At 45.0% G+C, this 57,671-nt stretch carries 56 protein-coding genes, 4 pseudogenes and 1 riboswitch (1 of these 61 running past the window's edge); of the genes and pseudogenes, 11 read left to right on the top strand and 49 right to left on the bottom strand.

Annotation, left to right across the window (positions count from 1 at the left end; translation table 11 throughout):
* The 4 genes from BTO30_RS10700 to BTO30_RS10685 form a co-directional block, all read right to left on the bottom strand.
* Positions 1-669, bottom strand: the 5' portion of a protein-coding gene (locus BTO30_RS10700; RefSeq protein ID WP_075398717.1) for a CapA family protein. Its footprint begins 468 nt before the window's first position; only the first 669 of its 1,137 coding nucleotides appear in the window; it begins with the start codon at positions 667-669; the stop codon falls past the left edge of the window.
* 160 nt (positions 670-829) lie between these two features.
* The gene (locus BTO30_RS10695; protein ID WP_075398716.1) at positions 830-1,900 is read right to left on the bottom strand and encodes a GGDEF domain-containing protein; all 1,071 of its coding nucleotides are present in this window, start codon (positions 1,898-1,900) and stop codon (positions 830-832) included.
* Positions 1,901-2,065: 165 nt separating this feature from the next.
* Positions 2,066-2,335: a hypothetical protein gene (locus BTO30_RS10690; RefSeq protein WP_075398715.1), complete on the bottom strand. Its 270-nt coding sequence runs from the start codon at positions 2,333-2,335 to the stop codon at positions 2,066-2,068.
* A gap of 154 nt (positions 2,336-2,489) precedes the next feature.
* Positions 2,490-3,638 (bottom strand): DUF3238 domain-containing protein, encoded by a 1,149-nt coding sequence (locus BTO30_RS10685; RefSeq protein WP_075398714.1) that lies wholly within the window; start codon positions 3,636-3,638, stop codon positions 2,490-2,492.
* A gap of 84 nt (positions 3,639-3,722) precedes the next feature.
* Between BTO30_RS10685 and BTO30_RS10680 the strand changes: the two genes are divergently transcribed.
* A complete protein-coding gene (locus tag BTO30_RS10680; RefSeq protein ID WP_075398713.1) occupies positions 3,723-4,124 on the top strand; it encodes a PH domain-containing protein in 402 nt (133 codons plus the stop codon).
* A gap of 299 nt (positions 4,125-4,423) precedes the next feature.
* On the opposite strand, the gene BTO30_RS10675 is transcribed toward BTO30_RS10680, so the two are convergent.
* From BTO30_RS10675 to BTO30_RS10650, 6 genes are all read right to left on the bottom strand, one after another.
* A complete protein-coding gene (locus tag BTO30_RS10675) occupies positions 4,424-4,630 on the bottom strand; it encodes a hypothetical protein (RefSeq protein WP_075398712.1) in 207 nt (68 codons plus the stop codon).
* A gap of 246 nt (positions 4,631-4,876) precedes the next feature.
* Entirely contained in the window at positions 4,877-5,656 is a 780-nt protein-coding gene (locus tag BTO30_RS10670; protein ID WP_075398711.1) for a hypothetical protein, read from the bottom strand.
* 77 nt (positions 5,657-5,733) lie between these two features.
* Complete coding sequence (locus BTO30_RS10665; protein WP_075398710.1) at positions 5,734-6,933, bottom strand: S1C family serine protease; 1,200 nt, start codon at positions 6,931-6,933, stop codon at positions 5,734-5,736.
* A 150-nt stretch (positions 6,934-7,083) separates the two neighbouring features.
* Positions 7,084-8,481 (bottom strand): sensor histidine kinase, encoded by a 1,398-nt coding sequence (locus BTO30_RS10660; protein WP_245796427.1) that lies wholly within the window; start codon positions 8,479-8,481, stop codon positions 7,084-7,086.
* Entirely contained in the window at positions 8,471-9,145 is a 675-nt protein-coding gene (locus BTO30_RS10655; RefSeq protein ID WP_075398709.1) for a response regulator transcription factor, read from the bottom strand. Before BTO30_RS10655 ends, BTO30_RS10660 begins: the two co-directional genes overlap by 11 nt.
* Before the next feature lie 153 nt (positions 9,146-9,298).
* Positions 9,299-10,993, bottom strand: a complete 1,695-nt coding sequence (locus tag BTO30_RS10650; protein ID WP_075398708.1) for an ATP-binding protein — start codon at positions 10,991-10,993, stop codon at positions 9,299-9,301.
* A gap of 139 nt (positions 10,994-11,132) precedes the next feature.
* Between BTO30_RS10650 and BTO30_RS10645 the strand changes: the two genes are divergently transcribed.
* The gene (locus tag BTO30_RS10645) at positions 11,133-11,375 is read left to right on the top strand and encodes a hypothetical protein (RefSeq protein ID WP_075398707.1); all 243 of its coding nucleotides are present in this window, start codon (positions 11,133-11,135) and stop codon (positions 11,373-11,375) included.
* 246 nt (positions 11,376-11,621) lie between these two features.
* On the opposite strand, the gene BTO30_RS17225 is transcribed toward BTO30_RS10645, so the two are convergent.
* The 8 genes and pseudogenes from BTO30_RS17225 to BTO30_RS10610 form a co-directional block, all read right to left on the bottom strand.
* Positions 11,622-11,783, bottom strand: a complete 162-nt coding sequence (locus BTO30_RS17225; protein WP_158023588.1) for a hypothetical protein — start codon at positions 11,781-11,783, stop codon at positions 11,622-11,624.
* Between the two features lie 13 nt (positions 11,784-11,796).
* The gene (locus BTO30_RS10640) at positions 11,797-12,996 is read right to left on the bottom strand and encodes an MFS transporter (protein ID WP_075398706.1); all 1,200 of its coding nucleotides are present in this window, start codon (positions 12,994-12,996) and stop codon (positions 11,797-11,799) included.
* A 141-nt stretch (positions 12,997-13,137) separates the two neighbouring features.
* Positions 13,138-13,791, bottom strand: coding sequence for an MtnX-like HAD-IB family phosphatase (locus BTO30_RS10635; RefSeq protein ID WP_075398705.1), 654 nt, complete (start codon positions 13,789-13,791; stop codon positions 13,138-13,140).
* A gap of 108 nt (positions 13,792-13,899) precedes the next feature.
* On the bottom strand, positions 13,900-15,117 hold the full coding sequence (locus BTO30_RS10630; RefSeq protein ID WP_075398704.1) for a hypothetical protein: 1,218 nt from the start codon (positions 15,115-15,117) through the stop codon (positions 13,900-13,902).
* Positions 15,114-15,842, bottom strand: coding sequence for an oxygen-insensitive NADPH nitroreductase (gene nfsA, locus BTO30_RS10625; protein WP_075398703.1), 729 nt, complete (start codon positions 15,840-15,842; stop codon positions 15,114-15,116). The genes BTO30_RS10630 and nfsA overlap by 4 nt, the downstream gene beginning before the upstream one ends.
* A gap of 6 nt (positions 15,843-15,848) precedes the next feature.
* Complete coding sequence (locus BTO30_RS10620; protein ID WP_075398702.1) at positions 15,849-16,307, bottom strand: small multi-drug export protein; 459 nt, start codon at positions 16,305-16,307, stop codon at positions 15,849-15,851.
* A 348-nt stretch (positions 16,308-16,655) separates the two neighbouring features.
* A complete protein-coding gene (locus tag BTO30_RS10615) occupies positions 16,656-17,177 on the bottom strand; it encodes a WYL domain-containing protein (RefSeq protein WP_075398701.1) in 522 nt (173 codons plus the stop codon).
* 47 nt (positions 17,178-17,224) lie between these two features.
* Positions 17,225-17,535 (bottom strand): annotated as a pseudogene (locus tag BTO30_RS10610) (YbjQ family protein).
* A 143-nt stretch (positions 17,536-17,678) separates the two neighbouring features.
* Here BTO30_RS10610 and BTO30_RS10605 point away from each other — a divergent pair.
* Together BTO30_RS10605 and BTO30_RS10600 are read left to right on the top strand one after the other, a co-directional pair.
* Positions 17,679-18,980: an acetamidase/formamidase family protein gene (locus tag BTO30_RS10605; protein ID WP_075398700.1), complete on the top strand. Its 1,302-nt coding sequence runs from the start codon at positions 17,679-17,681 to the stop codon at positions 18,978-18,980.
* A 476-nt stretch (positions 18,981-19,456) separates the two neighbouring features.
* The gene (locus BTO30_RS10600; RefSeq protein WP_075398699.1) at positions 19,457-20,170 is read left to right on the top strand and encodes a 3-ketoacyl-ACP reductase; all 714 of its coding nucleotides are present in this window, start codon (positions 19,457-19,459) and stop codon (positions 20,168-20,170) included.
* 117 nt (positions 20,171-20,287) lie between these two features.
* Here the strand turns inward: BTO30_RS10600 and BTO30_RS10595 are convergent, their stop codons facing one another.
* Positions 20,288-21,541 carry an ATP-binding protein gene (locus BTO30_RS10595; protein ID WP_075398698.1) on the bottom strand — a complete coding sequence of 418 codons (1,254 nt, stop codon included), beginning with the start codon at positions 21,539-21,541 and terminating at the stop codon, positions 20,288-20,290.
* A 164-nt stretch (positions 21,542-21,705) separates the two neighbouring features.
* Positions 21,706-22,566, bottom strand: a pseudogene (lhgO, locus tag BTO30_RS10590) (L-2-hydroxyglutarate oxidase); the annotation flags it as partial.
* 311 nt (positions 22,567-22,877) lie between these two features.
* Between lhgO and tlp the strand changes: the two are divergent.
* Complete coding sequence (gene tlp / locus BTO30_RS10585; RefSeq protein WP_075398697.1) at positions 22,878-23,156, top strand: small acid-soluble spore protein Tlp; 279 nt, start codon at positions 22,878-22,880, stop codon at positions 23,154-23,156.
* 73 nt (positions 23,157-23,229) lie between these two features.
* On the opposite strand, the gene BTO30_RS10580 is transcribed toward tlp, so the two are convergent.
* The 3 genes from BTO30_RS10580 to BTO30_RS10570 form a co-directional block, all read right to left on the bottom strand.
* Positions 23,230-24,057 carry a methyltransferase domain-containing protein gene (locus tag BTO30_RS10580; protein WP_075398696.1) on the bottom strand — a complete coding sequence of 276 codons (828 nt, stop codon included), beginning with the start codon at positions 24,055-24,057 and terminating at the stop codon, positions 23,230-23,232.
* A gap of 174 nt (positions 24,058-24,231) precedes the next feature.
* Positions 24,232-24,436: riboswitch (cobalamin riboswitch) on the bottom strand.
* 54 nt (positions 24,437-24,490) lie between these two features.
* Entirely contained in the window at positions 24,491-25,459 is a 969-nt protein-coding gene (locus tag BTO30_RS10575) for an alpha/beta hydrolase family protein (RefSeq protein WP_075398695.1), read from the bottom strand.
* Positions 25,460-25,471: 12 nt separating this feature from the next.
* A complete protein-coding gene (locus BTO30_RS10570) occupies positions 25,472-25,990 on the bottom strand; it encodes a helix-turn-helix domain-containing protein (RefSeq protein WP_075398694.1) in 519 nt (172 codons plus the stop codon).
* Between the two features lie 199 nt (positions 25,991-26,189).
* Here BTO30_RS10570 and gntK point away from each other — a divergent pair, with 199 nt between their 5' ends.
* Entirely contained in the window at positions 26,190-27,728 is a 1,539-nt protein-coding gene (gene gntK, locus BTO30_RS10565; protein WP_075398693.1) for a gluconokinase, read from the top strand.
* 248 nt (positions 27,729-27,976) lie between these two features.
* On the opposite strand, the gene bioW is transcribed toward gntK, so the two are convergent.
* The 7 genes and pseudogenes from bioW to BTO30_RS10520 form a co-directional block, all read right to left on the bottom strand.
* Entirely contained in the window at positions 27,977-28,732 is a 756-nt protein-coding gene (gene bioW / locus BTO30_RS10560) for a 6-carboxyhexanoate--CoA ligase (RefSeq protein WP_083632374.1), read from the bottom strand.
* Positions 28,713-29,207, bottom strand: a complete 495-nt coding sequence (locus tag BTO30_RS10555) for a hypothetical protein (RefSeq protein WP_075398692.1) — start codon at positions 29,205-29,207, stop codon at positions 28,713-28,715. The genes bioW and BTO30_RS10555 overlap by 20 nt, the downstream gene beginning before the upstream one ends.
* Before the next feature lie 27 nt (positions 29,208-29,234).
* On the bottom strand, positions 29,235-29,927 hold the full coding sequence (gene bioD / locus BTO30_RS10550; protein WP_075398691.1) for a dethiobiotin synthase: 693 nt from the start codon (positions 29,925-29,927) through the stop codon (positions 29,235-29,237).
* Between the two features lie 6 nt (positions 29,928-29,933).
* On the bottom strand, positions 29,934-31,100 hold the full coding sequence (bioF, locus tag BTO30_RS10545; RefSeq protein WP_245796425.1) for an 8-amino-7-oxononanoate synthase: 1,167 nt from the start codon (positions 31,098-31,100) through the stop codon (positions 29,934-29,936).
* Positions 31,097-32,449 carry an adenosylmethionine--8-amino-7-oxononanoate transaminase gene (gene bioA / locus BTO30_RS10540; protein ID WP_075398689.1) on the bottom strand — a complete coding sequence of 451 codons (1,353 nt, stop codon included), beginning with the start codon at positions 32,447-32,449 and terminating at the stop codon, positions 31,097-31,099. Before bioA ends, bioF begins: the two co-directional genes overlap by 4 nt.
* Before the next feature lie 385 nt (positions 32,450-32,834).
* Positions 32,835-33,776, bottom strand: a pseudogene (locus tag BTO30_RS17655) (ABC transporter substrate-binding protein).
* Between the two features lie 290 nt (positions 33,777-34,066).
* Complete coding sequence (locus BTO30_RS10520) at positions 34,067-35,059, bottom strand: NADPH:quinone oxidoreductase family protein (RefSeq protein WP_075398685.1); 993 nt, start codon at positions 35,057-35,059, stop codon at positions 34,067-34,069.
* A 123-nt stretch (positions 35,060-35,182) separates the two neighbouring features.
* Between BTO30_RS10520 and BTO30_RS10515 the strand changes: the two genes are divergently transcribed.
* On the top strand, positions 35,183-35,776 hold the full coding sequence (locus tag BTO30_RS10515) for a TetR/AcrR family transcriptional regulator (protein WP_075398684.1): 594 nt from the start codon (positions 35,183-35,185) through the stop codon (positions 35,774-35,776).
* 168 nt (positions 35,777-35,944) lie between these two features.
* Here the strand turns inward: BTO30_RS10515 and BTO30_RS10510 are convergent, their stop codons facing one another.
* The 8 genes from BTO30_RS10510 to BTO30_RS10475 all read right to left on the bottom strand — a co-directional run bounded on the left by BTO30_RS10510 (position 35,945) and on the right by BTO30_RS10475 (position 42,991).
* Positions 35,945-36,214, bottom strand: coding sequence for a hypothetical protein (locus BTO30_RS10510; protein WP_211272836.1), 270 nt, complete (start codon positions 36,212-36,214; stop codon positions 35,945-35,947).
* A gap of 150 nt (positions 36,215-36,364) precedes the next feature.
* On the bottom strand, positions 36,365-38,080 hold the full coding sequence (gene cydC, locus BTO30_RS10505; RefSeq protein ID WP_075398683.1) for a thiol reductant ABC exporter subunit CydC: 1,716 nt from the start codon (positions 38,078-38,080) through the stop codon (positions 36,365-36,367).
* Complete coding sequence (cydD, locus tag BTO30_RS10500) at positions 38,077-39,795, bottom strand: thiol reductant ABC exporter subunit CydD (protein WP_075398682.1); 1,719 nt, start codon at positions 39,793-39,795, stop codon at positions 38,077-38,079. The genes cydC and cydD overlap by 4 nt, the downstream gene beginning before the upstream one ends.
* 312 nt (positions 39,796-40,107) lie before the next feature.
* Entirely contained in the window at positions 40,108-40,968 is an 861-nt protein-coding gene (locus BTO30_RS10495; protein ID WP_075398681.1) for a DUF421 domain-containing protein, read from the bottom strand.
* A 32-nt stretch (positions 40,969-41,000) separates the two neighbouring features.
* Positions 41,001-41,207 carry a DUF1657 domain-containing protein gene (locus BTO30_RS10490; RefSeq protein WP_075398680.1) on the bottom strand — a complete coding sequence of 69 codons (207 nt, stop codon included), beginning with the start codon at positions 41,205-41,207 and terminating at the stop codon, positions 41,001-41,003.
* Positions 41,204-42,223 carry a stage V sporulation protein AD gene (gene spoVAD / locus BTO30_RS10485; protein WP_075398679.1) on the bottom strand — a complete coding sequence of 340 codons (1,020 nt, stop codon included), beginning with the start codon at positions 42,221-42,223 and terminating at the stop codon, positions 41,204-41,206. The genes BTO30_RS10490 and spoVAD overlap by 4 nt, the downstream gene beginning before the upstream one ends.
* Positions 42,223-42,702, bottom strand: a complete 480-nt coding sequence (gene spoVAC / locus BTO30_RS10480; protein WP_075398678.1) for a stage V sporulation protein AC — start codon at positions 42,700-42,702, stop codon at positions 42,223-42,225. Before spoVAC ends, spoVAD begins: the two co-directional genes overlap by 1 nt.
* 82 nt (positions 42,703-42,784) lie before the next feature.
* Entirely contained in the window at positions 42,785-42,991 is a 207-nt protein-coding gene (locus tag BTO30_RS10475; protein ID WP_075398677.1) for a DUF1657 domain-containing protein, read from the bottom strand.
* 184 nt (positions 42,992-43,175) lie between these two features.
* Between BTO30_RS10475 and BTO30_RS10470 the strand changes: the two genes are divergently transcribed.
* On the top strand, positions 43,176-43,376 hold the full coding sequence (locus BTO30_RS10470; RefSeq protein WP_075398676.1) for a hypothetical protein: 201 nt from the start codon (positions 43,176-43,178) through the stop codon (positions 43,374-43,376).
* Positions 43,377-43,485: 109 nt separating this feature from the next.
* On the opposite strand, the gene BTO30_RS10465 is transcribed toward BTO30_RS10470, so the two are convergent.
* The 8 genes and pseudogenes from BTO30_RS10465 to BTO30_RS10425 form a co-directional block, all read right to left on the bottom strand.
* Positions 43,486-43,998 (bottom strand): histidine kinase dimerization/phospho-acceptor domain-containing protein, encoded by a 513-nt coding sequence (locus BTO30_RS10465; protein ID WP_075398675.1) that lies wholly within the window; start codon positions 43,996-43,998, stop codon positions 43,486-43,488.
* 135 nt (positions 43,999-44,133) lie between these two features.
* The gene (locus BTO30_RS10460; protein ID WP_075398674.1) at positions 44,134-45,855 is read right to left on the bottom strand and encodes an EAL domain-containing protein; all 1,722 of its coding nucleotides are present in this window, start codon (positions 45,853-45,855) and stop codon (positions 44,134-44,136) included.
* A gap of 41 nt (positions 45,856-45,896) precedes the next feature.
* On the bottom strand, positions 45,897-46,634 hold the full coding sequence (locus BTO30_RS10455; protein ID WP_075398673.1) for a LytR/AlgR family response regulator transcription factor: 738 nt from the start codon (positions 46,632-46,634) through the stop codon (positions 45,897-45,899).
* Between the two features lie 455 nt (positions 46,635-47,089).
* Positions 47,090-47,935, bottom strand: a complete 846-nt coding sequence (locus BTO30_RS10450) for a VOC family protein (RefSeq protein WP_075398672.1) — start codon at positions 47,933-47,935, stop codon at positions 47,090-47,092.
* A gap of 760 nt (positions 47,936-48,695) precedes the next feature.
* Positions 48,696-49,663: pseudogene (locus BTO30_RS10440) on the bottom strand (sugar phosphate isomerase/epimerase family protein).
* 15 nt (positions 49,664-49,678) lie between these two features.
* A complete protein-coding gene (locus BTO30_RS10435; RefSeq protein ID WP_075398670.1) occupies positions 49,679-50,719 on the bottom strand; it encodes a Gfo/Idh/MocA family protein in 1,041 nt (346 codons plus the stop codon).
* A 15-nt stretch (positions 50,720-50,734) separates the two neighbouring features.
* Positions 50,735-51,760 carry a Gfo/Idh/MocA family protein gene (locus BTO30_RS10430; protein WP_075398669.1) on the bottom strand — a complete coding sequence of 342 codons (1,026 nt, stop codon included), beginning with the start codon at positions 51,758-51,760 and terminating at the stop codon, positions 50,735-50,737.
* A 3-nt stretch (positions 51,761-51,763) separates the two neighbouring features.
* Positions 51,764-52,483 (bottom strand): ThuA domain-containing protein, encoded by a 720-nt coding sequence (locus BTO30_RS10425; protein ID WP_075398668.1) that lies wholly within the window; start codon positions 52,481-52,483, stop codon positions 51,764-51,766.
* Positions 52,484-52,913: 430 nt separating this feature from the next.
* On the opposite strand from BTO30_RS10425, the gene BTO30_RS10415 reads away from it, so the two are divergent.
* Positions 52,914-53,324 carry a VOC family protein gene (locus BTO30_RS10415; protein WP_083632372.1) on the top strand — a complete coding sequence of 137 codons (411 nt, stop codon included), beginning with the start codon at positions 52,914-52,916 and terminating at the stop codon, positions 53,322-53,324.
* 174 nt (positions 53,325-53,498) lie between these two features.
* On the opposite strand, the gene BTO30_RS10410 is transcribed toward BTO30_RS10415, so the two are convergent.
* On the bottom strand, positions 53,499-54,671 hold the full coding sequence (locus tag BTO30_RS10410) for an FtsW/RodA/SpoVE family cell cycle protein (RefSeq protein ID WP_075398665.1): 1,173 nt from the start codon (positions 54,669-54,671) through the stop codon (positions 53,499-53,501).
* A 156-nt stretch (positions 54,672-54,827) separates the two neighbouring features.
* On the opposite strand from BTO30_RS10410, the gene BTO30_RS10405 reads away from it, so the two are divergent.
* On the top strand, positions 54,828-55,148 hold the full coding sequence (locus BTO30_RS10405) for a thioredoxin family protein (RefSeq protein WP_075398664.1): 321 nt from the start codon (positions 54,828-54,830) through the stop codon (positions 55,146-55,148).
* 69 nt (positions 55,149-55,217) lie between these two features.
* Here the strand turns inward: BTO30_RS10405 and BTO30_RS10400 are convergent, their stop codons facing one another.
* Positions 55,218-56,132: a CobW family GTP-binding protein gene (locus BTO30_RS10400; protein ID WP_075398663.1), complete on the bottom strand. Its 915-nt coding sequence runs from the start codon at positions 56,130-56,132 to the stop codon at positions 55,218-55,220.
* A gap of 306 nt (positions 56,133-56,438) precedes the next feature.
* Complete coding sequence (locus BTO30_RS10395) at positions 56,439-56,756, bottom strand: winged helix-turn-helix transcriptional regulator (RefSeq protein WP_075398662.1); 318 nt, start codon at positions 56,754-56,756, stop codon at positions 56,439-56,441.
* 164 nt (positions 56,757-56,920) lie between these two features.
* Between BTO30_RS10395 and BTO30_RS10390 the strand changes: the two genes are divergently transcribed.
* Positions 56,921-57,535 carry a nitroreductase family protein gene (locus tag BTO30_RS10390; RefSeq protein ID WP_075398661.1) on the top strand — a complete coding sequence of 205 codons (615 nt, stop codon included), beginning with the start codon at positions 56,921-56,923 and terminating at the stop codon, positions 57,533-57,535.
* Positions 57,536-57,671: the final 136 nt, after the last annotated feature.

The raw sequence follows: 57,671 nt of genomic DNA, 5'->3' as shown, positions 1-57,671 counted from the left end.
ATTTCGCAGCTGCTGAATATCGGATTCTACCTGCTCTCGGATTTCTGCTGTATCATTCCAGCCTTCATAGCCGAGCACACCGACTTTTACGCCTTTTATTTCTGTCACATATTGATGATCGTAGCCAAAATACCCGATCTTTTCTTTTTCAAGACTCGCAATAGTATCATCATATCCCTGCTGCAAGTAATCATAAATGTGATTATTCGCCAGGTTAACGGCTTCAATGCCGCCATTCGTCAAAATTTGCGCATATTCCGGATCGCCTTTGAAACGAAACTTTTTCGCTGCTTTTTCCGTTGCTTCCGTCAATGTCGTTTCTAAATTGACCGTTGACAGGTCATCTTCTTCAAACACCCCGTCCAATTCCGTAGTAAAATGCGACAGTCCATTTTTTTCCGCTTCATGAGGAAATGAGCCTTCATATGTAAACGCTTCATCCGTTCCAAGCGTAAAGTCACCGGCTGCACTGACCGTAATGGTTTTTTTGTCCGGTTCTTTTTCCGTTTCGGTTTTTGTGGTATCGCTCACGTCATTTTCATCTGGAGTTGTCAATAAATTGACCAGCAGCGTGACAAAAATGAGCAAAAAAAGCGCTGCCAACGTTAACCGAACCCATCTTTTTAGCCGTCTCCTTTTTCGTCTTCCCCCACTTCTTTGTCCTGTCATGGAAAAAATAAGCCCCCTGCTTCTTTTTCGCTATTATACTACAATTCTACTGAAAATACAGACAATTTTATACATATGTTCCCCTGCCAGCCGCATATCCGCACACTTTCTTCTTCCAGAAAAAAACAAAATCCGGCTGAGTCCATTACTCAACCGGATTTCATCTTTTCGCACATAGGACTTTATTTTTCCCGCTGCTCTTCCCTTTTATTAACATCCGATCCGCGCGATTTATAAGCTTTTCCATTTGGGCTTCACCGTTATATTGTGCGCAGCCAATCGTCATCGTGACGGCAAGCGCTTCCCCTTCATACACCACTTGCTGTTTTTCAACGATCATTCGGAGCTGTTCAGCCCGCGCCACCCCTTCTTTTTCATCCGCGCCATTCAGTAAAATGAGAAACTCTTCCCCTCCCCATCTGGAAACGACATCTTCTTTTAATATCGCTTTACTGAGCAATTCACTGCACGTTTTGAGCACGATATCACCGCACTCGTGGCCATATGTATCATTAAATTTCTTGAAATTATCGACATCCATCAGCAAAATCGAAAAGGGTGTATGATCCTTCTTTTCCTTTTCCATTGCTTCATGGAGATGCCCATACATTGTACGCCTGTTCAAAAGACCTGTCAGCGGATCAGTGCCCGCCATTTTCGACAATTTTTTGTTTGAATCCGTCAATGTATATAGTCCTTTATCCACCGTGGCTCTGAACAAAGAAGCCATTATAAAGACAATAATAAACACCATCGACACATTTACATGATAAAACACACGGATCATTTGATCGCTGTATTCGTAATATGGAGCGAATTGAAAAAGAGTCAAGTGATACAGAGCAAGATATAAAGCCAGATTTCCAAGAACGGCCAGCATCTTGCACACATTTAAAATCGACGGCAAAAAGATCACAGCGTAGACGGCGGTAAATACAAAATAATGAAATCCTGCATCCCATTCGGTCAAAAAAGTGGATAGAGAAGGATTCACCATGATTTCCATCATCAATAAAATTGAATGAAGCCGGCACCGTCCGGCTTCAATAAGGAAAAACATGCCGGCGGTCAGCAGCAGACATGTCACAAAGTTGGCAGCTGCTAATATCCATGCATCCGTCAAGATAAAGATAATGCTCCAGACCGAATGCGCAATGATGGCAACGATTGTAGCGATCTTCCACAAATGCTGTGCTTGTTCTTCAACAGAAAATTCCTGTACACTTTTCACCGCCAATTCCCCCTCCAGCAGCAACCTGTAAAACACGATCCGTTTATAAATTGATCTTAGCACAATCAGATCGTATCCAGTAATATATACCTATTTTAAAAGAGGTGAATTGACGGAAATTGTGAAAAAAGTATGTTAATTTTAGTCATACTTCTATATACCTGATTACTTTCCCTGATATTTGCCGGCTGTTGAAGCGGACAATGCCGTCAGCACAAACAAAATACCGAATAAAACCGATGCGTAACTTAACCCGATTCGGATAAAATCATTCTCCACCGGCCATAAAAAACTGCTGCTGTATAATAAAACCGACAAGGCCATACACACAATTGCCGGTTTAAAATCATTCAACTCTTTCCCCTTTTTACGCATTCCCGTTATTAATAAAAACCATCCGAGGCCCATCAGCACGCTGAATGCAACGATCACCATAAATAGATGCTCCCTCCTTTTTTCGATATACAACCCGCTGTTCGGAAAACAAACATGCCTTTCTCTCCTGTTATATTTTTTCAAAAAGGCTTGTCCGTTATGTATGCGTCATTTGACTGAAGAAAAGACTGCTCACGCCTGAGACAGTCTTCAATCACCTCATGTTCGACATGCGCCAGAAACGGTTTGCTGCCGGGGGTGCGAGCCGCTCCAATCCGCGGCTTTTTGAAAGGTGCAGCGGCTGCCAGGAGTCTTCGCCTTGCTTTAGATATACTTCATGATGCGGGGCTTCATCGTGTTCGCCGCTCACATCAAACACGCCGTTTTTGTAAAATGTCATATACACTTCGTATACAATATCGGGCGCCGGCACGAGCGGGTTGCCAACAGAATGCGTCAGTAAAAACGATACTTTCTCCGCATCTTCCTGCACACCCTTTATTTCAATGCCTTCATCCGGTGCCCTGTCCTGTTTAATCAGCTGTTTGTTCCACGAATAGCCTCTCGATGCGCCGACATCCCGCGAAAGTGTTACGGAACCGCCTTTTATTTGCACATCAGCCCTCGTCCGATACCGGCTTGATCTAGGATGAAACCCGCGGTTATCCCCCTCGAAAAAGCGCATGTCCGACAAGAATACCGGATTTGGAATCCACTTGTCTTTCAAAAAGGTCGTATAACGGACGAAGAATTTTTCTTTCCCATCAGCTGGCTTATAGTTCAAATGCTGGGCGGGACGGCCGATGTCTTTATCAATAAAAAATGTTTCAACGAGCGCATCATCTTCGTTTTCAGTGATTTTGAAGAAGCCGATGATCCTCGAAATCAAAGAGGGCTCATCGTTTCCGTCTTCTTCAGCCGGCTCCATTACACGCGTCGCTTTAATCCGGTACGCGTATGATTCATCGTTTTTGAGGTCTTGATCGCGGAATCCCGCTTCCTTCACTGTCCCGGCATAATCGCCATTCCGGTAAATCTCGTATTCACCGGCCCCTTTTATCTCTTCCCACGCCATAGCCACTTCGCCGTCTTTCACAACCGTTGTGACAATCAGTTCCTGCAGTGGAATATCTTCATTTTTATCTTCCCGTTTCACCGCCGTAGCGGTCTGGATTTTAAGCGTCTCTTCGCCTTCTATCACATAAGAGTAGAGCGTACCCGGGATAAGCCCGGTGTCTGTAAATTCTCGGCCGGAACCGTTATATATTTCTCTCCCGTCTTTCCAAATCCGCTTCTCTGGTGACGGGTCGGTCCAGGTGAATGAAATGCTGTCCGGTGTCTGACTGACAGATGTGATGTTCATCACCATTCCCCCTTTCTTCCCGTCCTTTACCCTGTTTTGTGCGGATCAAAAACATGATAAGATGGAAATAAAAGGGTGATCCATATGTACTTTCCGACAAAAAAAGATCTCTGGATTTATCCTATATCCGCCATCGCTGCCTTTGTCTGCCTGATGCTTCCGTTTATCGAGAAGGACTATTTTATGCTGCTTTTCACCGCTCCGCCCGGTGTGTTTATGGTATGGAGCTGGTTCAAAACCGGCTATGAAATAGGCGGCGATGAGTTAACGATCTATTCCGGTCCGATCAAAAAACGGATACCTATTCACGAAATCCGCAAAACAAAAAGGATTCTTTCGTCGCCCGCATTATCCATGGACCGCCTGGAAATATCGTATAGCGTCCACTATCACATTGCGGTTATTTCCCCAATCCATCAGACTGAATTTGTCCGGCTTCCCGTCCAGAAAAATAGCGGCATCCAATTGGACGAACGGTTAAAATAAAGATCTTATAATAAAGGAACAGTCCTTCGTCCATCACAGCTGGCTTTCAGGACTGTTCTTTTCATTTTTTTCCGGCGCGCCCGATCAGAAGGACGAGTGCCAACAACGGAATCCCAAGCAGCAATCCGATTCCAATTGTATAGAAGGCTTCCAAAATCATCGTTTTTCATCCAGCTTCCGTTCAATCCGCTTAAGTTGTCTCGACCGATTTCTCCTGGCGCGGCTGCCAAAAAAGAGAAGCAATAATGAAACAGCGGGCATAAGCAGCTGAAAGATTAAATCCCCGGTATGAACACCCATCATCCGTAAAATCCAATGGCCTTCAGCAGCGCAGTGCCGGTGAATGTCACTGCAACCCCCGTACCAAGTGCCATTACGGTCACTTTTTTGTCTTTTACTTCATGATACGCGAGAAAGGCTGTCATCACGGACATAAGTAGCCCAAAGAAAATAGCAGCGGCGGGACTCGTCGGCGTAATAAAATCATATCCATGCAAGAAATCCATTGTGATTCCTCCATTCACCATATATATCCCTATTATACTATATTATGTAAATTTATCCAAACTGATCTGATAGAAAAAAATAAAACGGATGGTCCCATAAGTGTGAATGGCCGGATTCTGCTTCGTGAAGGCCGAATGACCAAACATCCGGCCTTCACAGCAAACATTCCGGCCCAAAATCAGAAAATCCGGCTGTAGAAATGAAAAAGGGTGTCTCAAACATTTATTAAGACACCCCCTTGCCGATTAACGGAATGGCACTTTTTCGACTCCCAGCGCTTCAAGTTCAGCTTCAGCCTCATCAAGTAATGCTTCTGCTTCCGCTTTCGTTTCATCATCCAGACCTTTCAAAATATCGCCTTCGCGGCCTCTCTTGCCTCCGCGTTCCAGACGCTCTACGCCAATAGCCGCCAGCTGCTCGTCTACTTCTTCATGCGTCAGGCTCCCCTCTCTATGCTGCTCCATAATGGCTTCCGCTTTTGCTTTTGTTTCGTCATCGAGATCCGCAAATGGATCAACGCGTTCCGGAAGGGTGACGCCAATGGCTTCAAGCTGTGCCGCCGCTTCTTCCTCCGTTATGGTGCCCTCTCTCTTCTGTTCTAAAATCGCTTCCGCTTTTGCCTTTGTTTCCTCATCTAAGCCGGCAAGAAAATCCCCTTTGCCGCCATGATTTCGATGTCCACCTCGTTCCGGAAGCTCCAAGCCAAGGGCAGCAAGCTGTTCTTTTCCTTCATCATGCGTTATCGTTCCGTTATGAAGGTTTTCCATAATGGCTTCCGCTTTTGCTTTTGTCTCTTCATCCAAATTCGCAAATAAATCGCCTTTCTCTTTTTTTTCGGGCAAGTCTACACCGATGTCTGCGAGTTTTGTGCGAAGGGTATCCATGACGGTTTGCACTTTTTTCTTTGTTTCACTGTCAAGTGCTGTTTCGCTGGCGGCAGCCAGCGCCGGCAAGCTTGCTGTTCCTAACACTCCCAGTGATAGGGCACCTGTCATGATGTAATGAACCCATTTGTTTTTCTTCATTTTGTTTTCCTCCTAAATATGATCTTGGCATGGTACAATGCTTACTTTAACCAGCCTTGGTGAAAGTTCAGTGAAAATTACCGGCTTTGTGCAGATAATGTTAACGAAACCGTTTTTTTCTTGCCGTCCCGATAAAATTTGATGACCACTTTATCACCAATTTCCGCTTCATTATATAAATATTTTCGGAAATCAGCGGTGCTGCCTACTGTCGTATCATTTACCGCCACAATCACATCGCCCGCTTCAAACCCTGCTTTATCCGCCGGTGATCCTGTTTCCACCTGAGAAATTACCGTTCCTGCTGTCACGGTTTCCGGAAGGCCGATCTGCTGCAGCGCATGAGTCGGCAGCGCACTGACATCTTCAAGACCGACGCCGAGATATGGCCGCTGCACTTCGCCTTTTTCCATCAATTCCTCAATGACCGGAATCGCATCTTCCGACGGGATGGCAAAACCGAGTCCTTCGACGCCGCTTTCGGCAATTTTCAAGCTGTTAATGCCAACGACCTGACCGGCGCTGTTAATAAGTGCGCCGCCGCTGTTGCCCGGGTTAATGGCCGCATCCGTTTGAATGACATTAAGCTCCCACTCGCCCGCAGATGTCGTGACCGGTACGCTCCGATCGACGCCGCTCACGATTCCTTCGGTCACGGTGCTCGATAAATCAAGGCCGAGCGGATTTCCAATTGCCGCCACCTGTTCGCCCAATTTCAAGGCGCTTGAATCCCCAAACTCCGCCACTTCCGTTACATGGGCACTGGAAATTTCAAGAACAGCCAAATCGGTCAGCGCATCTGCTCCGACCAGTTTTGCCTCGACACGTTCACCGCCGGCAAGTGCCACTTCGACGGTGTCCGCCCCTTCCACAACGTGATTGTTTGTTACGATGTAGCTTGTTTTTTCACCTTTTTTGAAAATAACCCCTGATCCGGTTCCCGCTTCCTGTTCCTTTTCTGTATCCGATGTTTCCACCGCCGGTCCGCCAAATAGGTTCAGCTGCTGCGCCTGCAAATTCACGACCCCGACAACTGCTTCGTCAACCGCATCAATCGCGCTGACCAGATCCTTTGATGAAGCAGCCATTGAGGCTGGCTGAACAGTAATGTTCCCTGCTGCGTCACTGACAGACGGTGCCGTCATATCCGTGATCGCCGGTGATAAGTAAAACATCATCGTTCCGCCCGCAAGGACACCCGTAAATGAAGCAGCGGCCATTTTCATAAACCCTTTTTCTTTTTTTTGCGGTGCCGAATATCTTTCTTCCGTTTCCATCTATCATCTCTCCTTTTTATTTCTATCATTTGATCTGACTTGATTGTAAAAAAGAAAAGTGAAAAGACGGTGAAAAGAGGAAAGAACATTTCTAATTTTCTTCATGCTCATCATCCGCTGCCCACATAAAAAAACGGCCTCAACGGCGAATTATTTTTTCGCTGTGGAGGCCGTTTGGTTCAACGGTATATAGACTGTAAATGTACTTCCTTTTTCAGGTTCACTTTCCACACGGATCGATCCATTGTGAATACCGGCGATCCATTTCGCAATGGAGAGGCCCAGGCCGTGACCGCCGAGTGCGCGCGTCCGTGATTTATCAGACCGGTAAAAGCGGTCAAAGATGCGGGGCAGGTCATCCCGATGAATGCCGATGCCTTCATCTTTGACCGACATCGTCCACTCCTTTTCCCCTTTTTCCAGCGTCAACGTGACATGGCCGCCATCCGGTGAATACTTCACCGCATTATCCAGCAAAATGTAAAGCAGCTGCTTTAACCGTTCGCGGTCACCCATTACGTTCATTTCATCAGGGGCATGTAAATGCAGCGAGATTTGATTCGCTTCCGCATGCGGCGTCAGCGATTCAATGACATTTTCCGCCTCTATATTCAAATCAAACCGTTCATACGACCGTTCGACACCCCCTGAATCGGCCCGTGCCAGTACAAGCAAGTCGCTGACAAGAGCGGTCATCCGCTTCACTTCCAGCTTCATATTCCGCAGCAATTTTTGTGCAAATGGATCTTCTTCCACACCGTCGGTCATTTCCATCGCATCAATTGATGAGAGCATGACACTTAACGGCGTGCGCAGTTCATGAGACGCATCCCCGACAAATTCCTTCTGCCGGTTAAAGGCGTTTGAAATCGGCCCCATCGCTTTTTTCGACATCATATAACTCAAGAAAACCGCCACACCGGCAAATAATACCATCAAGCCCGCCAGCACAATGAGCAGCCAGTTAAACAGCTGATACGCAAATGAAATATCTTTTCCGATATAAATCATCCCGATAAACTGATTGTTGTAAAAAATGGGGCTCCCGTCAATCATGAGCCGGACCTTATCTGAACCGGATGGCCGCTCGACTTCTTCCCCGCCAATTCTTCTTTCCGGAAACGTCACTGTGAGCGTTTCTTCCCGAATTTGATTCCGCTCCGGCACCCAGCCTGCAACAAGTGTAAGCAGTTCGTTCCGCAAATGGGGGATCGTTTCACTGCCCATCACCAGATTGCCTTGTGCATCGACTACATAATAGAAAAACTGATCGACACCGGCAAGAACGAGTTCCTGACTGCCGAGCCCCCGCAGTTCATTTCGGGCACTTTCCGCTAAATAATTGCTGATAATACGCGTTTCCTGCCGGGTTAACTTTTCTAATTCACGCTCCTGGTCACGTAAAATAACCATATATAAAAGCGTATACACGATGATGATAAACAAGACGAGAAACAGCATGAGCAGGCCGCTGTACTGCATCGTCAGTCTCGTTTGCGTTCCTTTAAACAGATCGCGTTCGCCGCGTTTCCAAAACTTACTCTTCAACTTTATACCCGACCCCTCTGATGCTTTGAATGATGTCCTGGCGGCCGAATACATCGAGTTTTTTCCGCAAAAGTTTCACGGTGGCATCAATCGTTTTCGTCGTGACATCCGCGTCATAGCCCCAGATGCGGTCTAAAATGAGATCACGCGTCAGCACCTGCCCTTTATTTTGCACGAGCAGATCGAGCAGCTGAAATTCACGCGGACTTAATTGAAGCGATTCCCCGCCAAGGTGAATCGTCTGGCTGTTCCGGTTCAAATCAATCCCTTGAATCGAAACCGTTTCTTCGACGATCGGCGCATAATTGCGGCGTGTCAGGGCACGAAGACGGGCAAGCAGTTCATCGATCTCAAACGGTTTGACGAGATAATCATCCGCACCGGAATCGAGCCCGGCAACCCGGTCTTCCACCGCATCTTTCGCCGTCAGCATTAAAATCGCACCTGAATACCCGTCACGGCGCAAATCGCGGCACACATCAATCCCATCGCCATTCGGCATCATCCAGTCCAAAACGAGTACATCATAATGAGAAGCGGAGGCATAATCATACGCATCTTCCCCTTCTGTCACCCAGTCCACGTTATATCCGCCTTTCTTTTTCAGCATAAAACGGACTAATTCGCCAAGCTGCAAATCGTCTTCCGCCAGCAGAATATTCATCCGGTCCACTTCCTTTCTTCTCTATTTTATACTACAAGCTGATGAAAAAAGAGTGAAAAAAAGCTTGAAGAGACTCATTCTCTCCAAGCTCGATTGTAACGGGCAGCTGCTTGTCCGTTTTGAAACGCCCTTTTAGTGACCTGAGGCACGCCGTCAATTTTCTCCAATAGGCAGGCGGATCGTAAAGGCCGTGCCGGCATTTACCTCCGAATGAACATCAATCTTCCCGCCGTACTGCTCCACAATGTTGAAGCAAACCATCAGTCCAAGTCCGGTGCCATCCTCTTTCGTTGAGTAAAACGGTTCACCGAGTCTTTCAAGCACGCTTTCCTGTATCCCTTTTCCCTCATCCTCAATGCAAATCACAATAAATTGATCCTTTATTTGAGCGGATGCGCGGATGACCCCGCCGTCATTCATGGCTTCAATGGCATTTTTAATAATATTAATGAACACTTGCTTCATCTGTCCCGCATTGCAAAAAACCGGACACCCATCATTTACATCCTCGTACTTTATGTCAATCCGCTTCATAACGGCCTGTGGCTGCAAAAGCATGCAGACGTCGCGCAGCATTTTACCCGCATCACACATTTTCATGTCAATCGAAAGAGGTTTCCCGAGTACTAACAATTCACTCGCAATCGTTTCAATCCGGTCAATTTCATCTTCAATGATATTGTAATGGTCCGAATTGATTGATCCTTCTTTAGCGAGTTTCACAAAACCTTTAATGGACGTAAGCGGGTTGCGTACTTCATGGGCAATGCTTGCGGCAAGCTGCCCGGCAATGCTTAACTTTTCCGTTTTAATTGTCAGCTGCTGATGCTCTTTCCGCTCTTTAATACTGCGGATAATGGAGATATCTGTAAACTGACTCGGATCATGAAAGACAAAGGGAAAACTGACAACTTCCACGTCAATGATACTGCCTTTGAATGTTTTCACCTGCATTTCCGCCAGCGGCAGCTTTTCACCGATGGTCAGCTGATAAAAACGGCCGCGAATGGCCTCGTGAAATTCCGGCTGAAAAATGGCCCAAATCGATTTGCCCGGAAATGCGTCCATTTCACATTCAAAGAGCTGTGCAGCCGCTCGGTTGCCATATATAATCCGGAAGTTTTCTGTTATCAATACAGGCTCCGGCATTTCTGCAATTAAATTTCTATAATGGGAATTGATCATTTGAAACTCTTCATTGAGATGATGAATTTTTTCTTCCAGCTGCTCTTCCATAAATAATGAAGGAGCGTGATTATGTTTTCGATAAAATAATGAGGGGGTCAATTCCGTATCCGTCATGACATACTGGTGGCTTTTCATTAATTCCATATGAATATTGGCCGGAATTTCAGCACCGTTATACGAGCAAACCGTAAAAATTCGAACCGATTCAATGTCTTGATCGGCCTGCAATTCATAAATGGGCAGATTTTCAAGCACGCAGCAGTGCCCCTCTCCCCACCGTACTTTGCTCCATGTTCTGACCGGAATATCATTCTCTGTATACGGCTTGATCACATCAGCAAACGTCTTCAACACTGCCGAAATATTAAACGACTGATGCGCTCCGTAAAACTCATCATTGTCCGCGAATATAATCGTATCCAGCTGCTTCTGGCTGAACCCCTTTGAAGCAAGACGGTCGATCACCTTTTCATACATGGACCGGTGTTCGATCAGAACAGCACCATGTCCAAATTCAAGGCCGGCGGCAAGAAACGATACTGCATTTTCAATATATTTTTCATGATCGGAATAGACATATAAAAGATGCGCTCCACTCGTCAGCTCCATATTTTTTGTCAAAGCTACTCTTGGATGCAGTATGTTTTTAGCGCTTTCCACGTTCGCTCCCTCATTCACACAACCATTTTTTTCTTAATTTTAACACGCCCGTCTTTTTCCGTATATAGTTAACTGTGGCTCGCTTTATCTGTACAATTTTTCACAAATCCGCTACGATAGAATGAAAGGACGTGATCATTTGACTGCATCGAAATTCCGGGTCCTGTTCCGGACGGTACTCATTATTTTCGCGCTTGTTTATGGGGTTGCGGCTTATCCGGATGGATGGAGCCGGTTCGCCATTTTAGTGGCTGTGATCGCCATTTTCATGACGTTTGAAGATGTGGCGATGAAAAAAGCCTCAAAACAGCAGCGGCTCCTTTTCGTTGCCGTATTCGCCATTACTTTTTTTGCCGCATTTTACTACGCCTTTCTTGCATGAAAAAACCGCCGGATCATCCATCCAGGCGGTTTTTTTGCATTATCGATCTTGACCTAAATAGTTATGCAGATGTTTGAATAAGATGTGCAATCCTCCGCTGGCAACCGCAATCACAATGATAAACGTGATAAACATGAAAAGAAAAAAATTCATGCTCCCTGCGCCCCTTTCGCGTTTCTTGAGGCAAGTATAACCGGCTCCGGTTACATGCGGATGTCAGCCGGATTAAATCACATTACGATTTGATTAAAGCGTGTAATATAGCGCGGTGCCGATCACAAGGAAGAAAATAACTAAAACGGCCGCTCCGAGTACAATATATTTCATTAGGCAGCATCCCTCCGAAATGATTATACCAAAAACGAAAAACAGGGAAGCATGACAGCCGTTCAGCTTCCCTGTTTTCATTCCTTTCTCTCCTCTATTCCAGTTCAACCTGTTTCGTTTCCCGTCCAAGCACCGCGAGAACGACGACGCCGATGACAATACTGGCGCAAAACAAGCCAAAAATAAAGCCGATGGACTGGCCGGATGCGATGAGCGAACCGACTAAAAGCGGACCTAAAATACCGCCGACTCGTCCGACTGATGCCGCCATTCCGGCACCCGTTGCGCGGATAACGGCCGGATATTGCTCAGGGGTGTACGCATACAAAGCCCCCCATGCGCCGAGATTAAAGAACGACAATAAAATACCGGAACCGATCAAAACAGCCGTCGTTTCCGCATTCCCGAATACGAGTGCAGAAGCTGCCGTCCCGAGTAAGTAGGTGATAAGCACAAATTTTCGTCCGGCTCGTTCAATGAGCCATGCCGCCGTAAAATAACCCGGCAGTTGCGCTAATGTCATAATCAGTACATATTCAAAGCTTTGAATCATGTCGAACCCTTTCATGACCATTACACTCGGCAGCCAGAGAAACATGCCGTAATACGAAAAAACGACCGTAAACCAGACGACCCACAATACGAGGGTCGAACGGGAATACTTTTTTGACCAGACATCGCGCATATTTTGCGCGATCGACCTTTTTTCCGCTTTCTTCGGAGAAAAAGCCGGTGAATCCGGCAGCTTCAACCGCAAATAGAGCGCATAAAATGCCGGCAATGCTCCGATGATCAGTGCTGCCTCCCATCCGTAAGAAGGGATGACAAAGTAGGAAATCACTGCTGCTAACAGCCAGCCGAACGCCCAAAAGCTTTCAAGCAGCACTACCACTCTGCCGCGGTCTTTCGCCGGTACACTTTCTGATACAAGTGTGGATGCAACCGGCAGCTCTCCGCCAAGCCCCATTCCGACAAAAAAACGTAAAAATAAAAAGGCCGCTAACGTTGTCGTGAAGGCGGATAATCCGCTTGCAAGTGAAAACATGAGCAATGTAATAATGAAAATATTCTTCCGGCCGACACGATCCGCAAATAAACCGAACACGAGCGCGCCGACTGCCATGCCGATTGAATTGACACTGCCGATCCAGCCCATCTGTTCAGGCGTTAAATCCCATTCTGCTTTCAGTGCCGCGATGATAAACGACAGCATCCCGACATCCATCGCATCGAACATCCAGCCAAGACCGGCCACACCGAGCAGCTTTTTCTGTGAAATTGTCTTTTCTGCCATAACCTTAACTCCTGTCTTTACAGTTGTTTTTACTATATAACTATAGACGGGCTATTCTGAAAAAACAAGTTCTTTTTTTGATCAATCTGACGAAATTTTTTTAAAACCCATTGGAGAAGCCGCATACTCAGCTCTCCCTGATCATTTCGGCAGTCTTCCTTCCGCGGCAAGATCTGCCGCAATATCGTTAAATCGCCTGAATCGTACATAGGATACACTTTTTTCATCTAAAATATCCGGCAATGCCCCTGTCGCATACGTCCGGTCCGCCAATTCGGCCGGATGGGAATCAGGCTCGCTGTCTCCTGCAAAATACACAATGTCATATTCTTCTTTCAGCCGCCTGATCACCGCTGCCTTATCAATGCCGTACCGTTCTGAGTAGCTCCAGTGATTCGGATCGATTTCAAGCTGAATGTTTTGATCGCGGAAGACGCCTTTATTTGAAAAAACCGTTACTTGTTCCAGGCCGAGGTAATTGACAATTGGGCGGATGTAATAGTCCGTACCAGCACTTAAAATGTAAAAGTCTCCTCCCGCCTGCTGAACGCGGCGCACGAAATCTGGTACATCTTCATCAACAGGAATCGATAAAATATCTTCCGTAATCTGCTCTTCTTTCCGGTTAATAGACGCAAAGACTTTTGCCAGAAAATCAATGTCATTCCACTCGCCGTTTTTCCACTTTGTATATAGTTCGCGTCCTTCTGGAAAATAGTTATCAATGACCTGCCAGTAAAAATCCTTTTTCGAAATCGTTCCGTCAAAATCAGATACAAACGCCCATTTTTCCACCTTTATTCCTCCTGTTGGTCTGTATTTGATCATGTACATGAAAAAGCGGCAGCCCGCCGCTAGAAAAATAAGAGGCTCGTCCCCGATGCAAGGGACCGCCTCTTTCGATTAAAAATGAAGAATTTCACCGCTTGCCGCATGAACCGCCGCTTTTGAATCAATTTGCCCGTATAGCCGATACGTTTGTCCATCGTATACATACACCGGCTTCAATTCCAGATGCGGTTTGATTTTCTCAAACGCTTCTTCTTTCAAGAGTACCGGCTTTTCCGCTTGTTCATACTCCGCTGCCTGATCGAGCATCCAGCTGCTGTCGATGTAGCTGATTACTTCATATGAATCTTTATGCAGCAAAAGCTTCCACGTACGCGGAACGACCGAAACATCCTTTATATTGGTCAGCCTCGCTTCGATCAGGCCGCGCGAACGTTTGACATGCGACAACGACCACTCTCCGCTTTCTTTCGGTACATAACTTTGCAGAAATTCAATGCTTGCTTCCCTTATTTTCTTACAGCCTTTTTTGGTGATCGGTTTTGTGTCAGGGTGAGGCGGGAAATCGAAAATCAGGTTTTCGTCGAGTTCATCCGGCGCCATCTGCACAAGCTTCCGCTTCACTTTCTTATTTTTCATTGTCTTCCACGTGAGAAGATCCCGGTCTTCCTGTACAGGTTTGGCCGTTTCATTATCGATCAATTGTTCATCCATCATGTAAACCGGGAGCCATTTTTCCTCTTCTGCTGACGGGTATTCGACAAACACAAGCCGGTCTTTTGCCAGCGGCTCAATCGATTCCATCGTTAATTGAAAGTCAGCTTCTATTGCCTGTTCCGGCACTAAGCCATGGACCGTGAAAAAGATCAGCCTTTTCTCGCCATCGAGTGACACATCAATGAACCCTTCCGGAACAACAGGCGTCCCTTTATAGGCGGTCTTGAAAGAAAATGTATGATCTGATTTGAAATCAATAAACTGATCGCCGTACGTCCAGCCCGTTTCCTGCTCGACCCAGCGAATGACTTCTTCTTTCGAACCGTTTGAAAAAGCGAATCCGTTTTCCGGCGCTTTTCTGCCAACAAAAATAATGCTGTTCAGCCGGCCCGTTTTCACATCGATTTCAATGACCGCCGTGCCTTTCGGATTAGACTCATCCTCTTTGCGGCTTGTATACCCAGGAGGCAGCCATTCGGTCGTAAACCGGTAATCTGTTTCGTTCCATTCATTTTTTTCATAGGACGTCACTGTTTCGAAGCAGGTGTAGCCGGCAAGTCCGAACTTTTCCTGAATCATTTCCGTCCATACTGTCAGTTGATCATGCCTGCTCATGTCTGTAAAAATCCTTTTGATCGAACAAAGTCACGCATATACGCGCGGCGCGGTTCGGATAAATAGTCAGCCATTCCTTCCGTCCAGCCCGCGGCTTTATTGTTGGATGAACGGCTGGCATAATATTGACGCATCGTTTCATCATAGTCGTCCAGAAGCGTTTCGTATTTTGTTTCATCGTATTCATTCGTATGTAAAATAGCTTCCACCGGCAGGCGCGGCTTCACTTCATTTGTCTGCGCCGGCACGCCGAATGTCAACCCGAACAAAGGAATCACATGATCCGGAAGCCCAAGCAGCCGGCTGATCGGCTCCGGATTATTGCGCACGCCGCCAATGTAGCAAATGCCGTATCCTTGTGACTCCGCCGCCACAACAAAATTTTGCGCAAGCAGCGCTGTGTCAATGACCGCCACCATAAAATTCTCTGTAGTGCCCGCTTCAACGGTTTTCCCATGCTTTGCCGCCGCATAATCAAGACGCTTCAAGTCCGCGCAAAAAACAAGCGCGCGGGCAGCTCCTTTTATTTGAACCGGATTTTTCGACAGCTCCGCCAGTTGGTCTCTTTTGTCCGGGTCCGTGACATCGACAATGGAATAGGCCTGCACAAAATGTGACGATGCCGCCGCTTGAGCCGCCGCGATAAGTTCGTGAAGCGTTTCATCTGAAACCGGTTCATCTTTATATTTACGCACAGACACATGTGATTTAAGCAACTTTAACATATGATATCATCCTTCCGTTTTTTGTAAGAAAAAATCAAATCCCAGCATAGTCCCGATGCCGAAAATGAGCGTCCAAAGCCCGATGCTGATGGCGAGCCAGATCGTCGTCCATTGTTTACTCGCACCGAACGACAAGCCGATAAAAGCGGCGATATGCGTACCGATAAAAACCGGTCCAAGCAAAGCCAGCCCGGGCAACCCGTATTTATTCATAATGGTTCTTGCCCGTTCTGTCTGCTTCAGCTGCGTTTTCCCCGTTTTATCAAGCTGCTTCTTTACCCATTCTTCCACCTTTTGATAGCCGACAATAAGCATAAGCACCGTCAGCATATTGCCTGTAAAGCCAAGAAACATCACCCAAAATGGCGACAGACCGCGCACAATACCAACAGGAATGACGAGCGCAATCTCCATCCACGGAATCGCCGCCGCAATAAATACAAGCGCATACTCCATTAACTGCATCAAATTTCCTCCAATATGTACTACTTTTACTTTAAAGCACCGAGACAGTCAGCGCAACCATGAGCATTTGGCTGAAAAGAACGCTTTGTGCCGGCGAATCCGGTCTGTTTAGTCAGTATGCAAAGAGGCTGTCCCATCAGTAAAGGGGAAGGCCGGATTCTGAGCCATTTAGGCTGATTTATGGATAGAAAAGCCGGATTTTGTCTCGTTTAGGCCGAATTAATGGGAATTCGGCCTAAATGATAAGGAAACCGGCTCAAAATCAGAAATACCGGCCCAAAGAGCAAGAAATTCGGCCATAGAAACGAAGAAGAGGCTGTCTCCATGACCTTTTGAGACAGCCCCGTACTATTGTGTATATAAATCGGCCAATCTCCGCGCTTCATCCCGCACCATATCTACCAATTCTCTCGGTGCGACGATTTTCGCTTTCGATCCCCATGTTAAAATCCAGCCGATCAGTCCGGCACTTACTTTTGCTTTCGTCGTCAGCAAAATCCGGTCCTCTTCCGCATGACGGATATCCGCTTCCATCCCAAAACGATCGTATACAGCATTCAAAAGCCCGATGTCAAATTCAATTTTCACCAGCATATCTTCCCCGGAAAACATATTGAATGTCTTGTCGACATACGCTTTTAAATCAATCGATGCCCGGCGGAATTTGTTTTCTGTCACTTCAATGCTGCGCATGCGGTCAATTCGATAATGACGAATCGTATTTTCGGGAACAAACCGACCGATCAAATAGTAAAAATCATTTTGCCAGATGAGCGCATACGGCTCCACCTCATAAAAATCACCGTTACGCCGAAACGCAAACTGCTTGTCGACATTATAATGGCCGTTAGGTATCAACCAGATGGCCAACCCGCACCTCCGAAAATAGAACATGATCTTTCTACATGAATGAACAATTATTTTCGAACTGCGCGAACCGCTGTACCGGTCGCCACACACATTAACATTCCTGTGCCAAGCGTTTCAAAATCGAACGCAACCCCGATGATGGCATCCGCACCGAGCGACTCCGCCTTCTCCTTCAGCTCTTTTACCGCGATTTCACGCGCTTCAGTCAGCTTCTCTTCATACGCCTGACTCCGGCCGCCTACCACGTCTCGGACATTGGCAAATACATTCCGAACAATATGATCGCTTCTGCGCTGATCACGTCCAGATAATGTTCAATTTCATATCCTTGCAATGTAGAAGTTGTCGTCATAATCATAAAAGAGCCCCCTTTTTTATTCAGTATATCAGGAAACCCACCATATCCTGTAAATTCACAAACAATAAGCGTTATATTTCGTCAGAATGAGCACTCTTAAGGTATAATAATTATAAATTTTCAGAAAAAGGAGGATGATCTTTTTGGATGCAAAACAGACAGTGATGGTCAATACCTTTACAAATGGAATTTTAGATCCGGCAGAAGACATGCTTGGACCGGTAAAAGATGGCGGGCATATTCTGGCCAATACAGCGCCGGGCTGCTGGGGACCCATGATTACCCCTTGCCTTCGGGGCGGGCATGAAGTAACAAAACCGGTGTATGTGGAAGGAGCGGAACCGGGTGATGCAATTGCCGTCACCATTCATTCCATTCAGGTCACCTCCATTGCCACTTCTTCCGGCAACGATCTTCCGGTAGACGGCCGTTTTCTCGGTGATCCTTTTATCGCCGTTCACTGTCCGGGCTGTGGCACGATGTATCCAGACACCGTCATTCAAGGAATTGGACCCGAAGCGATTCGATGTGCCAATTGCGGTGAAGATGTAGCGCCTTTTATTTTTACAAATGGCTACACAATGGCCTTCAGCGAAGAAGACCAGATTGGGATCACGCTTCCAAAAGAACAAGCGGAAACCGTCGCAAAAGATGGAAAATCATACATGAATACGCCCGAAAATTCGGTTCAGAATCCGATTGTCACTTTTGCACCGCACGACTTAGTCGGTGTGATTTCCAGAATGCGTCCTTTTTTAGGACAGCTCGGCACGACACCGTCAAAAGCGACACCTGACTCTCATAATGCAGGGGACTTCGGTTCATTTCTCGTCGGCGCTCCTCATGATTACGCAGTGACACAGGAAGAACTCCATGAACATCGCACGGATGGCCATATGGACATCAGCCGTGTCCGCGCGGGAGCCACTCTGATTTGTCCGGTAAAAGTGCCAGGCGGGGGTATTTATCTCGGGGATATGCACGCGATGCAGGGCGATGGTGAAATTGCCGGCCATACAGCTGATGTTGCCGGAATCGTTCATCTTCAAGTCCACGTTTTAAAAGGAGTAACACTTAAAGGGCCTGTCCTTTTGCCAAATGAGGAAGACCTGCCGTATACCGCCCGCCCTCTTTCTGAAAAAGAAAAAGCCGCAGCGAAACGGCTGGCGGAAAAATGGAGCGTCCGTGAGCCGGAAACATCATTGCCTGTTTCTTTTATCGGAACGGGTCCTACTTTAAACGATGCTACAAACAGTGGACTTGAACGTGCGGCCCGATTCTTCCAAGTTTCCGTTCCTGAAATTATGAACCGGGCTACCATTACAGGCTCGATTGAAATCGGCCGCCATCCGGGCGTTGTGACGGTAACATTCCTGGCACCTGAAAGATATTTAAAGAAAACAGGCTTGTATGAACAGGCCGTCAAGCAATATCCAAATGCATGAATAAAAACATACTAAGATCAGCTGTGGATGTCTCAAAAGCTCAATGAGACATCCCTTTTTCATTTTATAGCCGGATTTCTTTCACTTTGGGCCGGTTTCCTTGTAATTTGGGCCGAATCCCCATAAATTCGGCCTTCATGAGGCAGAATCCGGCTGTAATATCGTTAAATCGGCCGAAACGGCTCAGAATCCGGCCTTCCCCCATACTTGCGGGACAGACTCCGCTGTTTTTGACAGCCGAGACATCTCCTTCTTACTTAAATGACCGAAATTTCCGATTTTGGACCTGATATTTTCTTCTTAGGCCGAATTTCCTTTGAATCCCGCCGTCCATTCAACACTTATGTAACATTCCCCTAATTCATTGTTTGATCCTTCAGCCGGTACATCATCTAGTGGTCTGCAAGCAAATGAATAGCGGGAACATACAACTGGTGGTATGCTAGTAAAAGATTTGAATTTGAGGAGGAGAAAATATGCCACAATCTTTAGCAGGAAAAAACGCGATTATTACGGGAGCAAGCCGCGGAATTGGCCGCGCCGTTGCACGTGCACTTGCGTCTGAAGGCGTTAATGTCGGGTTGATTGCCCGTTCCGAGGAAAATTTGAAACAAGCTGCGGAAGAATTAAAAGACGTAAAAGTTGCTTACGCAGCAGCTGATGTTTCAAATAGTGAAGAAGTAAACAAGGCAGTTGATATGTTGAAAAGCGAATTGGGCAGCATTGATATTTTGATCAACAACGCCGGCATTGCTAAATTCGGCGGTTTCCTTGAACTTGATGCAGACGAGTGGAAAAACATCATCGACGTTAATTTAATGGGCGTTTATAACGTCACCCGCGCCGTTTTACCGGGCTTAATTGAACAAAAATCAGGGGATATTATTAACATTTCATCCACAGCCGGCCAAAAAGGAGCACCTGTTACAAGCGCGTACAGCGCATCAAAATTCGCTGTCCTTGGCCTGACAGAATCACTCGCACTTGAAGTGAGAAAGCACAACATCCGCGTCAGCGCGTTAACACCGAGCACCGTTGCGACTGATTTAGCTTATGAAAATAAATTGACGGACGGCAACCCTGAAAAAGTAATGCAGCCGGAAGATCTCGCTGAATTCATTGTAGCTCAGCTTAAATTAAACAGCCGCACTTTCATCAAAACAGCCGGCCTCTGGTCTACAAATCCTTAATGACCGAAAGGGGATGTCTCAAAAGTTCATTGAGCCATCCCCTTTCTCATTTCTATAGCCGGATGTTCAGTGATTCCGGCCTTCCACCGCCCTGATTGGACAGCGCTTTCTTAATGATTATTGGCATGGAAGTTTAATATAAAAACATGTTCCTTTCCCTTCCTCGCTTGTTACATTGATTTCGCCCTTCATGCTCTGAATGATACTAAAGGAAACCATCATTCCCAGCCCTGTTCCCTGCTTTTTGGTTGTGAAATACGGCTCTCCCAGCCGGTTCAGCTGCTCTTGTGTCATGCCGCTTCCTTCATCGCAAATATGAATATGTATACTGTGATGCTGATAACCAAGACTAATATGTAAATGACCGCCATTCGGCATTGATTCAATTCCATTTTTCAATATGTTAATGAAAGACTGCTCCAATTTTTTTCGTTCACCTAAAGCAAAACCTTTTTCTTCATTCGGTAACGATAAATGTACTTGTACGCCGTTCATTTTCGCTAACGGAATGACAACATTCACAACATGCTGAATCTCTTCATATATACTTATCTTTTCTTCTTTTTCAAAGGCCGGTTTGGCAAACATTAAATAATCATTAATGATGTCGGCCGCACGATCCAGTTCGTGTATGGCCGTATTCAAATATCCTTTTCTGACCGCGGGGTCTACCTTCTCATCGCAGGAAAGCTGGATAAACCCTTTGCTGACAGTGAGAGGATTCCGCACTTCGTGAGAAATGCTGGCAGCAAGGTGGCTGACAATCTCTAACTTTTCAGCCTTCATTATTTTTTGCAGCACATCCATGTTATTTCTGATAATTTCCAAGAGAGCCGTCGTAATCAATATACTGATGACATTAATCACTGTATAAGGTATCCAAAAATCTTCATTTATTGGGTAACCAAACATATTCAGAGAAATAAGGGAAATGATGATCGAAAAAACGGTGAGCGATACACTGACCAGTAATTTTGTCTTTAACGTCATTTTTAAATAATGTGAAGACAAAAAAGCGATCAAAACAGCCAGGATCATATGCGTGTAAAGGGATATATAAAACCCGTCTCCACCCATAGGGTAACGAATCACGATAATTAACGCCAATAAAAAAAAGACTAATTTATATCCGCCATATAAAGCGCCTAAAATAAATGGAATTCTGCGAAGATCCCATATGAATTGATCATTCACTGAAACAGGAAACAGCATGCATAACATAATCGATACAATCGGAAATATCGAAAATATCCACTCTTTTACCTTTTTAAAGCGGTATGCGTAGTTTAACTGATATAACATCTGCACGAAGAATAACGGAAGAAGAATAAATAAAAAATTGATAAGTAAATCCTTGGTCAAAAGATCCATGCCTGCACCGAACTTTCAAAAAATGATGTTTTATATCTATACTACCTGATCTATCCTGTTTTTTCTATATTTTCCGGAATCTTTTGTTCCTTACAAAAGCAGATAGCCCCCGGATAAAGAGCGTTTAATCGTCTCCTTTAACCGGGGGCTTTTGAGTAATCAAGTTAATTTAAAACAGCGGTCAGTAAATGCGCCTGATCCGGAATCCGGCTGACGACTTCTTTACCGATTTCAATAGAAGCCGTCGCAGCAGGGGATGGTGCATTGCACACATGAACTGTTTTTTTGCCCATAATAATATGGAAGTCATCCACCATGTTCCCATCATCACGAAGCGCCTGTGCGCGGACGCCGGCTGGAGCTGGAATTAAGTCATCTTCCTGATTTTCCGGAATTAATTCCTGAAGGCTTTTCGTAAACTGGGCTTTACTGAACGAGCGGACATATTCATCAAGCCCTTCCCTCATGAACTTGCTTGCCAGTTTCCAGAAGCCGCCATAGCTGAGTACTTTTGCGAGATCCTTCGCATTAAAATCCGTCTTTTTATAGCCTTCCCGTTTGAAACTTAATACCGCATTCGGCCCCGCATCGACTTCGCCGCCAATCATTCGTGTAAAATGAACACCAAGGAACGGAAATTTTGGATTTGGCACCGGATAGATTAAGTGCTTAACTAAGTATCTCTTTTCAGGCTTCAGGTTGAAATATTCGCCGCGGAACGGTACGATTTTCATATCCGTCTTATAACCGGCCGCAGCCGCAACGCGGTCACTATGAAGCCCCGCACAGTTAATCACCATCCTCGCTTTTAACGTACCCCGGCTTGTTTCAATGATTACTCCGTCTGCCTCTTCATGGATCTTTTCCACTTTCGTTCCCAGCTGGATTTCTCCGCCATTTTCACGGATGATGTCCGCGAATTTTTCACTCACCTGCCGATAATTGACGATTCCAGCCATCGGAACCCGAATCGCGCCAAGCCCGTTTACATGTGGTTCAATTTCTTTCAACTCTTCAGCTCCCATGACTCGTTTTAAACGCTGGACAATCTCATTTGTTACCATGTATGACACCTTCTTTTAAGAGATGCTGCTCAACTTAATAAAAACGCTGTCTTTTTTCTTCGAAATAAAAATCACACTTCTTAATTTGTATTACAAGTATACAATAGGGCGTTTTTTTCATAGGGGGATTTTTCTTATGGAAATGAATTCATGGAATTCTGAGGACGGATGAGGGAAAAATGTTGCACAATAATTGGAAAGATGGAATAAATTCATGTGATGTGGAGATGTTATTCGTTGTACGTCATTATAAAAACAAAGGAGGAATGAGGATGGCACGTAAGACTCCAAAGCCGGATGACCGGTCAGATAATGTGGAAAAACTGCAGGATATGGTGCAAAATACGATTGGAAATATGGAAGCGGCAGAAGAAACGATGGCTTTTGCTGAAGGAAAAGAACGGGCAGCCATTAAAGCGAAAAACGCCCGCCGTGAAGAAAGCATTGCAGGCATGCGCAGTGAAATTCAAGATGAAGCTTCCGCACGCAAAAAAAGGGTATTCTCAGGATTAATACGGAATAGCGATGTTCCGTCGGCGCAATTTACCTGACATAGGGGGATTGCGCCGATTTACCATTACAACCAAGTCGTTTTTTCTTCAAATGATGTTCTTGCCGCGGGCTTCATTTTCTCCAAGGAACCTTGATCCGGGTATCCGATAAATCAATTTGATTTGGGGTCCATGTCATGATGACGCCATGAAACTCGTGTTCATATATGTAGCATCCGTCGTCAAGATGAACATAAGGCTCAAGACTTTCCTTCAGATGTTCCTGAAGTACATGCGGCGATAATAGTTTACTTGCGCTTTTCTCAAGCAGTTCTTCAAAAGAAGCAAATCGATATGTCTTCTTTAAAGGAATCATCCTGCAGTCTGCATAAATACCTAACTCGTATAATAGATTCAGCAAATGAATATAATCTCTGCGCGGCCGTTTTAATTCGTACTGATATTTTTGATGAAGATACAAATAATGCGGCTGTATCGGTCCTGTCGTCATCCCCAAAATAACACGCCTTTTTGCATGTTGATTCATCAGCCGAAGCGCTTGTTTGATTTCGTACATTCGATAAAAACAATTCATTCCGAAAATAACGTCATAGCTCTTCTCACTTGAAAATCCCTCCCATTTCCCATGAATCATCTGGAGGTTTTTCACCTTTTTGTCTTCAGCCGCTGTTTGCAGAAACGTCAAGACTGCATCTGAACTATCGACAACGGTTAATGATTCAGCCTGTTTCGCTAAAGAAAACGTATAATTTCCCGAACCCGGACCGATTTCAAGCACATGGTCTTTTTCATGAATAAAAGGAGCAATCTCTTTCATTATTTCCAGCGCATAAGCATCGGGCTTTGCGTCTCCTTTTCGTTCTATAAAATGCCTCCAAAAAAGTTCTTCACACGCATCATCCGCCCTCCGCTCCGGCATGTTCCCATTCCAGTCTTTCATCCCCTCCTGCCATTGCTCTTCTAAATCGGATCGCTTCTATATATCCGTCTTCACCGTCCCGCCCTCCTGTTCTGGAAACACAAAAAAACCCTTCCCGGAGAAGAAGAGTTTATGTCAACGACAAATAAAATAAAGGGCTTATATGTCATTTCAACACCTCTTCTCCCCGGAGATTTGAAACTGGACATTCTGGCAGGTCTCCTGACTCATGCTTCTTCCTACTTTGACCCTTCCCGCATCATGGCGGCTCTTAAAGAGCGGCTGTGCGATGCAGTGGTTTTGTCATTTCGTCCACATTTACAGTTGCGGGGGCAGTCTTGGTTTTTCACCAAGTTCCCTTTTCAGTCTTATAAAAGACACCAGAATAGCGATTATGTTTTTATAGGATTCTACTTGTCATTATATACAGCCGGATTCACTTATTCCAACTTTTTTATTTTGAGCCGGAAACATCCTTTGTTTTAAAATGGCTGTTCAGCCAGCCGGCCATTTTCTCAAGACCCTCTTCATGGAGCGGCCGCTTCAACACTTCTTTAAAGATTTTTTTCATCTTCAGCATGCTTCTTTCCTCATCCTGAACGCGCAGCCCGTGCTCCATGTTATGAATAATGTGGTATTCACTTTTCCCCTGCACCAATTCATCCAGTTCCTCCAGCACACGACTTTCCACTAACGGATCTTTATCACCGTGAAGTGCAAACACCAGGCAGGTAACCTTTTTTAATGCCGCTCTTGTGTCATAATCGCTGTGCTCGCGAAACCATTTCGCCGGCTGTTTGAAAAAGAACTGGATTTTAATGATGTCCTCATCCGATTTCTTCATTTTTTCTAACAACTTTTCGGTCTTCTTTTCATTTTTCACATCGACTTTTAACGTTCGGTTGATCCATCCTTTGAAGCCGGGCAGTTCAAATAGTTCTTTATACGCAAGCTGGCGCTGATGATGAAGGGCTTGCATTAAATTGTCGACACCGCCGGAGAGAAGCATGCAGCCGGCCGGATTCATCGTTTCCGCCAAAATCGTCGCGATGATCGTCCTTTCACTGTGTCCGCAGACAATAACGTTTTCTTGATCCACATTCGGATGAGCACGTAAAAATTTCATCGCACTTTTTGCGTCTGACGTTAAATCCGAAAGCCCGGCCGCCATCCAGTCTCCGCCTCTTTTTCCGGTGCCCCGCTTATCAAAACGCAATACCGCAAACCCTAAACCGGTCATGAAATGGGCAAGGTCTTTATACAAGTTCGTCTGATACTTTCCTTTCCGGTCATTTCCGTCACGGTCAACCGGACCTGAACCGGGCAAGAGAAGCAAAGCGGGATACGTGACGTCCTCTTCCGGAAACGTCAATGTGCCGAAAATCGGGTCATTGCCTTGAATCATGATTTCTTTTTCAATCATCGTGAATCCCTCCTATTCTGGTATGACAATAGTGGCGATATTTTTCACCTTTCGTTCAGGTGACGGCTCGTTTAACATTGCCTTTTGAATCACCTTTCCGATCTCTCGAATAAGCTCTGAGTATTCCTCATCTGTCACATGCACATTGGCGATCCGGTAGCCGGCACCATCTTTCACAAGATCAGCATCGCCTTTATTCAAGTACTGTTCGTACAGCCCCATAAGCTGCGCGGTAAACGTGAAAAACAATTCCACATGATCTTCTTTTGATAAATTCAAAAATTCTTCCTGCGATTGAATACTCTGCTCTTTTAAGGCAAATACTTTTTCCACGGTTCCCCGAATTTGATTTTCCTGTACAACCTCAATCAAATTTGCTTCTAAAAGGGTGTTAATATGCCGATACAACGTCGCCTGCGGTACATCTTTAATCCATTCTGCTAGCTGCTGCACCGTTAATTTACGTCCATTCGCAAGAGACTGAATAATTTTCATTCGCACCGGGTGTAAAATAAGTTTTGTTTTTTTCAAATGAACCACCTTTCCAGTTTATTATTATCATTTTTGATAATAATATATAAAATGATAATAATCAACCTTTTGCCAAAAAAGCCGTTAAAAAAGGCAGATCTTGATCTTATTCGTTAAAATAGTGAAAAAGGAACACAAGTTATCAACTCAGGATGGAAAAAATGGACGGAGACGTAAGTATACAAAGGGGGCAGATTGCATGAAAAAAAAAGCCTATATGTTAGGCGTCGATCTCGGGACGACGAGTACGAAAGCGGTATTGTTTACAAGAGAAGGCGCGATCATCGCCCACCATACAATTGAATATCCGCTTCTCACACCGACACCATCCACCGCGGAACAAAATCCAAATGAAATTTTTGAGGCGGTGCTTGAAACCATTAAAGAAACAGTCCGGAACATTAATCCGGAAAATTTGCTTTGCATCTCCTTCAGCTCGGCGATGCACAGTGTTATTGCTGTGGATGAATCCGGCACACCGCTCACGAACAGCATTACATGGGCGGACAACCGGAGCACTTTATGGGCAGAAAAAATAAAAAACGAATGGAATGGACATAACATTTATTTACGTACCGGCACGCCTATTCATCCGATGTCTCCATTATGCAAGATACGCTGGATAAAGGAAGAAATGCCGGATGTTTTTATTAAAACAGTGAAATTTATTTCCGTAAAAGAATATATCTTTTACCGGTTATTTCATGAATTTATCATCGACCATTCCATTGCTTCAGCGACAGGGCTGCTTAACTTACAGGAGCTTGACTGGGATAAGGAAGCGCTCAATGCGGCTGGCATTACACCGGATTACTTATCGACGCTCGTGCCGACCACTCATTCTATTCAAGGTCTGCCGCAGGATACAGCTGTCCGGCTTGGTATTCTCGCTTCTACTCCGTTCGTCATCGGCGCCAATGATGGCGTGCTTTCCAATCTCGGTGTCAATGCGATTGAACCGGGCGCTGTGGCCGTTACCATCGGCACAAGCGGCGCAATCCGAACAGTGACTGACAAACCCGTGACCGATCCAAAAGGGCGGACATTCTGCTATGCATTAACTGAAAATCATTGGGTTATCGGAGGGCCGGTCAATAACGGCGGCATGACTTTCCGCTGGGTCCGCGATGTAATCGCTTCGGCGGAAGCAGAAACAGCCAAAAGACTGGGAATCGATCCGTACGAAGTGTTAACGAGAATAGCCGAACGCGTATCACCCGGCGCTGACGGACTATTGTTTCATCCTTATTTAGCCGGTGAACGAGCCCCGTTATGGAATCCGAATGCACGCGGATCCTTTTTCGGATTAACACTGCATCATAAAAAAGAGCACATGATCCGCGCTGTGCTCGAAGGTGTTATGTTTAATTTATACAGCGTATTGCTCGCACTAAAAGAACAAATCGGTGTCCCGAAAAAAGTGCAGGCGACCGGCGGATTTGCCCGCTCTGCCTTATGGCGGCAAATGATGGCCGACATTTTTGACCAGGAAGTTGCGGTGCCAAAAAGCATCGAAAGCTCGTGCCTGGGCGCCGCGATCCTTGGTTTGTATGCCTTAAATGAAATTGATTCATTGAACGTTGTTTCCGAAATGATCGGCGCGGCACACAAACATACACCTATTCAAGAAAACGTTGCAATTTATCGTGAACTGGTGCCGATCTACTTGCGCATTTCCCGAAAACTAGATGAAGAATATAATGCTATTGCTGATTTTCAGCGAAAAACGCTAGGATAAGGCTCAGAATTTCTTATTTCGACGGCTGGATTTTTTGATCTTGGGCCGGTTTTTTTAAATTCAGGCCGGATTCTGAACTCTTTAGGCCGATTTATCAATGGGAAAGCCGGATTTTGCCTCATAAAGGCCGAATTGATGGGAATTCGGCCCAAACGGCAACAAATCCGGCCATAGAAACGAAAAAGACTGTCTCCAGGATCTTTTGCCCCTTTCTTCGCAGAATCGGCCATTTCCCCGCCCTCGTCACCTTATAATAACAAAACGGATTTTTGTTCCAAATAAGCGATAAAGGATTCTAATTCGCTATCATCTGAAACAAAAAAAATCCGGCCGCCGTTCATATCGCCTTTTTCTTTTAAATGAGTGATTCGGACATACCCTTTCTCACGATTCGACACATAGCCGGTCACATATTCCGGATCGTCCGACCAGCAAAGTTCAGCCACAAGAAAAGGAGCATGCGCCACCTTGGTTGCCAGAACGAGCGCTTCCGCTATACGCGGGGAGGCGAGTTCCGGATACATGGCGGACCAGCGGACATACCCTTCCCGGCTCCATCCCATCCGGGTTGCCCTCACGCCGCGCATTCCACGGTGGTCAAGACGCTCTCCGCTCCGGGCATTTAGTACGACAGCTCCGCGTAAATTGGAAGAGCTCTGCAGCAGGTTCATTCCGATTGCAATCGCTTTTTCGGACACACCGAAACGCTGCAAATATTCACCTGCCTGAAGACGGCCTTCTTCCACGCTTTTTACCGCAACTGTGGAAACCGCTAAGGGAGCCAGCCGCAGCAGCTCCTCTTCTGCTACTTTTTCGATCGTCAATTGAATAAAATCAGCGTCGCCGCGGCTGTGCTTCAACGCTTTTTGAATGAGGGTCCTGGCCGTTTCTTCCAACAACGCCTTCGGGACCAGTGTTTCGCCGCCGGAAATGTGAAATCCCCCCTGCTCGTGCGGCCCTCCTTCCGCTGCTCTCATGCGGACACTATACATTTCTTCGCGCAAGCGTAACACCCCGTTCCTTTTTCACTCGGACGAGCATTCGATACAGCGGATAAACGGTTATGGCGGTAAACACCATACCCGGCAGCGCTTGCAAAACAAGCGGCCAGAACGGGACACCGAGCGTGATGGACAACACCCATCTCGCGGCCGCGGTACCGATTGGACCAGCCAGCATCAAAATCGGCAGCGAGGGGCCAAGCAGCGCAACAATTCCGCCCGCCACAATTCTAAAAACCATGGATATTTCAACATTAAACAGGTTATGTACCCCAAGAATCATTAACAGAAGACTTGCCATAACCCCTGCCGTTATATACCGCCAAAACCCAAAGACAGCAGCGATTGCGACCGCCAAAGGAGCAGACAACTGAAACTCAGCGCCTGGAAATCCGGCCGGAATTTTAAAAGAACCGATAATGGCAATCATCGCAGCTAATAATGATACTTCGGTGATTGTATGAACGTTGATTTTCATGTTTAACCATCCTTCTCTTTTCCATCATCATGTGATACGAAGCTGATCCCATTGAACCGTCTTTCTGATGGCCGCTGACACTTTTTCCCGTGAATCAGACTCATCCAGCCACGGGATGACGCCCAAAACCGGAATTCCGCTATACGATTCAATTAATTCAGGATTGGTTTTTTCAGATATCCCGGCCATTTCCTCCCGGTAACCGGATATAATCACTCCCGCAACCTGTATCCCCCTCTTTATCGCATAGTGAATCGTCAACAGCGTATGATTGACAGTACCGAGATTCGGCCTTGCCACGATAATCATGGGAAGCTCAAACATCTTAGCTGCATCCACTACCAGACCATCCTCTACGTAAGGAACGGCAAGACCGCCGGCTCCTTCGACAATCATGCACTTATGCTTCTCTTTTAATCTCACATATCCGTTTTGAAGATCCTCCAGTGTCACCCGTTGTCCGGCTCTTTTCAGTGCCAAAACCGGAGCCAGTGGTTCCTCGATGGCATATGGACAAATAAGCTCCACCGGGTCCTCTACACCGGAAAGCCGTTTAAGTCTTGCTGCATCCCCTTCCGGATGATGGACAAGGTGCCCGCTTTGAACCGGTTTATAAACGCCGCAATCATAGCCCTTTTCCCGTAAAACACCGGCTAATCCTCCGGCGATAATGGTCTTCCCGATGCCGGTATCTGTCCCCGTAATAAAAAAACCTTTCATTCTATTTCATCCCCTTTTTAGCGCCGGAGCCATTTTCTTAAACACATCAATGACATGATGAATCTGATCGTCCTGGTGAGTGGCCATAACCGTCAATCGTATGCGTGAAGTCCTGTCCGGCACTGTCGGCGGCCGAATGGCAGGAGCGAATATGCCATTTTCGCGTAAAGCATCAGCCAGCATCAGCGCTTCTTTCGGTTCTCCGCAAATAATGGCTAGAATCGGTGTTTCTCCACCCCAGACGGTGTATCCAAGAGAGGTCAGCTCCTTGTATAGACGCTGGCTTAATCCACTTAATCGAAATCTCCGTTCGCGCTCTGCCGGAATAATCTCAATGGCGGTAAGGGCACTTGCCATGACACCGGGCGGCAAGGAAGTCGAGAAAATAAACGGTCTTGCCTGATTGACAAGATAATCAATTAATGACCGGCTTCCCGCAATGTATGCGCCTTCTGCTCCAACAGCTTTGGAAAGTGTCCCCATCTGGATTTCGACTCTGCCCTTCAGCCCGAAATGCTCTACCGTTCCCCTTCCGTTTTTACCCAGTACACCAGTTGCGTGAGCGTCATCGACCATGACAACAGCATTATACCGTTCCGCCAGTTCGACAATCCCCGGGAGCGGCGCAATATCCCCGTCCATGGAAAACACGCCATCCGTGACAATGAGCCTTTTTTGGTATCGGGCTGTTTGCTGCAGCTTCAATTCCAGGTCACGCAGATCAGCATGGCGATATATGGTTGTTTGTGCACGCGATAAGCGGCAGCCGTCAATAATACTGGCATGGTTCATTTCATCCGATAAAATGACATCATCCTTGCCGGCAAGCGTTGTCAACGCGGCGATATTCGCCATATACCCCGTATTAAATACAACGGCGGCTTCCGTTTGCTTAAATTTGGCCAGCTTTTTTTCCAGTTCTTCGTGGAGCAAAGAATTGCCGGTCGTTAATCTGGATCCGGTTGAGCCTGCCCCAAGACGCTGTACTGCCTCAATAGAAGCCTGGATTAATCGTTTATCACGGGCAAGCCCTAAATAATTATTGGATGAGAACATCAGCATTTTTTGTCCGTTCACCATCGCATATCCTTGATCTTCCATCATTTCCACGGAGTTCAGCTGCCGGTAAAGTCCCTTTTCTTTGAGATGCTGCAGCTCCTGATCCCAGGTCACGATTCAGTAACCTCCTGAATCGATTGATACAAAATATCAAGCATAGACTCCAGTTCCTCCGTTGTGGAAGCAAGCGGCGGCATGAACACGACTACGTTTCCAAGCGGGCGGATCAGCATCCCTAAATCCTTCGCGCGCCGGCACACCTGAACCCCTATCCGCTCAGACCATTCGTAAGCTTCCTTTGTGTCACGATCGACGACAAGTTCAAGTCCGATCATAAACCCTTTCTGCCGGATATCCCCCACATGAGACAGCTGACGGAATTTCTGCAATCGATTCGCCATATAGATGGACTTTTGTTCTACATCGTGAACGAGATTCTTTTTTTCCATCAAATCTAAGTTTGCAATTGCTACAGCACACCCCAGCTGATTTCCTGTGTAGCTATGACCGTGGAAAAAGGTCTTTTGTTCTTCATAGTCACCGAGAAACGCTTCATAAATGTCGTCTGTCGTCACTGTGATGGCAACCGGAAGATAGCCGCCCGTAAGACCTTTCCCAGCCGTCAAAATATCCGGTGTGACCTTTTCATGATTGCAGGCAAATAAGCGGCCGGTACGTCCAAACCCTGTTGCGACTTCATCGGCGATCATTAATACATTGTATTTGGAACAAAGCTCGCGGACACCTTTTAAATATCCTTCCGGCATGACAATAATGCCGCTGGCTCCTTGAACGATCGGTTCGATAATTAATGCCGCTGTTTCATGATGATGAGCCTGCAGTGTTTTTTCCAGTTCAGCTAAGAAAAAGGTTGTCTGCTCCTGTTCATCCCCTTCCACCGGAGAACGATAAACATATGGATAAGGAACATGGATCGGGCTGAAAAGCAAATTCGAATATGTATGACGGTAAATATCAATGGCCCCAACTGAAACGGCGCCAATCGTGTCTCCATGATAGGCATCCTTCATCGTAATAAAACGCTGTTTTTGAGGCTGTCCTTTATGCTGCCAGTACTGAAACGCCATTTTAATCGCAATCTCGACGGAGGTTGCACCAGAATCCGAGTAAAATACTTTCGCCAAACCCGGCGGCATTAATTGAATCAGTTTTTCTGCCAGAAGGATGGCCGGTACATTCGCCATTCCAAGTAATGTCGAATGGGCGATTTTATCCAATTGATCCCGTATTGCCTGATCGAGTTCAGGCACACGATGACCGTGAACATTCAGCCAGATGGATGAAACCCCATCCCAGTATTCATTGCCCCGGACATCGCGAAGCTTCCGTCCATCCCCGCTGTCAATAATGACAGGATCATCCTCTATGTATTCTTTCATCTGCGTAAACGGATGCCACACATACCGCTTATTTTTTTCCGCCAATTCAGCATAATTTAGCAATGGTTCCTCACTCCTTTTCTTTTTGTTAACCTAAATAAATATTAGGTTAACATTAAAAAGATGATAACATGAATAAATCAAATTTCCAATACTATTCCTACGATCTCTTCCATCCTTTGCTGACAGACAGTGAACAGCCGAATTCTGATCTATTTCGGCCGATTTATTTTCAGGAAGGCCGGATTGTGGTCCATTTTGGTCGAATTAATTGCAGAAAGGCCGGATTCAAGGAAAATCCGGCCCAAGCTTTGGGATTCCGGCCCAAATTCAAAAAATCCGGCCTATATCCCGAAATTCCGGCCACTAAAAGAAGAAGGGGGATGCCTCGATAAACGTTTGACATCCCACTTCTTATCTGTCTGTATACATTTCTTTTCCACAGCCTCTATTTGATCCAATTTAAGTCAAAAACCGATTGGACGTCGAAAGGCTGATCAATCAATTTCAATTTATAATTGGCATCTGCAAGTTGTTGATAGAAGTTAAAATCTTCATCGGAAAAGGCGGCTTCATACTGCTGATTCGCTAAGGCTTTTTCCATCACCTCTGCCGGTGTCCATGTTTTTCCTGCTGCTTCGATTTCCGGCACCTTAAAGGCCTTTGCTAAAGCAGCAGCCGATTCTTTTTGATTTTCATGAATATAATCAATGGAAGCGAGATGCCCCTTCATAAATTTCTCCACTACTTCTCCGTGTTCTTTTGCAAAGTCATTCCGGGCAACGACAACGACGGCAGGATCGGGAAGCTTTTTAACAACCTTCAATCCGCGTAATTCAGCATATGTAATGAACGGTTCCCCTGTAAAAGCAGCATCCACCGCGCCATTCATAATCGCTTGCTCCATGATAGGCATTTTCATTTCCAGTAAATTTACAGATGATTCATCCAGCTGTGCTTCCGGCAGTCAAAATCCGCGGACAAGAATATCCGATCCGGTGCCTTTCCCTAAAAAACCGACCTTCTTTCCTTTTAAATCCAATGGCCCCGTAATCTCAGCATCTCCTTTTGTCAAAAGGCCAAATTCTCCCTCTCCTACTTTGGCAATGACGGAAATATCCGCGCCTCTTGAAGCCCAGTTCACGACGACGGGTATGCCGGTATAGGCGACATCTAACTTGCCGGAAGACAACGCTTTGTTTAAATCCGGTCCATTTGCAAATTGATAAAATTCCGCGTGCAGCCCTTGCTCTTCCATCAGTTTTTGCTTTTCTGCAATAATCGCGGGTGCCATAGATAAAATATTCGGATAACCGATTTTGATTGTTTGCTGTGCTTGATCCGCTGCTGCCGGCTCGGGGGCTGCTTGATTAGAGCTGCATCCCCCCATCATTAAAACGGCCGCTGCAACAGCTGCTAATTTTTTCTTCGTAAATGTCAACATGGTTGTTTCTCTCCTTATCTGCCGGATCTATCATGATTTTTGAATCAGTATTCTTATTCATTGCTTTTTTACAGAAACATCATAATTGATAATGATTATCGATGTCAATTTAATAAAATTCTAAATGTAAAATAAGGAGTTCACAATACGCCTTTTTTTTCAAATACTTACAGACAAATAAACACCGTTCATAACAAGCGAACGGTGTTTAAACATGTTTTTATTAATTTGTTTTGTTAAAGACGCACAATGACTCTTCCGCGCATTTTTCCTTTTAAAATCATCGGAAGAATTTCCGGTAATTCTTCAAGTGCGGCTTCCTGCTGTACAAACGCTGAAAGATCTTCCGGTTTTAAATCCGATGCCATACGATTCCAAATAGCTTTTCTCTTCTCCATCGGGCAGTAAACGGAATCAATACCGAGTAAATTCACACCCCGGAGAATGAACGGAAAGACGGTCGTCGGGACGTTTCCTCCCCCTGTTAAACCGCTTACCGCCACGGAACCCGTATAGCTTATTTTACTTAAAATAGACGCAAGGCTTTCGCCGCCGACCGGGTCGACTGCACCGGCCCATATCTCTTTATCTAACGCTTTAATCTTCCCGTTATACACATCATCCCGGGATACAATTTCTGCTGCGCCCAGTTTCGTCAAATAGTCTTTCTCTGATTCTTTTCCCGTACTTGCCACAACGTCGTAGCCGCGTTTTGCCAGCATCGAAACGGCAATGCCTCCAACGCCGCCAGTCGCCCCTGTTACAAGCACCTTTCCTTTATCCGGCGACAATCCATTTTCCTCTAATCGCTGAACAGACAAAGCGGCGGTAAACCCTGCTGTTCCGTAAATCATCGCTTCTTTCAATGTCAAGCCCGCTGGTAAAGGAACAATCCAGTCTGCGGGGATTCTGGCATACTCACTGTATCCCCCAAAATGAGAAACACCAATTTCATAGCTTGTTGCAATGACTTCATCCCCTTCCTTAAAGCGGGGATCTTCAGAGGAAACAACGACACCAGCTAAATCAATGCCCGGAATGAAAGGATACGATCGGACAATTTTTCCATCCGGGATGCTCGCCAATCCGTCTTTATAGTTAATACCGGAATACAACACTTTAATGAGCACGTCCCCCTGCGGCAGCTCTTCAAGCGTCATTTCTTTGACCTTAACGGAGAAATCATTTTCCGTTTTATCGACCACTAATGCGTTAAACTGTTCGTTCATTTTTCTCCACTCCCCTTTGCGTTCTATCATGATTAGAACAAATTATTCTGACTGGTCAGAATAATTTTATCGAATCTTTCATTTGTTGTATACTCAATTATATAAATAACCGGGGGTTTTTTTATGAAAAAGAAAGCGGAAGAGCGTAAAGAGCAAGTGTTAAAAGCGGCTTTTCAAGCGGTAGCCAGCCATGGATATGATTCTGTGACGCTGCAGGATATTGCCGACCATGCCGGCGTCAGCAAAGGGGTGGTACACTATTATTTTCATAACAAAGAAAGCATCCTGTCAGAGCTGCTGCAATCCATTACCGCTCAAATTTATGAAGTGGAGTATAGAGCCATCTCCGGCAAGCATACAGCGATGGAAAAATTAAACGCCTACATGGACTGCGTCTTTGTATCGCCAGAAAAAAACAAAAAATTTTATCGTGTGTATGTTAATTTTTTAGCACAGGCAAGCCGAAATCCAGTCTATCAAAAAATCAATCTTGCTTTTTACGAAAACTGCTGGAACATCGGACGTGAGATTATTACGCTCGGGAAAAAAGAAGGGGTCTTTCCCATTGACCTTGATGTCGATACTACCGCCAAAATGATGCGGGCAATGATTGACGGCTGCCTGACGCAATGGTTAATGTGCGGCCGGGATGATCTTCATGATTTTTATAAAAAAGCTTGTTTGAAAAGTATTTCTACATTATTACAGACCTCATAACTGTTAAAAAGAGAAGATTTATTGATCCTAGAGAATCTTGTGATACCTTCTGTCTTCTAGCTAGAACTGATCTATTTACATCCGGCCGTTCCACTTAAAATAAGAGCGGTCTCAAACAGCTTTTGAGACCGCTCTTAATAAATATGTTTTAACGAATTATTCAGAATCTTAGCCTTCCCATCCTCCATATCCATAACCGTATCCGTGTCCATATCCGGGGTAATGGGGGTAGTATGGATAGTACGGTGGATAAGGATAATAAGGAAAGAATAGCGGTCTTGGGCGCGGCCGCGGATAAGGATGGTGTGAATAAGGCGGTCTTGGTCTTGGGTAATGGTACGGCTGCTGCGTTTCCACCGCGTATTCGGCAAAATCATCATAGTCCTGTTCGTTTGGCAGCTCGAACTCTTCGTCAGAAATTACATGTTGATCGTTCAAAATAAGAGCCTCCCTAACATTTTTGACTTCTCCCATAACATATTCAAGCGCCGTTAAGAGGGTGTACATCCGTCCCATTTTTTATTACTATTTCAAACTAAAAAAACAGAACCAGCACGCTGTTATGCGATCCGGTCCTGCCTTTTTCTCTTACATAAAAACACTTTTTTCAATCTGCTTCATCTCATAAAAATAGCCTTTCTTCTCCATCAATTCATCAAAAGTACCTGATTCCACAATCATTCCCTGTTCCATGACGATAATTTGATCCATCTTCTCAAGCCCTGTCAATCGGTGGCTGACGAGAATAAGTGTGTCATTTTTTGCTATTTCGAATAGATGATCATACAGTCCCTTTTCCGTCAAGGCATCAAGGGAAGAGGTCGGTTCATCAAGCAGCCAGACAGGCGCCCGCTTCAGCATGGCCCGGGCCATCGCCAGCCGCTGCTTCTCACCCCCGGACAGATTTTCGCCTTTTTCAAATACCGGATCATCCAGCGAAAACGAGTCCAGCTTCACGTTCGAAAGCACTGTGGCCAATTCTTCGTCTGTCAGTCCATCCTTTGCCAGCATCAAATTGTCCCGAATGGTGCCGAAGAAAAAGTGATTTTCCTGGAGCACGACATTCGTCTTTTTCCATATCATTTCCTGATCTAGTGCCTCCATTGGCATTCCATCCAACAACACTTTCCCGCTGTCCGCTTCATATACCTTTAGCATAAGCTGAAGCAGCGTAGATTTCCCTGAACCGCTCGGCCCGACAATCGCCGTTTTCGAACCGGAAGGTATTGTCAGATGAATATTTTTCAATGCGAGCCTGTTCTCTCCTGGAAATGTAAAGGTCACATCGTCCATTTCAATGGAAAAGGCTTTTTGACCATCCAGCTGCCCAGCCAATTCCTTCTTCATTTCTCCAAATTCCCCTCCAACAAAAGAAAATAGCCGCTTTGCTGCGTGCCTGCTGTCTTCCAAATGGGCCGGGAAAACCGCCATCGGTGCTGCATTTTCAAATACATTCAGTGAAATCATGACAAGCATCGCCAAAAACAGTCCATCTAGCTGGCCATCCGTGACAAGAAACGCGCCAAGAGCCAGCACACACCAGGAAACCATGAGCGCCGCCAACGTATTGACTGACTGATTGAATACTGCATTAACACCTTCCCGCTCCTGCCCGTTCACATAAAAATCGGCGGATTGAATTAATTGCTTTTCCTTCTCGTCAAGCTTCTGGTAAATTTTCAAATCCCGAAAGCCATGCAAAAGCTCTGTGACCTCTGTTGACAGTGAGCCCCTGTCCTCACGGCGGCTGTCAATCTTCCGCTGGCGCAGCGCAAACAGTGCCGGCACAATAAAACTGGTCAATAATAACCCGGCAAGCAGCAAAAGCGCCACATAAACGGAATAAAACATCGTAAAGAAAATGGTGCTTAAAAAAACAATGACAAGCACAATCGGCGGATAAAAAACGCGCAAGAAGAAATTTTGCAGGCTTTCCACATCGCCGACAATTCGCGCTAATAAATCCCCGCTTCGGTACTTTCCGAAAATACCGGGTGCAAGCGGTTCGAGTTTTTCATAAAATGATACGCGCAAATTACTTAAAATCGTAAACGTCGCCCGGTGTGAAAAATACCGTTCCGCATAGCGGCTGATGGATTTCGCTGATCCAAACAGCTTCAGCAGCGCGGTCATGATCGTAATGATATACAGCGGAGGCGAGAGTGCTGATTTCGAAATCATATACCCGCTCAGGGCGAACAGCGCAACAGCTGTCAAACCAGCCACAGCTCCGAAAAAGACCGACAGTACAACGTCACGCTTCTCTTGAATCATCAGCTTGATCACCACCATCAAGTCCTTCATTCAACCGCACCTCCTTGCTGCACCGATACCATATGACGATATTCAGGCACCGATTCGAGAAGCTCCGAATGTGTGCCGGCCGCCACAAGTTCTCCTTTTTCCAAAAACAGGATGACGTCCGCCTGTTTGATTGTATGCAGACGGTGTGCAACGGTGATCACCGTCGCTGTTTTCGATAATTCGTTCATCGACTGCTGTAAAATGCGTTCAGTCTTTAAATCAAGACCGGTTGTCGGTTCATCAAATAAAATGACGGACGGCTTTTTCAAAAAGGCGCGTGCGAGCGCAATCCGCTGTTTTTCCCCTCCGGAAAGGCCGCGGCCCGCTTCGCCAATCGGCGTATCATATCCGTTTTCAAGCGACTCAATTAACGATGAAATACCGGCTTTTTTGGCAGCTTCTTCAATTTCTGCGCGCGCTGCTCCGTCTCTTCCGCCGACCGCAATATTTTCCGCAATCGTGCCCGAAAATAAATAGGGATGCTGCGAAATATAGCTCAGCTGATCGAACCATGATTTTTCACTGTAATTCGAACGGGGCCGCCCATTTACCATGATCTCTCCTTCTACCGGATCAAACAGCCCGGCGATTAAATGCAGCAATGTTGTTTTACCCGAACCGCTGCGTCCTACGATAGCTGCTTGTGTGTTCGGCGGAATAACCGCATCGATTTTCCGCAAGGCGAATCCATCTCCATATTGAAAACCGGCATTCCGAAGTTCAATGGAAGGCATCACAGCTTCCTCTGTGCCCCATTTCACCGGCTGCTCTGTTTCTTCAAGCTCGTCCATCACTTTTTTCGCCGCTCCCATACTGCCCCGCCCCGTATGAAAAGCACTGCCAAGTTCTTTCAAAGACAAATAATATTCAGGGGCGAGTACGAGAACGAAAAAGGCTGTGGAGAAGGCAATGCTTTCGAAGACGACAAGCCGAAGACCGACTTCAAGCGCAATGATGCCGATGCTGAGCGTCGAAATGAATTCAAGCATCAATGTCGAAATGAACGCGATTTTCAAAATCGTCATCGTCGCATCCCGAAAATCAAGACTGCTCTGCTCAATTAATTCCCGCTGTTTGGCGGCCCGTCCGAATAATTTCAGCGTTGTAAGCCCCTGCAGTGTATCGAGAAAACGGCCTGAAAATGCCGCTAATTTATCGAGCTGTTCTTCTGACTTTGCCTTCGTTTTGATGCCAATAATGATAAAGAACAGTGGAATAAACGGAGCGGTGATCATCATAATCAGACCGCTGTACACATGCTCATACAACACAACCGCAAGGATCAATAGCGGCACAATCGACGTTTGAATCACCTGCGGAATGTATTTGCTGTAATAGCTGTCCATTTCATCGACGGCATCCATCATGACACTCACTTTGCCGCCCGACTGCCCGTGTATCGCCGCCTGAACCGGATTTTTTGTATATTTTTCAAGAAGCATTCTCCGTACGTTCCGCTTCACATTGGACGCCATTTTCACGCCGGTCCGTCCATTCAAATAGGTGAGAGCCGTCCGAATCGCCATAACCGCCAGCAGACCGCCTAAAAACGGCAGGATTTCTCCAAATGACGCCCCTTTCAAAAAAATCCGGTCGACAATTGTGACAAAAAAATGCGCCTGTCCGACGATTGCAGCGCCGGTCATCACCGATGAAACAATCAAAAACACCATCATCGTCTTCTGTTCAAATGCCCACTTTCGAAGCGTGTCCATATATATACATGCTCCCCACCTTATCTATTTTAAAAATAGTGAAAAACTTCACAATGTTTGTTTTTATTATAATGGATTTATGAAAGAAATGCTTGTCCCGCGATTGACTGTTTTATGACTTTTCTTTAACAACTTCATTATATGCACTATTTCTTTATACTATCAGCCTTCAAAGAAGAAGGTCAACGAGTGGCGCACTTGATTGTTGTGACGCTGGAAAAGACATAAAGAAAACACCCTCCACATTCATCGGCTTAGTCAAAAACTAAAACGAGACAGGGGTGTTTTGCTGCAAAAGAAAAGAGATATTCATTATGACATTAAAATGTGCGCTGTTTTGTCAATAACGCCTTGCAGCTTTTGACTGTTTTTTTCATACATTTGTTTCGCCTCTTCAGCTTTTGTACTAAGCGCAAAAAGTTCCAAATCTGCCTGGCATTTTTTCATGGCGGCTAACAATAAAGGCATTTCCTGAGGAGACGGAACTTCAAGAGTATCATCAAAAAGATCCACCGTCACTTGTCCGTTTGAATCCACCTGTCCAAGAAAGACATTTTCAACCGTCACGCCCAGTTTATCGAGTTCGGTGTGGAGCCAATTCCTGCTTCTCCCTATTGTCGCCAATGGTTCATCCAATATCTTTCCATCTATAATGACTGTTTGTGGTTCTTTAATGGGTGCAACAAGCATATTTAAATCTTTTGGCGTTAATGCCTGATTTTCTTTTTTCAGCAGTACACTTAACTCACCTGTTTCCTCTAATACCGCAAACTCTACATCCGCCACTTGAAAGACATCCTTTTGTCGAAGCAGCGCCAATAAATCATCTGTTGTGTATCGCTCTTTTTTTAAGTTATCTTCCATTACTTTTCCATCCTTAATGAAAATAACTCCTTTTCCTTCTATAATATCCCGAAACTTCTTACTTTTTAGCGAAATCAGACCGGCTAAAAAAGGAACCGCTGTAAATACAACAATGCCCAAAATTCCATGCATAATGTTTCGTTCCAGCCCTGTTACCACTTCCGCTCCTATGCTGCCGATGGTAATCCCCGTTACATATTCAAAAAACGAAAGCTGGGACAGTTGTTTTTTCCCGAGCCACTTCGTAATGAGGAAAAGGACCATTAAGAGCAATAAGCCCCGTAATATGATTTCTAACCACTCAGGCACTTGCTGCACACCTCCTGAAAAACAGGTTTATTTTAAAAGCCTTCGTACTGCCGTTCTTCCCGTTCCAGCTCACCGATCCGTTTTTTTAAATTTTCCACGATTTCGTTCACTTCCATCATCGATTCATGCAGCACACGTTTCGAGTTATGATCTTGCGTCAATATCGCCAGACTCGATAAATCGGCTTCAATGCCTTTGAGGCTGGCGAGACATTGTTTTACATCCGATGCAACCGTCATTTTGTGTCATCCTCTCCATATTCAATAGATACCGCATGAGCGATGCAGGGAATCGTCTCACCTTGCTGAAAACTGAGCGGTGACAATAAAGCGCCCGTTGCTGCCACCAACATTCGTTTAAATTCCCCTTTTCTCATCCGGTTTAATAAATGGCCATAGACAACCGTTGCGGAACAGCCTGCACCGCTTGCTCCTGAAAGAACCGGCTGCCCTTCCCGGTAAATCATCAGGCCGCAATCCTGATACTGCTCTTCCTGTATAGGCGTTCCATGTTTTTTAAATAAATCAAGAGAAACGTCACGGCCAATCTTTCCAAGATCGCCCGTCACGATTAAATCATAATAAGAAGGATCAATGTTGCGGTCGGTAAAATGCGCTTCAATGGTATCAACTGCCGCCGGCGCCATTGCTCCTCCCATATTAAATGGATCAGTCATGCCCATATCAACAACACGGCCAATCGTTGCCGATGTAACACGCGGTCCTTCCCCCTGATCGCTTAACAAAGCAGCACCCGCTCCTGTCACTGTCCATTGAGCTGTCGGCGGTTTTTGACCTCCATATTCAGTCGGATAACGAAATTGTTTTTCAACCGCAGCGTTATGGCTCGATGCCCCGGTCAATAAATAGTCCGCGCCTTTTCCATTCACAATAAACGCGCCCAACGCCAGTCCTTCCATTGAAGTCGAACAGGCTCCAAACAAACCGAGATAAGGGGCACCCAGTGTCCGGCAGGCAAAACTTGTCGGTGTAATCTGATTGATTAAGTCTCCTCCAAGAAGAAACTGAACATGATCTTTTTGAATGCCGCCTTTTTCCATTGCTTTTTGACAGGCTTCTTCAAAAAGCACCTTATGAGCATCCTCATAAGAATCCTGGGCTAACCATAAATCCGCATGAAGGAGATCAAAATCTTCTGACAGCATCCCGTTCGCCTCAAACGGTCCGCCTACTGTTCCAGTGGACACAATGACAGGCTTCCGGTCAAATACCCACGTACGATGACCCGCCAGCATTACAATCCACCCCATTGTGTAAGCAGGGTCTTAATCATGGCGACAATGAAAGCGGAAAAAACACCGAATAAAATAACGGAACCGGCTAACTTAAATATATTGCCGCCTACCCCTAACACGAACCCTTCCGTTCTATGCTCAATCGCTGCTGAGATGACAGCGTTTCCGAATCCGGTAAGGGGAACGGCTGATCCGGCCCCGCCAAACTGCGCAAGACGATCATAAACGCCAAATCCTGTTAAAAGCATCGCGATGAAAATCATCGTGCCAGCCGTTGGATTTCCTGTTGTTTGTTCCGTAAAATTAAAAAAGAAAATATAAAAGTATTGAATAGCCTGCCCGATTACGCAAATGATTCCCCCAACCAGAAACGCTTTTAGGCAGTTCTTTACAACCGGTCTTTTTGGCTCCCATTTTTTTTGAAGCGCCTGATATTCCTGCTGAACCGGCGTTAATTCTTTCTTTTGATTACTGGACATAACCGTATCACTTCCTTTTGGATATCAAGTAATGAGAAAAAGGAAGAAAAGGCTGGTGAGAATAACCAACCTTTTCAAATAATTACTGCTGTTGATATTGAGGCTCTTCTTGCAGAATTTGCTCAATACGGGGAGAAAAGTTGTCAATAATTGTTTGTGTCTGCCGGGCAGCATCCTCGTAAAGCTTTTTCGCTTGTTGATTTTCGGTGCTTAGCGCAAACGTTTCAAAGCTCGCCTGAACGGTTTTAAGGCCCGCCATTGTTTGCTTCACATCACTAATTACTGTCATCATCCATTCCTCCTTTGTTTTAAGAACAATTTTAGAATGAGACGAAAAAAGCGTTTTTATGTTTTTTAAATGAAACCATATTATGAAAAAATTGGAGGAGAGGAAATAAAACACAGAATAATGTATGGCGGTTTTCACATAATAAAGACGTTTTTCAATACAGCAAAAAGGGAGGAGAATGTTCATGAAAAATCGAAACGGCATCATGTCTTCATTATTTACTCTTGGTGCAATCGGCGCGGCGATTTTTGGAATGACAAAAGGATTTCGAAACGGAACGTTCCAGCCGTTACTGAAGTCCATCATGGGAACGGCAGCTCCGCAAATGGCCCAGCCGATACAGGGCATGATGGCCAATCAAGGATCACAGTCAGCCAAAAAATGAGCAATATGAATACCTCGAAATAAACCCTTTTAGATGAATCTTAACAAAGAATGAGACGGCTTCTGCAAAGAGCCGTCTCATTCGCATTTTTCGTAAGATTAAACAGACATTATTCCATTTTTGATTTTTCCCCAATAATCCAGCAGCTTGACAGATGTAATTGAACCTCCACATCATGCTCGTTTATTAACGGATGCATCTTCTCGATGACTTGCTGAATGACATTTGCGGCGTCCAAATGCTCCATTCTTTCCACGTAAGGGTTTGCAAAAACCTGATAGTCTTGAATAATTTTTTCTGATCGATCCAATTCCGCTAAAGCTTGTGTTAAAAAGTCTTTCTGCTTCTCTTCCGGCCAATCCCCTTCACTCAACAATTGTATTAACCCTCTCGAAATCGTGATCGGCTGTCTGACTTCATGCCTGAAAGCAGCTGCTAAATGATATAGCGCTTCCACCTTTATTCGTTTTTCACGAATCAGGATCGACGCGGTTCCTAATTCGATTAAATATAAGGAGGCAGCCACCAATAGCGTTTGAAAAAAAAGAGGGAATAACGTGACAGACGGAGATAAAACGAAAAGAAAGATGGAAAATGCAGCGGATAAGCAAGTACTATACATAATCCTTTTCTTTATCTTCCAATGAGGAAAGCGCCTGTATAAAAAAGATAAAGAAAAATCTGTGCGAAGAGCATCACTATGGCTAGCTTTGCGGCAAAAAAAGTGAGAATAAAACTGTTAAACATGACAAACATGCTAATACCCAATTTCATTTACAGGCTTCGGTATTCCTAAATAATAACCTTGTCCCCAACCGCAGCCGTGATCTTTTAAAAACTGTAATTGTTCCTCTGTTTCAATTCCTTCCGCAATAGCTAAGATCTCTAATGAATGAGCCAAACTGATAACAGCCTTGGCAATTTTTTGATTGACATCATTATCTAAATTCAATGTGAAACTCCGATCAAGCTTTAGACAGTCAATCGGAAATTGACTTAAGTACGATAGAGAAGAATATCCTTTTCCAAAATCATCAACGACGATATGGATCCCCATTCTCTTCAATGCTTTAATCACCGTTAACGCATACTCAACATCATTGATCAGCATACCTTCCGTTAATTCTAACTTTAAGAAAGCAGGGTCATATCCGGTTTCCTCAAGAATGAGACGAATTTGCTCTGCTAATTGTGTATTTTCAAATTGTCTTGGTGAAAGATTGACCGATAAGCAAATCGGAGCAATTCCTTGTTTTTCCCAGACCATTCCTTGTTTACAAACACTTCTCAACACCCATTCCCCTATTTTTTCGATTAATCCGCTCTCTTCGGCAATCGGAATAAATTCGTTCGGTGAAATCACTCCCCATTCCGGATGATTCCATCTAAGCAGCGCTTCCATTCCCACTAACTTATTTTGCTGCAAATCATACTGCGGCTGATAATAGACTTCAAACTCTTCTTTTTTTAATGCTTTTCGCATTGCATTTTCAAGTTTGTAATATCTGGAATCCGAATCGTTAATACCCTGCTGATAAAACTGAACATTGTTTCTTCCTCTTTTTTTCGCCGCATACATAGAAACATCTGCCTGTTTCAGCAAAGTTTCCATGTCTTGTCCATCTTTCGGATAGCAGCTTACCCCAATACTGGCAGAGATCACAAACTCTTCTCCCTCCATCTGGATCTGCTCGGAAGAAAGCGTATGTAAAATACGTTCAGCCAGTTCCTTTATGTCATGGTATTCAGTCGTATATTCAGGTACTAAAATAACAAACTCATCTCCACCCAGCCGGGCCACGATGCTGTTTGAAGGGCTGCTGTTTTTGAAAATAGCCGATGCTCTGTTCAATACATCATCACCCATAGCATGACCGAACGTATCATTTATCCGTTTAAAGTGGTCCAGATCAATATATAAAACGCCCATATTGCTGCTTGCTTCAATATCTTTATAGTGAAAATACTCTTTTATAAAATGACGATTATAGAGCCCTGTCAGAGAATCCCGAATGAGTCTTTTTTCCATTATGATCGTTTGCGAAAGAAGGGACGCCAGCACCTTTATTTGTTTCACTTCCATCACATCAAATTCATACGGCTTTGAATCAAGCGCACATAACGTGCCAAATATTTCTCTATTTTCCGTGTAAACAGGCACGCCGAGGAACCCCCCATTACCGAGCTGCCGGGTAACAGGATGATCCTTCGTTAAAGGATGTTTCTTTAGATCAGGTATCACAAGGGGGCCCGGAGCATTTTCGATGACAAGATGACAAAGCGCATCCTTATAATTCTTATTATCGCCTTCATTAGATAAAACAGCCTGCCGATTATAAGACTTAAAAATATAATTAGTTTGATGATCCGTACCCGAAAAAAAGATCGTGTTTACCTGTATCATTTCACTTAACAATTCTAATACATCTATCGCAATGGAATCTAAATTTTTATAGTAATGTATATCTTGATAGTCCATTTTGCCGGAGCACTTCCTTATTCCAGTATCTTTATCATCTATTATTCGTTTAATTGCTGAATTTTCTCATGAACTTCTTTGATTTTCAGCTTCGAAATATGAGCATGTTTTGAAAATCCCAGAAAATAAGCCAAATATGTTTCGTTTTTCGGTTTAATATAGAAAATATTGTTGAGGTTTATAATATTTGAACGGTGCGACAAATAAAAGGAGTCATCAAGCAGTTCAAACAAATCACTTATTTTTTCGTACGTTTCAAACGTCTTTTCTTTCGTATAAACGAAACATTTTTTTCCTAATTTCTCTATAAACAAAATGTCATTAAACGGTACGTAATACAGAGCGCCATTAAATTTAAGCGGCAGCTTTTTTTTGCCGTGTTTTTGGCAGAATAATTTCTTTTCATTTCGGAGAACTGCCCATTTGGCTTTTTCAAGTGCAGCATAAAACCTCGATTTCTCAAGCGGCTTCACAACGTAATCAACCGCTGAAATATTAAAAGCCTCCACCGCAAAATCACCATATCCCGAGACAAAAAAAAACTTTAAGTCCGGGTGAAATTGCATGCATTTTTTTATCGCGTCAACGCCATTTAATTTAGGCATTTTTATATCGGTAATGACTATATCCGGTTTGTACACCGCAGCTTGTTCAACCAATTCTTCCCCGTTTCTGCAAGTAGACACGACTTCAAATTCAGGGTGTTTAGCTGCCAAATTTTCTAACGTCTTCAATGAATCTTCATGATCATCTGCCAGCAATATTTTAAGCGGAATCACATTCCACAGCTCCTCTCTATATAAAGAACACTTATTTCATTTTACTATGGAAGAGTCTATGGCTATTTATGTAATTTTTAGTACTGAATCAATATTTTTCACGTTTATATGGGATAACATGAACATTTCCTTCAGCTTCATTTATATAGTGTCCTTTCCAAATACAAAAAACATTTTATAAATCGTAAGTCATACACGTTTTTACGTCTATTCTTCATCGTCATTTCACTACCACCATCTGGACATTTAACACTGAAAAAGGGACATTTCATATAATGTTCTAAGGCTGTTCAGATGAAAACAATAGAGGGAAACAAATAATAGTCAAAAATTCGTTTCTCCTTGTCTGCCATACTATAACGAATGGCTCTATTATGGTTTTCGAGCATTTTTAAAGTGAAATGAATTGATCCTTATTTAAATGAAAAGACGACCAAATCAGGTCGTCTTTTTTCCTATACTATGAGTCGAATCCGATTTCCAGACGGATCGGCTGTTTCGTAAACATTATGTTCTTTTTTAACAGAAGCACCCATTTGCTGCAGGTTGCCGACCGCATTTTCCCGTGATACATCATCCGGAAATACAAGTGTAAACCAGTTGAGTCCGACGCTGTTTTCTTTTGGAGCCGGGACACCGGCGCCCTGCCACGTATTCAACGCAATGTGGTGATGATATCCTCCTGTTGACGTAAAAATCGCCTGCGGATAAAGACTGACAACCTTGAAACCAAGTCCCTCAGTATAAAATTCTTCTGCTTTTTGAAGGTCCGATACGTGTAAATGAATATGCCCCATAACTGTTTCAGCCGGCAAGCCGTTCCATTCCGCATCACTTTCCGCCAGCAGACTGTCGCCGTCCAGCGGTTCCGTTGCCATAGCAACTTTATCATTTGACCATGTCCATTCAGATGACGGACGATCACGGTATACCTCGATGCCATTCCCATCCGGATCATTAATATAGAGCGCTTCGCTCACGTAATGATCGGACGCGCCGAACCGGTAACCCGTTTGCAGCAAATGGTGTAAAAAGGCCGATAAATCACTTCGTGCCGGCAGCAGCAACGCAAAATGGTACAGCCCGGATGTGCGTTCTTCTTTCGGCGTGACCCCAGCGGGCTGCTCAATCGTTAACAGCGGTGTTTTTCCATCGATTGTCAGTACGGCCTTTCGTTCTGTCTGCTCCAGCACTTGAAAACCGATAACGCTTTTGTAAAATTCGATCGATCTGTTTAAATCGGTTACGTAAATATTCACTTCTCCGACAAATGTATTTGGTTTCTCATGAAAACGCTCCATGTCATATCCCCTTTTTAAATTACGTTTTTATAGTTAGTTACTTTATGTAACCTATTATAGGTATGAATAATAGGTTATGTCAAGTAACTTATTTTTTCCTCCGCCGCCTAAAAAGCCAAATTGGTCAACCTCTCAATACCCGGCATCTGTTAAACCTCTTTTAGCACATGAAAAAAGCCTGTACCGGCTTCGGTATAGGCTTCTCTCATTCCCTGCTTACGGGACATTGTGGAGAAGATCTGCTTATCATATCCAGCAGTCTCACTCTGCCATTTCAGACAGCCACCGCCAAATATACCGATCGACGAATAACACTTCGTCGTATTCGCAAATCGTTCATCCTGTACAGTCATCCAATATTGAAATGATCACTCATTTCTCTTTTTGTATGTCTGTACTTATCATTTACCCGCTGCTCAAGAAATAAAACCACTTTTTTTCAAAAAATTTAACTATTTTTCCGACGAGATGTTTATAAGCCATTAAGCCGATAAAATCGATAGAGGACAGCCAGCCGAGTGAAAAAAGAACAGGCTGCTTGTTCTTTTGATCGGTTCCCTCCATTAGGAATTGAAAAAGCAGGAAGTGAACCCAGCACCGTGCAAATCGATTCTATCTGATTCTTATTTCAGACGCCGCATCAAAGAAATGCGCTTTATTCATACTGGGATATTCATCGTTTTGCTCACGCTTGTCCGGATTTGCCCATAGTTAAATATAAAGAATGGGCCGCCTCAAGTTGAGGACAGCCTTTATTTCGTTACGCCCACCACATCTCGCCCGCTGACTCACGTATTAAGACGTCGTTTAAACTTTTCACGGCGCGGCCGAAGCCTTCGTCGATCGACATCAGTGCATCTTCATGTTCAATGCTGACGACGTAGTCATAGTTGTATGTACGGAGTGCACTCATCATATCCGACCATTCCTGCAGGCTGTGGCCGCACCCCACACTCCGGAAAGTCCAGGCACGTGACTGCACATTGCCGTACGGCTGCATATCCGTCAGTCCAAACATGTTGACATTATCCTGATCAATGTACGTGTCTTTCGCATGAAAATGATGGATGGCATCGGCTTTACCAAGAATTTTAATGGCCGCGACTGGATCAATGCCCTGCCACCACATATGGCTTGGATCGAGGTTCGCGCCGATCGCTTCACACGTTTCTTCCCGTAATTTCAAGATGGTATACGGGGTATGAACAAGGAAACCACCATGCAGTTCAAGGCCGATCTTCACGTTATGCTGCTGTGCCAGTTCGCCGATCTCTTTCCAATACGGGATAAGTTTGTTTTCCCATTGCCAGGTTAACATATCGCCGTATTCAAGCGGCCATGGAACGACCGGCCAGTTTGGCTGTTTTGCTTCGTCAGAATCGCCTGCTGTACCTGAGAAGGTATTCACAACCGGAACGCCGAGAAGCGATGCCAGTTTAATGGTTTTCCGTAAAACAGAATCGGACTCTTCCGCAATTGCTTTGTCCGGTGTAAGCGGATTTCCGTGGCAGCTGAAAGCGCTGATCATTAACCCCTCGAAGTGACTGCTTCCAAATAGTCTTTGCGTTTCTGTTCGTCCTCCAGCAATTCATCAATCGGACAGTGAGCATTGCCCGGATAGCCGCCTGTGCCGATTTCCACTGCATCAAGCCCGTCTGCTTTTACGTGATCCAGCATGTCTTCAAATGATTTATTTGCAAATAATACAGTAAATACGCCAAGCTTCAATTTGACCCGCTCCTTCTAACGCTTTATTTGAACGCTACTTCCCGTTTTTGCACTTTCATAAATAGATTCTATGATGCTTGAAACAAACATCGACTCATACGGGTTTACCAGCGGTACACTTTCACCCCGGCAGCACTGGACAAAATGCTCCGCCTGCAGCAACTCAAATGACTTTTCTTCCGGTATCCACGTTACATCCGAGTTGAAAAGCATGCCGTGCTCCGATTTGTTTATCCGGAGCGGAAACACCTCAAGTCCGCCTTTTGTCCCGGAAATGCTGATCGCTCCCTCGTCTTCGGGAATGTTCGCCGCCCATGATGTTTCGAGCATCACGACCGCGCCGCTTTCAAGGCGTATAAAAGCCGCCGCATGGTCTTCTACTTCAAATGTGGCCGGGTTAATGGTGCCCCATTCATTGACTTGTTCCTTTTGCATACTCAAATGATTATACGTCGTGCCGCTGACTTCAGTCGGCTTTGAACTGCCGGTAAGCCAAAGCGCCAGATCAAGCAAGTGGCAGCCGTAGTCAATTAATGCACCGCCGCCCTGCAAATCACGGCTAGTAAATACACCCCAGCCCGGCACTTTCCGGCGGCGCATCGCCTTCACCCGAATAACGAGCGGCTCGCCAATTTCTCCGCTGTCCATGATTCGTTTCGCCGCGCGGGCTTCTTTCATAAACCGATAGTGATAGGCAATCGTGAGCATTTTACCGGATTTCTCAGCTGCCGTAATCATGTCTTCACATTCTTTTGTATTCAGCGCCATCGGTTTTTCACACATGACATGAACACCGGCATTTAACGCCTGAATCGCAGCCGGCGCATGAAATTTATTCGGTGTTGTAATAAGCAGTGCATCAATCTTTCCGAGCATATCATCCAGATTTGTGCATACGTGCCCGATGCCGAATTTGTGCGCCACTTCGCGGGCACGATCCTCGTTCACATCCATTACGGCTGTGAACGATGCTTCTTCCACTTGCTGAAATGCCGGAATATGCCGGCCGGTCGCGATTCCTCCGGCTCCTAAAATGCCGATTTTCAATTTGGTCATGTTTTTCACCTCTGGTTAAATACGAACAATTTGTTTTTTCTCACTGGATTCAAGCGCCGCTAAAATGACGGCCAATGATTTTTTCCCTTCTTCGCCGTTCACCGGCGGCTCGCTGTTTTCCAAAATACTGTGAATGAACTGTTCAATCACATGCGTATTCGTCTGCTTTCCTTCTTCATTCGACTGAATCGCACCGAGGCTGTGGCGCTCGTTATTGCCATTTTTATAATGAATGATCAACGAATAGTCCGGGTCATCTTCAAGACGCATCATCCCGTTTTCCGCATAAAAGACTGTGGAGTTGTCTTCTCCTCCGTTGTATGCCCAGCTTGCGGCCAGCGTACCAATGATGCCGCTTTCCGATTTCAAAATGCAGACAGCGCTGTCATCCACGGTGGAGTATTGTTTGGCAGATTCTTCCACAAATGCTGCCGCTTCCACAAATTCTTCATCGATCAAAAAGCGCAGCAAGTCCGTTTTATGAACGCCAAGATCCCCCATCGCGCCGATAAATGCACGCTCTTTATCAAAAAACCAGCTTTTTTCACCGTCCGCACTCCACTTTTCCGGGCCGCCGTGGCCAAAAGCTGTGCGGAAGCTGTAAATTTTGCCGAGCGTGCCGCTTTCAATGATGCTGCGCGCTTTTGCATGTGAGGAAACAAAACGCTGATTGTGGGCGATCATCAGCTTTTTACCATTTGCTTTTGCAGCTGAGATCATCGCATCCGCTTCTTCAGCGGATGTCGCCATCGGTTTTTCGCATAGTACATGCTTTCCCGATTCCAGAGCCGCGATGGAAACCGGCGCATGAAGATAGTTCGGCGTGCACACGCTGACGGCATCGATCTCTGCATCTTTCAGCAGTTCTTTGTAATCAGCGTACGCTTTTGCGTTATGCTGATCCGCAAATCCCTGCGCCCTCTCTTTCACAACATCACAAAACGCGGCGATTTCCACATTTTCATTCATTGCATATTCCGGAATGTGGCGATGCTTGGCAATGCTTCCGCACCCAATAACGCCTACTTTAATGTTTGTCATGCTTCATTCTCCTTTTAACGTTTCAAGTGGTTTTGCATATCCATAAACAGGACGTTTCCGCTTTACAGGCGCTGCCCATTTCACTGCGTTTTGAATCACTTTTTGTACGTTCACGTTATAATAAGTAGGGTGCGTTTCATGCCCCGGCCGAAAATAAAAGATTTTGCCGATTCCGCGCTTATACGTCACGCCGCTTCTAAACACTTCGCCGCCTTCAAACCAGCTCATGAAAATCAATTCATCCGGTGCCGGAATATTAAAGTGCTCCCCGTACATTTCTTCCTGCTCAAGTTCAAAGTATTCACCGATGCCTTCTGCAATAGGATGCGCCGGATCAACGACCCATAGACGTTCTTTTTCTCCCGCTTCACGCCATTTTAAATCACATGATGTGCCCATTAACGTTTTGAAGATTTTTGAAAAATGACCGGAATGGAGCACAATCAGACCCATCCCATCCAGCACGCGCTGCTGCACTTTGGCGGTGATTTCATCGCCTACTTCATCGTGCGCAACATGCCCCCACCAGATTAATACATCTGTGTTATTCAGCACGTCATCTGGCAGCCCGTGTTCTGCTTCATCCAATGTCGCTGTTTTTACATATACACCTTCACTTTTTAAAAAGCCAGCAATCACTTGATGAATCCCATCCGGATATATGTCAGCGGCAACCGGATTTTTCTGTTCATGCCGATATTCATTCCAAACTGTAATATTCATAGCAGCAGCTCCTTCTTTACCGTATTAATATACTGTATTCCCGATCATGAAGGAGATCACTCATCCTTTTTACGCCTGCGGAAAAAATGAAGCATAAAGCACACAAACGGAATATTATTCCATTACTACATAAATTGTTACGCCATTACCCCTCTTGTACAATTATTTTACCGCGCCATCCGGAACACCTTTAATTTTTTGCTTCTGTGCAATGAAATACACGATAATATCCATATTTGAAGTAGTAAGCCCCGCAAAACCAAGATACACAAAGATCCACCCGTAAAAGTTGAGCATTTCTGCTTTTCCGGATTTTACGAAATAATGTGCAAATGACTGCGCAGGATTCACAATGATTTTCTCAGCTAAAATTGACGGAGGAAATAAAGGTCCATTATAGTGAATGTATGTCTTGAGAGGAGTGATTTTGTTGAAAGGTCAAGCAACGCCTTATTTAACATTTGACGGCAATGCCCAAGAAGCCCTTGACTTCTACGCGAAAGCGTTTGGGGCTGAGATTCAAGAAGTAAAAAAATTTGGAGAAGCCGATTTTCCAACGCCTCCCGAAGCAGCAGACCGTATTATGCACGCCCGTTTCAGCAAAGGCGACTTTTTGATTATGGTGTCAGATTCGTTTTTAGGTCAGCCTGTGAATATCGGAAATAACGTCTCACTTGCCGTTACATTTGAAAGTGACGATGAAATTCAAGCTGTCTATGATGTATTGAAAGAAGGCGGCACCACTCATATGGAACTGCAGGATACGTTCTGGAATTCAAAATATGCGAAGGTGCAGGACAAATTCGGCGTCATCTGGAATCTTGATTTTCCAAAAGGATAAAAACAACACGCCGGCTGCGGAATAGGCCGGCGTGTTGTTCACACTCATATTGATTTCGTCACTCTGACAGCATTTTGCACAATCTTCCCCCAACTCCATCAAAACTGCTGCTCAATATCCTCCACTTACTCACAGATTTGCCGCGTAAAACAAAAAACCCGCACAGATGGCGGGTTACGAATGATCGGATGAAAACATATAGTGACGTTCATTAAATGTAATGGAAAAAATGAGCGCAAGTGCGAACATATTTCCCATAAGCGAACTGCCTCCGTAGCTGATAAACGGCAGCGGAATACCTGTAATCGGCAGCAGACCGATCGTCATGCCGATATTTTGAAACGCATGAAAAGTAATCATGGCGATCACACCGGCACACATATACGAATAATACGGAATTTTTGTCGTTAGAGCGAGCTTCGTAATATGGTAAATGAGCACGAAAAATAAGCTGACAACGATGGAAGCGCCGATGAACCCGTATTCTTCGCCGATGATACTGAAAATAAAATCAGTATGACTTTCCGGCAAATACACTTCACGGAAACCGAACCCTTTTCCCATCGTCTGACCGGAACCGATGGCAAGAAGTGACCTCGTTAAATGGAAACCGGTCGAGTTTTCATAGTTGTACGGATCAAGCCATGAATAAATACGCCCGAACTGATACTGCTTTACACCGAGGTATTTTTCCAGAATCGCCGGATGCCAGAGCACCATATAAAAAATGAGTGTAATCAATGCCGCTGCGCTGCCAAAGAGAGGCAATAAAATGCGCCATGTAATGCCGGATACAAAAATCATTCCGAGCAAAATCGAAATGAGAACAAGTGACGTCCCGAGATCAGGCTGCTGCATAATCAGAAGAAGCGGTACAGCTGTTGTCGCACCGAGCTTCACGAGCAGTATAAAATCACTCTGAATCGTTTTAATCGGATTTTTCACATGATGGTTGACCATAATACGCGACAGCGTTAAGATGAGAAACACTTTAAAGAACTCTGATGGCTGAATCTGCCCGATGCCTGGGAATCGATACCAGCTTTTCGCCCCGTTAATAGTCGGCGCAATGGACGACGGCGCAATAATTAAAAAGACCAGCAGGAAAATCCCAATGCCATATAAATACCATGACAAGCTGTGAAATTGATCTGAATCGAAGCGGATAAATAGCGCAATAATTCCAATACCGACTACATACCAGACAATTTGCCGGATGACAAAGTTTGTATTATATTGTCCAGTCGTCTGTGCGCTGTAAATGGCCGCGCAGCTGACCACGAATAACATAAGCAATATTAAAATCAACCCGTAATCAATTCGGCTTGACTGTTGTTGAGAATTCATGTAAATTCCTCTTTCTACTAGAAATAGACCAACTATTATTATAACGTTATTGCGGGGATGTACAACAGTCAAACGGTTCAAAAGCAAAAAACTGCCTAGAATCGACACCGGCATGCTACAATAATCATAATGCATAATAGAAAGGAAGTTTTTCAGATGGAAGCCATTAAAACAAACGAACAATTTGAAGAAATTATTGCAAGCAGCGAACCGGTCATTATTAAATTTTTTGCCGGCTGGTGCCCGGACTGCACGCGTATGGATATGTTTATTGACGACATTATCGCGGACTACGGACAATACAAATGGTTTGAGATCAACCGCGACGATTTCCCGGAGATTGCAGATAAATACAGCGTGATGGGTATTCCAAGCCTATTGTTGTTCCAGGACGGCGAAAAGCTGGCTCATTTGCACAGTGCCAATGCGAAATCACCGGAAGAAGTGCGCGACTACTTACAAAGCCTTCCTGCATAATAGGAACAAGCCGGCCGCCAAATGCGGTCCGGCTCGTTTTCTGTACCGCTTCCACGGTTCTATGCCACGTTAAAAAATTTTCCCGTCCAGACGCTCAAGCCCTTTCAGCAGCTGTTCTGTATCAAGTTCGTCGCCAATCAGCACGACGACTGCGGGCCTTTTCAGCGGATGCGGCTGGAAAAAGGGAACGCCGTACGCGTATTGAAACAATTCCGGACGCTCCCCGGAGTCTTCAAATTTCACAAACCCTTTCATTCGCAAAACCGAATCCGGCAGGCTCCCCACCCACTTTATAAATTCAGCTCGCGGAACATGATTCGTAAATTCATAAGCAAATGTCCGCACATGTAAATGATGATGAACATGGTGCCCGCCTTCTGACCGGCTCCCGCCTCCAAACATAATATCCACGTCCACTTTTCCAAAGACCATTTCCTGCAGGATCACTTTTTCATTTAATGACCAAATTTCTTCTTTTACTTGCGTGAGCGCTTCGCTTGATACCAAGTCTGTTTTTGTCAAAGCGGTCACATCACTCCAGCGCGCTTGATCTTCCATTAATTTGCGGTGGGCAATCGGCAGCCGGTTCCGTTCCATCCAGCGCGCGCAGTCTACAAGGGTGATAATGCCTTTTACATCAAGCTGCATTGCGATGACCGGCGAAGTGCATGCATCAAGCACCTCCATCGGATGGGCCGCGCCGGTCGTTTCAATGTAGATCACATCCGGGCGATGTTCTTTATAAAGTGTCAGTAATTCCACTTCAATTTCATCTTTTATCGTACAGCAAATACACCCGTTCAGCATATCACGCACCGCTGTATCGTCACCGAGCAGCGCAGAATCAACGGACAAAGAACCGGCTTCATTCATTAAAACGGCCGCTTTCCTCCCTGCCTGTTTTTCTTTTTCAAGTAATTGCAGTAAAAGCGTTGTTTTCCCGCTTCCAAGAAAACCGCCGATAATATATAATTCCGTCTTCATTTCAATACAACCTCCAAAATCGAAATAATTACGATTTAAATCTCTTGTTCTTTCTTTATTTTACCGTAAACATCCTGCCATCGGAACAAAATAAAAAGCAGGAGAGACACTCCCGCTTTATTCCGGTTTTATGACCGGTGTTAATTTTTCGGTAATTAAGTTCAGTAAACCTGAAAGATCCGTATCTTGCTGTTCGCCTTGTGTGCACGCTTCCTGTTCCCGGGACATAAGAATTCTCCTTTACTTTTCTATTACATGTCCCATTCCCGCGGGAGTACTTGCTCAAACGAGACGAAAGACTTAATTTTATTGTGCGTGTTCCCCGACTTCCAGCCAATCGTGGGCCCAATGCTCAATTGCACCAATAACAGACTGCAGTGCACGGCCTTTTTCCGTCAATGTATATTCCACCCGAACCGGCACTTCCGCATACACTTTGCGCGTCACAATTCCTTCATCTTCCAGTTCTTTTAATCGTTCAGTCAAAAGTTTTCCGCTGATTGGAAATCCGGCTTTAATTTCGGAAAAACGCTGCGGTCCGTCAAGAAGCTGTTTTACAACGAGGCCTGTCCATCGTTTGCCGAGCAGCTGCATCGCTTTTTCTACTTTTGGACAAAGATTCATCTCCGCTTCACCTCTTTTACTGCTTTTATTATACATGATTTTACCCACAAATGATATCTTTTCACTTTTTTAAATAAAGTTACTTGACTTTATAATGTAATTTTTTTATATTAAGTTACGAAAGGTAACAAAATACAAAAAATCGAAAGAAGGTACATATCGTTATGTCTAACATCTCAACAAAAGCCGATTTCTACACAGCTGTTGAAAACCGCCGTTCTCATTATGTGATTTCAAAAGATTTTGTTGCATCCGATGAAAAAATTCAAGAAATTGTAGAGTTCGCTGTTAAGCATATTCCAACTGCATTCAACTCACAAACAGGCCGCGTTGTGATTCTTCTTGGTGAACAGCACGATAAACTATGGGATTTAACAACAGAGACACTTCGCGCTGTTGTACCGGCTGACAGCTTTGCTTCTACTCAGGAAAAAATGGATTTGTTTAAAGCAGGTTACGGCACTGTGCTGTTCTTTGAAGATCAATCCATCGTCCGCGGCTTGCAGGAGCAATTCGCTTTGTATGCGGACAATTTCCCTGTCTGGTCTGAGCAAGCGTCAGGTATTCTTCAGTTCACTGTATGGACAGCTCTTGAGGCAGAAGGCTTTGGCGCAACACTTCAGCACTACAACCCATTAATCGACGAAAAAGTGGCATCCGAATGGAACGTACCGGGTGATTGGAAACTAATCGCGCAAATGCCGTTTGGCAAACCTGTTGCACCGGCAGGGGACAAAGAATTTTCACCACTTGAAAACCGGGTAAAAGTATATAAATAAGAGGATGAACCCTTGCTCAATAAAAGCAAGGGTTTTTTGTGAGGAGAGCTTTGTTTAAACCGGCATTTACGTCTAAAATGCCGCAGATCTGAAACCGATCTGCGGCATGCTTTTATTTTGTGTTCTTTGAAAACCC

Source organism: Domibacillus antri (assembly GCF_001936625.1).
Classification (GTDB): domain Bacteria; phylum Bacillota; class Bacilli; order Bacillales; family Domibacillaceae; genus Domibacillus; species Domibacillus antri.
The sequence above is the reverse complement of the archived record's forward strand: the minus strand, read 5'-3'. Positions and strand labels throughout refer to the sequence as shown.

Coding starts and splice junctions, on each gene's coding strand:
- BTO30_RS10515 (WP_075398684.1), top strand. CDS start 35,183: ATGAAAAAGAAAGCGGAAGAGCGTAAAGAGCAAGTGTTAAAAGCGGCT.
- BTO30_RS10600 (WP_075398699.1), top strand. CDS start 19,457: ATGCCACAATCTTTAGCAGGAAAAAACGCGATTATTACGGGAGCAAGC.
- BTO30_RS10430 (WP_075398669.1), bottom strand. CDS start 51,760: ATGACAAACATTAAAGTAGGCGTTATTGGGTGCGGAAGCATTGCCAAG.
- BTO30_RS10475 (WP_075398677.1), bottom strand. CDS start 42,991: ATGACAGTAATTAGTGATGTGAAGCAAACAATGGCGGGCCTTAAAACC.
- tlp (WP_075398697.1), top strand. CDS start 22,878: ATGGCACGTAAGACTCCAAAGCCGGATGACCGGTCAGATAATGTGGAA.
- BTO30_RS10390 (WP_075398661.1), top strand. CDS start 56,921: ATGTCTAACATCTCAACAAAAGCCGATTTCTACACAGCTGTTGAAAAC.
- BTO30_RS10665 (WP_075398710.1), bottom strand. CDS start 6,933: ATGGAAACGGAAGAAAGATATTCGGCACCGCAAAAAAAAGAAAAAGGG.
- BTO30_RS10460 (WP_075398674.1), bottom strand. CDS start 45,855: ATGGACTATCAAGATATACATTACTATAAAAATTTAGATTCCATTGCG.
- BTO30_RS10580 (WP_075398696.1), bottom strand. CDS start 24,057: ATGAAAGACTGGAATGGGAACATGCCGGAGCGGAGGGCGGATGATGCG.
- BTO30_RS10410 (WP_075398665.1), bottom strand. CDS start 54,671: ATGAATTCTCAACAACAGTCAAGCCGAATTGATTACGGGTTGATTTTA.
- BTO30_RS10435 (WP_075398670.1), bottom strand. CDS start 50,719: ATGACCAAATTGAAAATCGGCATTTTAGGAGCCGGAGGAATCGCGACC.
- BTO30_RS10670 (WP_075398711.1), bottom strand. CDS start 5,656: ATGAAGAAAAACAAATGGGTTCATTACATCATGACAGGTGCCCTATCA.
- BTO30_RS10470 (WP_075398676.1), top strand. CDS start 43,176: ATGAAAAATCGAAACGGCATCATGTCTTCATTATTTACTCTTGGTGCA.
- BTO30_RS10685 (WP_075398714.1), bottom strand. CDS start 3,638: ATGAACATCACATCTGTCAGTCAGACACCGGACAGCATTTCATTCACC.
- cydC (WP_075398683.1), bottom strand. CDS start 38,080: ATGAAGGACTTGATGGTGGTGATCAAGCTGATGATTCAAGAGAAGCGT.
- BTO30_RS17225 (WP_158023588.1), bottom strand. CDS start 11,783: ATGAAAACAGGGAAGCTGAACGGCTGTCATGCTTCCCTGTTTTTCGTT.
- BTO30_RS10395 (WP_075398662.1), bottom strand. CDS start 56,756: ATGAATCTTTGTCCAAAAGTAGAAAAAGCGATGCAGCTGCTCGGCAAA.
- BTO30_RS10405 (WP_075398664.1), top strand. CDS start 54,828: ATGGAAGCCATTAAAACAAACGAACAATTTGAAGAAATTATTGCAAGC.
- BTO30_RS10620 (WP_075398702.1), bottom strand. CDS start 16,307: ATGCAGTTAATGGAGTATGCGCTTGTATTTATTGCGGCGGCGATTCCG.
- BTO30_RS10520 (WP_075398685.1), bottom strand. CDS start 35,059: ATGAACGAACAGTTTAACGCATTAGTGGTCGATAAAACGGAAAATGAT.
- bioD (WP_075398691.1), bottom strand. CDS start 29,927: ATGAAAGGTTTTTTTATTACGGGGACAGATACCGGCATCGGGAAGACC.
- BTO30_RS10490 (WP_075398680.1), bottom strand. CDS start 41,207: ATGACGGTTGCATCGGATGTAAAACAATGTCTCGCCAGCCTCAAAGGC.
- BTO30_RS10465 (WP_075398675.1), bottom strand. CDS start 43,998: ATGTATAGTACTTGCTTATCCGCTGCATTTTCCATCTTTCTTTTCGTT.
- BTO30_RS10640 (WP_075398706.1), bottom strand. CDS start 12,996: ATGGCAGAAAAGACAATTTCACAGAAAAAGCTGCTCGGTGTGGCCGGT.
- BTO30_RS10400 (WP_075398663.1), bottom strand. CDS start 56,132: ATGAAGACGGAATTATATATTATCGGCGGTTTTCTTGGAAGCGGGAAA.
- BTO30_RS10675 (WP_075398712.1), bottom strand. CDS start 4,630: ATGGATTTCTTGCATGGATATGATTTTATTACGCCGACGAGTCCCGCC.
- BTO30_RS10630 (WP_075398704.1), bottom strand. CDS start 15,117: ATGAGCAGGCATGATCAACTGACAGTATGGACGGAAATGATTCAGGAA.
- nfsA (WP_075398703.1), bottom strand. CDS start 15,842: ATGTTAAAGTTGCTTAAATCACATGTGTCTGTGCGTAAATATAAAGAT.
- BTO30_RS10555 (WP_075398692.1), bottom strand. CDS start 29,207: ATGAAAATCAACGTTCATACAATCACCGAAGTATCATTATTAGCTGCG.
- cydD (WP_075398682.1), bottom strand. CDS start 39,795: ATGGACACGCTTCGAAAGTGGGCATTTGAACAGAAGACGATGATGGTG.
- BTO30_RS10690 (WP_075398715.1), bottom strand. CDS start 2,335: ATGGTGATCGTTGCATTCAGCGTGCTGATGGGCCTCGGATGGTTTTTA.
- BTO30_RS10595 (WP_075398698.1), bottom strand. CDS start 21,541: ATGGATCTTTTGACCAAGGATTTACTTATCAATTTTTTATTTATTCTT.
- BTO30_RS10655 (WP_075398709.1), bottom strand. CDS start 9,145: ATGAATATTCTGCTGGCGGAAGACGATTTGCAGCTTGGCGAATTAGTC.
- BTO30_RS10680 (WP_075398713.1), top strand. CDS start 3,723: ATGTACTTTCCGACAAAAAAAGATCTCTGGATTTATCCTATATCCGCC.
- spoVAD (WP_075398679.1), bottom strand. CDS start 42,223: ATGCTGGCGGGTCATCGTACGTGGGTATTTGACCGGAAGCCTGTCATT.
- BTO30_RS10425 (WP_075398668.1), bottom strand. CDS start 52,483: ATGAATATTACAGTTTGGAATGAATATCGGCATGAACAGAAAAATCCG.
- BTO30_RS10450 (WP_075398672.1), bottom strand. CDS start 47,935: ATGGAGCGTTTTCATGAGAAACCAAATACATTTGTCGGAGAAGTGAAT.
- spoVAC (WP_075398678.1), bottom strand. CDS start 42,702: ATGTCCAGTAATCAAAAGAAAGAATTAACGCCGGTTCAGCAGGAATAT.
- gntK (WP_075398693.1), top strand. CDS start 26,190: ATGAAAAAAAAAGCCTATATGTTAGGCGTCGATCTCGGGACGACGAGT.
- BTO30_RS10575 (WP_075398695.1), bottom strand. CDS start 25,459: ATGATTGAAAAAGAAATCATGATTCAAGGCAATGACCCGATTTTCGGC.